Annotated in this window: 53 protein-coding genes and 1 tRNA gene (2 of these 54 running past the window's edge); 35 read left to right on the top strand and 19 right to left on the bottom strand. The window is 69.6% G+C overall.

Features of this window, described 5'->3' with window-relative positions; genetic code table 11:
• The 4 genes from ABD197_RS13755 to ABD197_RS13740 form a co-directional block, all read left to right on the top strand.
• Positions 1-278, top strand: partial view of a UDP-N-acetylmuramate dehydrogenase gene (locus ABD197_RS13755; protein ID WP_344055424.1) — the final stretch only. It extends 859 nt beyond the left edge of the window; the window shows 278 of its 1,137 coding nt (coding positions 860-1,137); the start codon falls outside the window, past its left edge; the stop codon is at positions 276-278.
• 61 nt (positions 279-339) lie between these two features.
• Positions 340-1,014, top strand: coding sequence for a response regulator transcription factor (locus tag ABD197_RS13750; RefSeq protein WP_344055423.1), 675 nt, complete (start codon positions 340-342; stop codon positions 1,012-1,014).
• Positions 1,007-2,338: a HAMP domain-containing sensor histidine kinase gene (locus tag ABD197_RS13745; protein WP_344055422.1), complete on the top strand. Its 1,332-nt coding sequence runs from the start codon at positions 1,007-1,009 to the stop codon at positions 2,336-2,338. The genes ABD197_RS13750 and ABD197_RS13745 overlap by 8 nt, the downstream gene beginning before the upstream one ends.
• 69 nt (positions 2,339-2,407) lie before the next feature.
• Positions 2,408-2,971 carry a PepSY domain-containing protein gene (locus tag ABD197_RS13740; protein WP_344055421.1) on the top strand — a complete coding sequence of 188 codons (564 nt, stop codon included), beginning with the start codon at positions 2,408-2,410 and terminating at the stop codon, positions 2,969-2,971.
• Positions 2,972-3,370: 399 nt separating this feature from the next.
• Here the strand turns inward: ABD197_RS13740 and ABD197_RS13735 are convergent, their stop codons facing one another.
• The 4 genes from ABD197_RS13735 to ABD197_RS13720 all read right to left on the bottom strand — a co-directional run bounded on the left by ABD197_RS13735 (position 3,371) and on the right by ABD197_RS13720 (position 8,258).
• Positions 3,371-4,570, bottom strand: coding sequence for a pyridoxal phosphate-dependent aminotransferase (locus ABD197_RS13735; protein ID WP_344055420.1), 1,200 nt, complete (start codon positions 4,568-4,570; stop codon positions 3,371-3,373).
• A 116-nt stretch (positions 4,571-4,686) separates the two neighbouring features.
• On the bottom strand, positions 4,687-5,022 hold the full coding sequence (locus tag ABD197_RS13730) for a YciI family protein (protein WP_344055419.1): 336 nt from the start codon (positions 5,020-5,022) through the stop codon (positions 4,687-4,689).
• 93 nt (positions 5,023-5,115) lie between these two features.
• Positions 5,116-6,552 (bottom strand): dihydrolipoyl dehydrogenase family protein, encoded by a 1,437-nt coding sequence (locus tag ABD197_RS13725; protein WP_344055418.1) that lies wholly within the window; start codon positions 6,550-6,552, stop codon positions 5,116-5,118.
• Positions 6,553-6,641: 89 nt separating this feature from the next.
• Positions 6,642-8,258 carry a LuxR C-terminal-related transcriptional regulator gene (locus ABD197_RS13720; protein WP_344055417.1) on the bottom strand — a complete coding sequence of 539 codons (1,617 nt, stop codon included), beginning with the start codon at positions 8,256-8,258 and terminating at the stop codon, positions 6,642-6,644.
• Positions 8,259-8,377: 119 nt separating this feature from the next.
• On the opposite strand from ABD197_RS13720, the gene ABD197_RS13715 reads away from it, so the two are divergent.
• Entirely contained in the window at positions 8,378-8,806 is a 429-nt protein-coding gene (locus ABD197_RS13715; RefSeq protein ID WP_344055416.1) for an Rv1352/Rv1906c domain-containing protein, read from the top strand.
• A gap of 120 nt (positions 8,807-8,926) precedes the next feature.
• On the opposite strand, the gene ABD197_RS13710 is transcribed toward ABD197_RS13715, so the two are convergent.
• Together ABD197_RS13710 and aceB are read right to left on the bottom strand one after the other, a co-directional pair.
• Positions 8,927-10,522: an isocitrate lyase gene (locus ABD197_RS13710; RefSeq protein WP_344055415.1), complete on the bottom strand. Its 1,596-nt coding sequence runs from the start codon at positions 10,520-10,522 to the stop codon at positions 8,927-8,929.
• A gap of 32 nt (positions 10,523-10,554) precedes the next feature.
• Positions 10,555-12,201, bottom strand: a complete 1,647-nt coding sequence (gene aceB / locus ABD197_RS13705; protein WP_344055414.1) for a malate synthase A — start codon at positions 12,199-12,201, stop codon at positions 10,555-10,557.
• Positions 12,202-12,338: 137 nt separating this feature from the next.
• Between aceB and ABD197_RS13700 the strand changes: the two genes are divergently transcribed.
• Positions 12,339-13,817: a helix-turn-helix domain-containing protein gene (locus ABD197_RS13700; RefSeq protein WP_344055413.1), complete on the top strand. Its 1,479-nt coding sequence runs from the start codon at positions 12,339-12,341 to the stop codon at positions 13,815-13,817.
• Positions 13,818-13,845: 28 nt separating this feature from the next.
• Here the strand turns inward: ABD197_RS13700 and ABD197_RS13695 are convergent, their stop codons facing one another.
• A complete protein-coding gene (locus ABD197_RS13695; RefSeq protein WP_344055874.1) occupies positions 13,846-15,219 on the bottom strand; it encodes an NAD(P)/FAD-dependent oxidoreductase in 1,374 nt (457 codons plus the stop codon).
• A 35-nt stretch (positions 15,220-15,254) separates the two neighbouring features.
• Positions 15,255-16,853 (bottom strand): PucR family transcriptional regulator, encoded by a 1,599-nt coding sequence (locus ABD197_RS13690; RefSeq protein ID WP_344055873.1) that lies wholly within the window; start codon positions 16,851-16,853, stop codon positions 15,255-15,257.
• A 63-nt stretch (positions 16,854-16,916) separates the two neighbouring features.
• Here ABD197_RS13690 and gabT point away from each other — a divergent pair, with 63 nt between their 5' ends.
• The 15 genes from gabT to ABD197_RS13615 all read left to right on the top strand — a co-directional run bounded on the left by gabT (position 16,917) and on the right by ABD197_RS13615 (position 30,198).
• Complete coding sequence (gabT, locus tag ABD197_RS13685; protein ID WP_344055412.1) at positions 16,917-18,287, top strand: 4-aminobutyrate--2-oxoglutarate transaminase; 1,371 nt, start codon at positions 16,917-16,919, stop codon at positions 18,285-18,287.
• An 84-nt stretch (positions 18,288-18,371) separates the two neighbouring features.
• Positions 18,372-19,730, top strand: coding sequence for a flavin monoamine oxidase family protein (locus ABD197_RS13680; protein WP_344055411.1), 1,359 nt, complete (start codon positions 18,372-18,374; stop codon positions 19,728-19,730).
• Complete coding sequence (locus tag ABD197_RS13675; RefSeq protein ID WP_344055410.1) at positions 19,727-20,611, top strand: universal stress protein; 885 nt, start codon at positions 19,727-19,729, stop codon at positions 20,609-20,611. Before ABD197_RS13680 ends, ABD197_RS13675 begins: the two co-directional genes overlap by 4 nt.
• An 8-nt stretch (positions 20,612-20,619) precedes the next feature.
• The gene (locus tag ABD197_RS13670; protein WP_344055872.1) at positions 20,620-22,176 is read left to right on the top strand and encodes an APC family permease; all 1,557 of its coding nucleotides are present in this window, start codon (positions 20,620-20,622) and stop codon (positions 22,174-22,176) included.
• Between the two features lie 34 nt (positions 22,177-22,210).
• Positions 22,211-23,578, top strand: a complete 1,368-nt coding sequence (locus ABD197_RS13665; protein WP_344055409.1) for an NAD-dependent succinate-semialdehyde dehydrogenase — start codon at positions 22,211-22,213, stop codon at positions 23,576-23,578.
• Between the two features lie 186 nt (positions 23,579-23,764).
• Positions 23,765-23,837: transfer RNA gene (locus tag ABD197_RS13660), tRNA-Trp, on the top strand.
• Positions 23,838-23,882: 45 nt separating this feature from the next.
• Positions 23,883-24,149 (top strand): preprotein translocase subunit SecE, encoded by a 267-nt coding sequence (secE, locus tag ABD197_RS13655; RefSeq protein WP_344055408.1) that lies wholly within the window; start codon positions 23,883-23,885, stop codon positions 24,147-24,149.
• Positions 24,150-24,201: 52 nt separating this feature from the next.
• On the top strand, positions 24,202-25,335 hold the full coding sequence (nusG, locus tag ABD197_RS13650; protein ID WP_344055407.1) for a transcription termination/antitermination protein NusG: 1,134 nt from the start codon (positions 24,202-24,204) through the stop codon (positions 25,333-25,335).
• 254 nt (positions 25,336-25,589) lie between these two features.
• Complete coding sequence (locus ABD197_RS13645) at positions 25,590-26,420, top strand: endonuclease domain-containing protein (RefSeq protein ID WP_344055406.1); 831 nt, start codon at positions 25,590-25,592, stop codon at positions 26,418-26,420.
• A complete protein-coding gene (locus ABD197_RS13640) occupies positions 26,417-26,578 on the top strand; it encodes a hypothetical protein (protein WP_344055405.1) in 162 nt (53 codons plus the stop codon). Before ABD197_RS13645 ends, ABD197_RS13640 begins: the two co-directional genes overlap by 4 nt.
• Positions 26,579-26,682: 104 nt before the next feature.
• Positions 26,683-27,114 carry a 50S ribosomal protein L11 gene (gene rplK / locus ABD197_RS13635; RefSeq protein ID WP_344055404.1) on the top strand — a complete coding sequence of 144 codons (432 nt, stop codon included), beginning with the start codon at positions 26,683-26,685 and terminating at the stop codon, positions 27,112-27,114.
• 14 nt (positions 27,115-27,128) lie between these two features.
• Positions 27,129-27,818 (top strand): 50S ribosomal protein L1, encoded by a 690-nt coding sequence (rplA, locus tag ABD197_RS13630; protein ID WP_344055403.1) that lies wholly within the window; start codon positions 27,129-27,131, stop codon positions 27,816-27,818.
• A 77-nt stretch (positions 27,819-27,895) separates the two neighbouring features.
• A complete protein-coding gene (locus tag ABD197_RS13625; protein ID WP_344055402.1) occupies positions 27,896-28,708 on the top strand; it encodes an amino acid ABC transporter substrate-binding protein in 813 nt (270 codons plus the stop codon).
• A gap of 61 nt (positions 28,709-28,769) precedes the next feature.
• Entirely contained in the window at positions 28,770-29,441 is a 672-nt protein-coding gene (locus ABD197_RS13620) for an amino acid ABC transporter permease (RefSeq protein WP_344055401.1), read from the top strand.
• The gene (locus ABD197_RS13615; RefSeq protein WP_344055400.1) at positions 29,428-30,198 is read left to right on the top strand and encodes an amino acid ABC transporter ATP-binding protein; all 771 of its coding nucleotides are present in this window, start codon (positions 29,428-29,430) and stop codon (positions 30,196-30,198) included. The genes ABD197_RS13620 and ABD197_RS13615 overlap by 14 nt, the downstream gene beginning before the upstream one ends.
• A gap of 17 nt (positions 30,199-30,215) precedes the next feature.
• Here the strand turns inward: ABD197_RS13615 and ABD197_RS13610 are convergent, their stop codons facing one another.
• Both ABD197_RS13610 and lysE read right to left on the bottom strand, forming a co-directional pair.
• Positions 30,216-30,485, bottom strand: coding sequence for an acylphosphatase (locus ABD197_RS13610; RefSeq protein WP_344055399.1), 270 nt, complete (start codon positions 30,483-30,485; stop codon positions 30,216-30,218).
• A 44-nt stretch (positions 30,486-30,529) separates the two neighbouring features.
• The gene (lysE, locus tag ABD197_RS13605) at positions 30,530-31,198 is read right to left on the bottom strand and encodes an L-lysine exporter (protein WP_344055398.1); all 669 of its coding nucleotides are present in this window, start codon (positions 31,196-31,198) and stop codon (positions 30,530-30,532) included.
• 71 nt (positions 31,199-31,269) lie between these two features.
• Here lysE and ABD197_RS13600 point away from each other — a divergent pair, with 71 nt between their 5' ends.
• Positions 31,270-32,160, top strand: coding sequence for a LysR family transcriptional regulator ArgP (locus ABD197_RS13600; protein WP_344055871.1), 891 nt, complete (start codon positions 31,270-31,272; stop codon positions 32,158-32,160).
• Between the two features lie 5 nt (positions 32,161-32,165).
• Here ABD197_RS13600 and ABD197_RS13595 read toward each other — a convergent pair whose 3' ends face one another.
• The 4 genes from ABD197_RS13595 to ABD197_RS13580 all read right to left on the bottom strand — a co-directional run bounded on the left by ABD197_RS13595 (position 32,166) and on the right by ABD197_RS13580 (position 36,356).
• Entirely contained in the window at positions 32,166-33,194 is a 1,029-nt protein-coding gene (locus ABD197_RS13595; protein WP_344055397.1) for an NADP-dependent oxidoreductase, read from the bottom strand.
• 135 nt (positions 33,195-33,329) lie between these two features.
• A complete protein-coding gene (locus ABD197_RS13590; RefSeq protein WP_344055396.1) occupies positions 33,330-33,785 on the bottom strand; it encodes a MarR family winged helix-turn-helix transcriptional regulator in 456 nt (151 codons plus the stop codon).
• An 11-nt stretch (positions 33,786-33,796) separates the two neighbouring features.
• Positions 33,797-35,515: an MDR family MFS transporter gene (locus ABD197_RS13585; protein ID WP_425561021.1), complete on the bottom strand. Its 1,719-nt coding sequence runs from the start codon at positions 35,513-35,515 to the stop codon at positions 33,797-33,799.
• A gap of 154 nt (positions 35,516-35,669) precedes the next feature.
• A complete protein-coding gene (locus ABD197_RS13580; RefSeq protein WP_425561020.1) occupies positions 35,670-36,356 on the bottom strand; it encodes a YqaJ viral recombinase family protein in 687 nt (228 codons plus the stop codon).
• Positions 36,357-36,605: 249 nt separating this feature from the next.
• Here ABD197_RS13580 and ABD197_RS13575 point away from each other — a divergent pair, with 249 nt between their 5' ends.
• From ABD197_RS13575 to rplL, 3 genes are all read left to right on the top strand, one after another.
• Positions 36,606-37,589 carry a hypothetical protein gene (locus ABD197_RS13575; protein ID WP_344055395.1) on the top strand — a complete coding sequence of 328 codons (984 nt, stop codon included), beginning with the start codon at positions 36,606-36,608 and terminating at the stop codon, positions 37,587-37,589.
• Between the two features lie 373 nt (positions 37,590-37,962).
• Positions 37,963-38,478, top strand: a complete 516-nt coding sequence (gene rplJ / locus ABD197_RS13570) for a 50S ribosomal protein L10 (protein ID WP_344055394.1) — start codon at positions 37,963-37,965, stop codon at positions 38,476-38,478.
• Positions 38,479-38,523: 45 nt separating this feature from the next.
• A complete protein-coding gene (gene rplL / locus ABD197_RS13565) occupies positions 38,524-38,913 on the top strand; it encodes a 50S ribosomal protein L7/L12 (protein WP_179434199.1) in 390 nt (129 codons plus the stop codon).
• 79 nt (positions 38,914-38,992) lie between these two features.
• On the opposite strand, the gene ABD197_RS13560 is transcribed toward rplL, so the two are convergent.
• Positions 38,993-40,105, bottom strand: a complete 1,113-nt coding sequence (locus ABD197_RS13560; RefSeq protein WP_425561019.1) for a LacI family DNA-binding transcriptional regulator — start codon at positions 40,103-40,105, stop codon at positions 38,993-38,995.
• A 190-nt stretch (positions 40,106-40,295) separates the two neighbouring features.
• Here ABD197_RS13560 and ABD197_RS13555 point away from each other — a divergent pair, with 190 nt between their 5' ends.
• The 3 genes from ABD197_RS13555 (at position 40,296) to ABD197_RS13545 (ending at position 43,682) form a co-directional block, all read left to right on the top strand.
• A complete protein-coding gene (locus tag ABD197_RS13555; protein ID WP_344055393.1) occupies positions 40,296-41,627 on the top strand; it encodes an ABC transporter substrate-binding protein in 1,332 nt (443 codons plus the stop codon).
• 109 nt (positions 41,628-41,736) lie between these two features.
• Positions 41,737-42,732 (top strand): carbohydrate ABC transporter permease, encoded by a 996-nt coding sequence (locus ABD197_RS13550; protein ID WP_344055392.1) that lies wholly within the window; start codon positions 41,737-41,739, stop codon positions 42,730-42,732.
• A complete protein-coding gene (locus ABD197_RS13545) occupies positions 42,729-43,682 on the top strand; it encodes a carbohydrate ABC transporter permease (RefSeq protein ID WP_344055391.1) in 954 nt (317 codons plus the stop codon). Before ABD197_RS13550 ends, ABD197_RS13545 begins: the two co-directional genes overlap by 4 nt.
• Before the next feature lie 54 nt (positions 43,683-43,736).
• On the opposite strand, the gene ABD197_RS13540 is transcribed toward ABD197_RS13545, so the two are convergent.
• On the bottom strand, positions 43,737-45,974 hold the full coding sequence (locus tag ABD197_RS13540) for an alpha-galactosidase (protein ID WP_344055390.1): 2,238 nt from the start codon (positions 45,972-45,974) through the stop codon (positions 43,737-43,739).
• Positions 45,975-46,038: 64 nt separating this feature from the next.
• Between ABD197_RS13540 and ABD197_RS13535 the strand changes: the two genes are divergently transcribed.
• On the top strand, positions 46,039-48,501 hold the full coding sequence (locus tag ABD197_RS13535) for an HAD-IC family P-type ATPase (protein ID WP_344055389.1): 2,463 nt from the start codon (positions 46,039-46,041) through the stop codon (positions 48,499-48,501).
• Here ABD197_RS13535 and ABD197_RS13530 read toward each other — a convergent pair.
• From ABD197_RS13530 to ABD197_RS13520, 3 genes are read right to left on the bottom strand one after another with little or no spacing between them, the layout of a single operon-like run.
• A complete protein-coding gene (locus tag ABD197_RS13530; RefSeq protein ID WP_344055387.1) occupies positions 48,452-48,850 on the bottom strand; it encodes a hypothetical protein in 399 nt (132 codons plus the stop codon). The two genes, ABD197_RS13535 and ABD197_RS13530, sit on opposite strands and share 50 nt — an antisense overlap.
• A 4-nt stretch (positions 48,851-48,854) precedes the next feature.
• Positions 48,855-49,532, bottom strand: a complete 678-nt coding sequence (locus tag ABD197_RS13525; RefSeq protein WP_344055385.1) for a DUF305 domain-containing protein — start codon at positions 49,530-49,532, stop codon at positions 48,855-48,857.
• A gap of 3 nt (positions 49,533-49,535) precedes the next feature.
• Positions 49,536-50,255, bottom strand: a complete 720-nt coding sequence (locus tag ABD197_RS13520) for a thioredoxin-like domain-containing protein (RefSeq protein ID WP_344055383.1) — start codon at positions 50,253-50,255, stop codon at positions 49,536-49,538.
• A 204-nt stretch (positions 50,256-50,459) separates the two neighbouring features.
• Here ABD197_RS13520 and ABD197_RS13515 point away from each other — a divergent pair, with 204 nt between their 5' ends.
• The 6 genes from ABD197_RS13515 to ABD197_RS13490 form a co-directional block, all read left to right on the top strand.
• On the top strand, positions 50,460-51,788 hold the full coding sequence (locus ABD197_RS13515; protein WP_425561018.1) for a multidrug effflux MFS transporter: 1,329 nt from the start codon (positions 50,460-50,462) through the stop codon (positions 51,786-51,788).
• 114 nt (positions 51,789-51,902) lie between these two features.
• Positions 51,903-52,583 carry a phosphatase PAP2 family protein gene (locus ABD197_RS13510; protein WP_344055381.1) on the top strand — a complete coding sequence of 227 codons (681 nt, stop codon included), beginning with the start codon at positions 51,903-51,905 and terminating at the stop codon, positions 52,581-52,583.
• Positions 52,584-52,592: 9 nt separating this feature from the next.
• Positions 52,593-54,503, top strand: coding sequence for a helicase HerA-like domain-containing protein (locus tag ABD197_RS13505; RefSeq protein ID WP_344055379.1), 1,911 nt, complete (start codon positions 52,593-52,595; stop codon positions 54,501-54,503).
• Positions 54,504-54,524: 21 nt separating this feature from the next.
• Positions 54,525-55,130, top strand: coding sequence for a dihydrofolate reductase family protein (locus ABD197_RS13500; protein WP_344055377.1), 606 nt, complete (start codon positions 54,525-54,527; stop codon positions 55,128-55,130).
• A 38-nt stretch (positions 55,131-55,168) separates the two neighbouring features.
• On the top strand, positions 55,169-55,798 hold the full coding sequence (locus ABD197_RS13495) for a GNAT family N-acetyltransferase (protein ID WP_344055375.1): 630 nt from the start codon (positions 55,169-55,171) through the stop codon (positions 55,796-55,798).
• A 10-nt stretch (positions 55,799-55,808) separates the two neighbouring features.
• Positions 55,809-56,970 carry the 5' portion of an SDR family oxidoreductase gene (locus tag ABD197_RS13490; RefSeq protein ID WP_344055373.1) on the top strand. It continues 419 nt past the right edge of the window, so the window shows 1,162 of its 1,581 coding nt (coding positions 1-1,162); the start codon lies at positions 55,809-55,811; its stop codon lies beyond the right edge, outside the window.

Genomic DNA, 56,970 nt, shown 5'->3' with positions numbered 1-56,970 from the left:
CCGCGTACGAGGGCTACGTGCCCCGCGCCGCGGCGCAGGAGTCGGACGTCAAGATCAGCGCGGCGTGGCTCATCGAGCACGCCGGGTTGCGCAAAGGCTTCAAGCTCCCGCGCTCGCGGGCCGCGCTGTCGAGCAAGCACGCGCTCGCGCTCACGAACCGGGGCGAGGGCACGGCGGAGGAGCTCGCGCAGCTTGCGCGATTCATCCAGGGCCGCGTGCAGGCCGAGTTCGGACTCATTCTGCAGCCGGAGCCGGTGCTCGTCGGCGTCGAGCTCTAGCCCCGCCGCGCTTCACGCGCGCTTCAGGTGCGCTTCAGCCCCGATGCGCCACGATGGGAGCATGCGACTCCTGGTGGTGGACGACGAGCCGCGCCTGGCGGAGGGCCTCAAGCGGGGACTGGAGGCCGAGGGTTTCGCCGTCGACGTCGCGCACACCGGCACCGACGGGCTGTGGCTCGCCCGCGAGCAGCAGTACGCGGCGATCCTGCTCGACATCATGCTGCCCGGCATGAACGGCTACGTGGTGTGCCGCACCCTGCGCGACGAGGAGAACTGGACGCCGGTCCTGATGCTGACCGCGAAGGACGGCGAGTGGGACCAGGTCGAGGGCCTGGACACCGGCGCGGACGACTACCTCACCAAGCCGTTCTCGTTCGCGGTGCTCGTCGCCCGCGTCCGCGCGCTCATCCGGCGCGGTGCCGGCGCCCGCCCGGCGATCCTCCGCGTCGGCGACCTGGAGCTGGACCCCGCCGCGCGGACCGTGCGGCGCAGCGAGACCCCGATCGAGCTGACGACGCGCGAGTTCTCGGTGCTCGAGTTCCTGGTCCGGCGCGCGGGTGAGGTCGTGCCGAAGGCCGACATCCTCGGCGGCGTCTGGGACTTCGCCTTCGAGGGCGACCCGAACATCGTCGAGGTGTACATCGGGCACTTGCGGAGCAAGATCGACCGGCCGTTCGGCCGCGAGAGCATCCGAACCGTGCGCGGGGCCGGCTACCGGATCGACGCGGATGGCTGAGCGGCCGCGGGGTGGGCCGGGCATCCGCGCCCGTATCACCGCGGTGGCGGCATCCGTCGTCCTCCTCGCGCTCGCGCTCGGCGCCGTCGGCTTCTGGTTCACCCTGCGCGGCGCGCTGTACGGTCAGCTCGACTCCGCCGCGCAGCAGGATGCCGCGGCGTTCGCGGAGCAGGTGGACGCCTCCGGCCCGGAATCGCTCCCCGACATCGACGACGACCGGTTCTGGCAGCTGATCGACCGGGACAGCGGCGCGGTGGTCGCCGCGAGCGACGCCGCCGAGGACGTCGGAGCGCTCGCCGACCGCGAGGGGTCCGCGCCATCGCTCATCCGGCTCGATCCGGGAGATCCGCCGTTCGTCGTGGCGGTCGAACGCGAGGCCGGCGACTGGATCGTCGTCGCGGGACGCAGCACGGAAGAGGTGGATGTCACCCTCACCACGGTCGGCGTGCTCCTGGCGGTCTCGGTCCCGGTCGTCACGGCGATCGTCGCGCTCACGACGTGGTTCGCGGTCGGTCGTTCGCTCGCCCCGGTCGAGCGGATGCGGCGCCAGGTCGAGACGCTCTCGGCGAGCGATCTGTCGGCACGGGTGGACGAACCGGCCACGAACGACGAGATCGGCCGCCTCGCCCACACGATGAACGGCATGCTGAGCCGGCTCGACGAATCGCAGGTCGCGCAGCGACGGTTCGTCTCGGATGCGTCGCACGAGCTCAAGTCGCCGCTGGCGTCGCTGCGTCAGTTCGCGGAGGTGGCCCGTGCGCACCCCGACCGCATCAGCGCGGCGGAGCTGAGCGACGCCGTGCTCGACGAGGGTGGGCGGCTCGAGCGGCTCGTCCAGGGGATGCTGGTCCTCACGCGTGCGGACGAGGGAGGACTCGCCCTCCACCTGGGGGACGTCGACCTCGACGACCTCCTTCTGGCGGAGGCGGCCCGGCTGCGCGCGCTCGGCGGCATGACGGTCGATGTCCGCGGCGTGCAGCCGGCGCGCGTGCGCGGGGACGCGGCGCTGCTCCGGCAGGTGGTCCGGAACCTCGCCGACAACGCGGCCCGGCACGCTCGATCCGGTGTCGTGTTCACCGCCGAGCCCGCCGGCGGCGGCGCGGCGCTCACGGTGGAGGACGACGGTGCGGGCGTCGCCTCGTCCGAACGGAGTCGGATCTTCGAGCGCTTCGTGCGGCTCGACGACGCCCGCGCGCGCGACGCCGGCGGCAGCGGGCTGGGGCTCGCGATCGTGCGCGAGATCGTGCGCGCCCACGGGGGAGACGTGCGCGTGGATGCCGGCCGCTCAGGCGGCGCGCTGTTCGTCGTGACCCTGCCCGGCTGACCGTTTTCCGCGCTTCAGGTTGGCTTCAGGGGCCGCGCGGGATCGTGGAGTCCTACCCAGGAGGACACCATGCGCAAACCCATCATCTGGATCGCCGGCACCGCCGGAGCGATCGCCCTCATCGGCGCCGGCACGGCCGTCGCGTTCGCGACCGGCACCGCCGAGCTCCCGTTCGACGCCGACGACGTCGCTGTGACGCAGACCGACGACCGGCTCGCGTCCGGCGCGCCGTCGGACATCGAGGGCGCGATCGCGGCGGCGCTGAAGGAAGCCGGACCCGGTGTCGTGATCGACGCCGACATCGACGACAACGCGGCCTACGCCTACGAGATCGACGTGCGTCAGAACAGCGGTGGCATCGTCGAGGTCAAGCTCGACGAGAACCTGCAGGTCGTCTCGGCGCAGCCCGATGACCGGGGTGCGGCATCCGGTTCGGACGACGGCGTCCCGGACGCCGCGGACGCGAAGAAGGCATCGGATGCCGCGCTCGCGCACGTCGGATCGGGAACGGTCACGAGCGTCGAGCTGAGCGATGACGCCGACCACGTCTACGAGGTCGAGATCGACCTCGGCGACGGCAAGGACGTCGACGTGGAGCTCGACGGCGCTTTCACGGTGGTGAAAGCGGACTGATCCGCCGGTTCTCGGTTCCCGACGACGGGCTCGTCCTGACGGACGAGCCCGTCGTACGTCGTGCGGTGATCAGGGTGCAGATTCGCCGCCGCAGCGGCGAATTCGATGAGCAAGCGGCGCAGTCCCATGTCGGCTCCTTCGTGAGTGGGTTCACAAAGGCGACGCGCCGCAGGCGCCCCGGTCGACATCCCTGCCCGATCTCTCGCGAGGTAGTGGGTTTCCTCGCGAGATGGTGGGTTTCCCCGCGAGGTGGTGGGTTTCCCCGCGAGGTGGTGGGTTTCCTCGCGAGGTGGTGGGCACCATCTCGGGGGAGGATGCACCATCTCGGGGGAGGATGCACCATCTCGGGGGCGGAGGCACCATCTCGGGGGACGGGGACTCCGGCTCCGCGCGCTCGGATCAGGCGAAGAGCTCTTGCAGGCGCCGCACGCCCTCGAGCAGCTGCTCGTCGCCGAGAGCGTACGAGAGCCGCAGGTATCCGGACGGACCGAACGCCTCGCCGGGGACCACCGCGACCTCGACCTCCTCGAGGATCAGATCGGCCAGCTCGAGCGAGGTGGTCGGCGTCTTGCCGCGCCACGTGCGCCCGAGCAGACCCTGCACGTCGGGGTACACGTAGAACGCGCCGAGCGGGTTCGGGACCGTGACACCCGAGATCTTCGCGAGCTCGCCCACGATGAGCTGACGGCGCCGGTCGAACGCGACGCGGAACTCCTCCGCCTCGGTCTGCGGTCCGGTCAGGGCGGCGAGGGCCGCGCGCTGGGCGATGTTGTTCACGTTGCTGGACAAGTGCGACTGCAGGTTCGCGGCGAGCTTGATCGCGTCCTTGGGTCCGACCATCCAGCCCACGCGCCATCCGGTCATTGCGTAGGTCTTCGCGACGCCGTTCACCAGGATCGTCTGGGCAGCGGCATCCGGCACCGCCTCGACGATCGAGACGGCGCGCGCGCCTTCGTAGACGAGGTTCTGGTAGATCTCGTCCGAGATGATCCAGATGCCGTGCTCGACGGCCCACTCGCCGATCGCGGCGGTCTCCTCCGGCGTGTACACCGAGCCGGTCGGGTTGGAGGGGGAGACGAACACGAGCGCGGTCGTGCGAGGGGTGCGGGCGGCCTCGAGCTGGTCGACGGTGACCTTGTAGTCCTGGTCGGCGCCGGCGAAGACCTCGACGGGGATGCCGTCGGCCAGAGCGATCGCCTCGGGGTAGGTCGTCCAGTACGGCGCGGGCAGCAGCACCTCGTCACCCGGGTTCACCACGGCCTGGAACGCCTGGTACACGGACTGCTTGCCGCCGTTGGTGACGATGACCTGGCTCGGGTCGACCTCCAGGCCCGAGTCGCGCAGCGTCTTCGCCGCGATCGCCTCGCGCAGCACCGGAAGGCCGACGGCGGGCGTGTAGCGGAAGTTCGCCGGGTCGCGCAGGGCCTCGGCAGCGGCATCCACGATGAACTGCGGCGTCGCGAAATCGGGCTCGCCGGCGGCGTAGCTGATCACGGGTCGGCCGGCGGCCTGCAGGGCCTTGGCCTTCGCGTCGACCTTGAGGGTCGCCGACTCGGCGATGGCGGAGAGCTTGCGGGAGAGTGGGGCGCGTTCTGTCACGCTTCGAGCGTAGTCCGCGCCCTCACCTCCCGTGAGACGACATCTGCGCGTCGAAACGGTGGGCAAGCCCCACAGTCTCGACGCGCAGATGTCGTCTCAGCGACAGAGGGCGCCGGTCACAGATCCAGCGGCCAGGCGGGGCGGAGCTCGATGATCCCGCCGGTGGCCATCGGATGCCGCGACGCGAGCTCGATCGCCTCCTCCAGGCTGTCGCACTCGAGCACGTCGAAACCCGCGATCCACTCGTGGGTCTCTGCGAACGGACCGTCGGTGACGTGGATGGAGCCGTTGCGGCGGCGGATGGTCTTCGCGTCCGCGGGCGGGCGGAGCCGGTCTCCCTCGACGGCCTTGCCCGCGCCGTACGTCTCATCGACCCACTGCTCGATCGAGACAGGTCCTTCTTCCGTACTCTCCAGGCTGGGGTCGACGACGACGAGCATCAGGAACTTCATGGGGTGGTCCTTTCGTGAGGGTCACTCTCGGAGCGACGTTACGTGAGGACGACGTGCGCGGCATCCGTCGATCGACAACCGCGTCGAAAAGAATCAGGTCGCCGGAACGGCCTTCAGCAGGTCGCGCGCGGCCAGCCCGATGATCGCGCTGTAGGTCGGATAGGCGAACTTGACGCGCGCGAGGGTCGCGACGTCGATTCCGGCGGCCATCGCGGTCGTGACGGACTGGATGACCTCGACCGCGTTCTCGCCGACGGCGTGCGCGCCCAGGATGAGTTCGCGACGGTTGTCGGCGATGAGCTTGAGGAATCCGATGCCGCGGTCGTCGATCACGGCGCGCTCGAGGTCGGCGTAGCGCGCGACAGCGACGACGCAGTGCGGATCCCTCTCGCGCGCCTGCTCCTCCGTCAGTCCCACGCCGGCGTAGTCCGGATCGGTGAAGCCGCCGGCGGGGAGCAGGTGATGCGGGGTCCGGCGATTGGCGCCGAGCACCGCGTTCTCGGCGGCCGCCTCGCCCTCGAACTGCGCGGCCTGCACGAGCATGTCCTTGCCGTTCGCATCACCCACCGCGAAGATGTGCGACGCGGACGAATGGAAGTAGTCGTCGACCGGGATCGCCGAGCGCTGCACGTCGACTCCCGCGTTCTCCAGACCCAGGTCTTCGACGTCGGCGGGCCACCCCGTCGCCATCACGACCGCGTCGAAGACTTCGACATTCTCGCGGTCCGCGTCCGTCCAGGTCAGGGCGATGCGCTCGCCGTCGACCTTTTCGAGCTTCTGCACGCCGGTGATCCCGGTGTGCACCGCCATGCCCTGTGCACGGAATGCGTCCGTGACGACCGCCGAGATCTCGGCATCGGAGGCCATGAGCACGCGCGGCGCAAGATCGAGGATCGTCACGTGCGAACCCAGCGAATCGAAGACCGTGGCCAGCTGCATCCCCGTGTTGCCCGCGCCGATGATCGCGACCCGGCCGGGGAGTCGCGGGAGGTCGAGCACGTGCTCGGGCACGGTCGCGAGCTCCGCGCCGGGGATCGGGAGACGGCGCGAGTGCCCGCCGACGCACACGAGGATGCTCGATGCGCTCACTCGGCGCCCGGAGTCCAGCACCAGGGTGTGCGAGCTCTCGAACCGCGCGCGTCCCTCCTGCCGCAACACGATGCCGGCGTCGGCGAACCGGGCCGGCTCGCGCTTGATCGCCCGCACGCCGTCCACGCGCTCCCGCACGCGCGCGACGGTGCCGGGCCAGTCGACGGTGGCGTCGCCGATCTGGATGCCGTACGCATCGGCCGCGCGGATCTCCCGCATGAGCCGGGCGGCCTTGGCCAGCACGCGGGTCGGGACGCATCCGGTGTTCACGCATGTGCCGCCGGTGCGTTCGGTCGCCTCGAGCACGACCACCCGCGCACCGAGCTCGGCGGCGCGGAGCGCCGCCGCCGTTCCCGCGGGACCGGCACCGATGACGGCGACGTCGTAGTGCTCCGCCGAGGCGCCGGGTGCGGTATCCGTCTGGGTGTCGTGCAGGCTCATGCGCATCCTCCCGCCCGCGGCGGTCGGTGCGCCCCCGGGCGTTCTCATGATCCCATCGCCCCGGCCGGCCGGGGCCGGTTCCGCGGAGGTCAGGCTGCCGTCGGCGGCGGCTCCTGTCGGACGAGTCGTGCCACCTCCGCACGCGAGCGGACACCCCACCGCGCGAACACCGCTGCCACGTGCTTCTCCACCGTCGGGACGCCGATGCCGAGCTTCGCGGCGATGTGCTTGTTCGTCGCCCCGGTCGCGATCAGCTCGGCGACCGCGCGCTGACGGCGCGTGAGCGGGGGAAGGGACTTCGCCGCGGACGGCGAGGGGTCGGCTGCCCCGATCGCCGAACGGGTGGGCACGCCGAGGGTCCGCAGGATGCGCGAGACGTGCACCCGCACGGTGGCCTCCGACACGAACATCGCACGTGCGATCTGCGCGTTGGACAGCCCCCGCGCCAGCAGTGTCGCGACCTCCTGCTCGCGCGGTGAGAGCCCCGCCCACCCCGGTGCCGCCGGCGGGAGCCTGCGGCCGATGCGCCGCAGCTCACGTCCCGCGGCACGGCGGGCGGAGCGGTGTCCGGAGTCGAGCGCGCTGGCAGCCAGGTCGGTCAGAGCGCGGGCGGCGTCGCCGCTGCGATGTGCCGCGATGCGCGAGCGGGCGAGGAGGATCTCGGCTTCGATCGCCTCGACGCCGCGCTGCTGTCGCCGCGCATCCCGGGCGCTGCGTTCGGACACCGCGATCGCCGTGTCGAAGCTGCCGTCCAGGAGCGCGCGGTGAGAGGCCATGCGGTCCAGCGACGCGGTGGCCATCGGATGCCGGGCGAGGACCTGCGCGCGCTCGTGCCAGCGCGCGGCGCCGCGCGCGTCGCCTCGGGACGCGGCCTCGGCCACGAGCATCTCGAACCCCCAGGCGCGGTCGATGATGCGCAGATGCGACAGGTCCTCGTCTCCACCGGCGAGCACGATGAGCCGGGACGCGCGCCCGTGCTCGCCGATCGCGATCGCCGCGAAGGCGGCGAGGACGCGGCATCCCCTCGTCACCGCATCGACGATCGGGACGTCGCTGCGCTCCACCTCGGCGATCAGCGCGCGGGTCCGCGCACGTTCGTCCGCGCTGCCGGCCACCAGGGCGGCGCACGCGCGCGCGAACAGCGTGGGCACGGCGCCTTCGGCCGCGGCGATGCCCGCGTCGGCGTGCACGCGCGCCTGGCTCACGTCCCCACGGAACATGCTCGCGCGCGCCTCGAGTGCGTAGATGAAGACGGCGAACGGATGCCGGACCACGCCGAACAGGTCCCCATCGGTGGCGCGCATCCGGGCCAGGAGCGGGGTCGCGAGATCCAGCCGGGCGCCGGCGAGGGCGCCCTCCGCGAGGAGCACCCATACCGGGCGGGCCAGCGCGGCGGTGAGCGGTGCCGGATCGGCGAGAGCCGCGGACAGCGGGTCGTTCAGCGTCGCCGTGATCTCCAGGTCGGTGCAGCACGCCTTCGCGATACTCGCCGCCGCGCGCGCGAGAGCCCGGGCGTCGGGATCGCGGGCGTCCGCCACGGCGCGCGCCGCGCATCGGGCGGCGGCGTCGAAGTCGCTCAGCCAGACGAGCTCGAGGCTGTGCAGGGCGAGGAGGAAGGAATCGGGCGCGCCGTCGATGGCCGGGCGGATCGCCCCACCGCGCATCAGCCGCGCGAGGGTGTGGTCGAGCTCGGTCGGCCGATCCATGTGCTCACAGTAGCGACGGGTCCTCGCCGCGAATACGCCGAAACCCCCATGGATCGGCGGGCGTCGCGTCCCTAGCGTCGGGAGCAGCGGCCGGGGTGCCGTGGTGAGGAGGCACGGGGATGACGCGATCAGGTGGACTGCGGTGGCGGATGCTGGTCCTGGCGACCGCGGGAGCGCTCGCCGTCACGCTGTCCGGGTGCAGCCCGACAGCGCCCACGGACGAGGGTGCCGGGACGAGCGTGGAGGAGCCGGACGCGACCGCGGAGGACACGGGGGACGAGGTGGAGGAAGCCGGCGACGACGGCTCGGGGGAGTTCGTGGTCGTCGCCGGCACCGGCCGGTACGCCGTGGGCACCGACATCCCGTTCGGCGGCTATCAGCTCAGCGGCGAGCCGGCGTCGCAGCCGGACGGCTGCACGTGGTCGATTCAGGATGCCGACGGGGCGGTGGCGTTCGAGAATCAGGGCTCGTACGCCTTCCTGACGGACATCCCCGAGGGCTCGGTGTTCGTGACGGACGGCTGCCCCGACTGGGAGCAGTTCGAGTAGCTGGCCGGTTCGACCGCGAAACGGCAACCGAGCGCCGAGACCTAGGGGATTCCCCTGAGTCTCGGCGCTCGGTTGCCGTCTCGCGGAACAGCCGCCGCGGCGGGCGGTGCTGTCGGCGGATCAGCCGAACTGGTTCATCGTGTTGTGCGCGCCGCCGGCCTTGAGCGCCGCGTCGCCGGCGAAGTACTCCTTGTGGTTGTCGCCGATGTCGCTGCCGGCCATGTTCTGGTGCTTGACCGTCGCGATGCCCTCGCGGATCTCGCGGCGCTGCACGCCCCGCACGTACGCGAGCATCCCCTCGTCGCCGAAGTAGCCCTTCGCCAGGTCATCCGTCGACAGCGCGGCCGTGTGGTACGTCGGCAGCGTGATCAGGTGGTGGAAGATCCCGGCGCGCGCCGACCCGTCCTTCTGGAACGAGCGGATCTTCTCGTCGGCGAGGCGCGCGAGCTCCGTGCCGTCGTAGTCCACGTTCATCAGGTCGGCGCGGTCGTATGCCGACACATCGGCGCCTTCGGCCGCGAGCAGGTCGTACACCTGTTGACGGAAGTTGAGCGTCCAGTTGAACGACGGGCTGTTGTTGTAGACGAGCTTCGCGTTCGGGATCTCCTTGCGGATCTCGTCCATCATTCCCGCGATCTGCTCCACGTGCGGCTTCTCGGTCTCGATCCACAGCAGATCCGCGCCGTTGCGGAGCGCGGTGACGCAGTCCAGGACGCAGCGCTCCTCACCCGTCCCCGGGCGGAACTGGTACAGGTTGCTCGGCAGCCGCTTGGGGCGCACCAGCCGGCCGTCGCGCGTGAGGACGACGTCGCCCGTGCCCAGATCGGATGCCGAGATCTCCTCGACATCGAGGAACGCGTTGTACTGGTCGCCCAGGTCGCCCGCCGCGTGGCTGACGGCGAGCTTCTGTGTGAGTCCCGCACCGAGCGAATCGGTGCGGGCGACGATGACGCCGTTGTCGATGCCGAGCTCGAGGAACGCGTAGCGGACCGCGTTGAGCTTCGCGATGAAGTCGTCGTGCGGGACGGTGACCTTGCCGTCCTGGTGTCCGCACTGCTTCTCGTCGGAGACCTGGTTCTCGATCTGGATGGCGCACGCGCCCGCCTCGATCATCTTCTTGGCCAGCAGATACGTCGCCTCGGGGTTTCCGAAGCCGGCGTCGATGTCGGCGATGATCGGCACGACGTGGGTCTCGTACGTGTCGATCTGCGACTGGATGAACTCCGCCGCGGTCTCGTCTCCCGCCGCACGCGCCGCGTCGAGCTTCGTGAAGAGCAGGTCGAGCTCTCGGGCATCCGCCTGGCGGAGGAAGGTGTACAGCTCCGCGATGAGCGCCGGGACCGCGGTCTTCTCGTGCATCGACTGATCGGGCAGCGGCCCGAACTCCGAGCGGAGAGCCGCGACCATCCAGCCGGACAGGTACAGGTAGCGCTTGTTCGTGGACTTCAGGTGCTTCTTGATCGAGATGAGCTTCTGCTGCCCGATGAAGCCGTGCCAGACGCCGAGAGACTGCGTGTAGACGGATGAGTCGGCGTCGTACTCGGCCATGTCGCGGCGCATGATGTCGGCGGTGTACTGGGCGATCTCGAGCCCCGTCCGGAACCGGTTCTGCGCCCGCATCCGCGCGACGGCCTCGGGGTCGATCGCATCCCAGCTCGCGCCGTTCTGCTGCTTCAGAGCCTGCGTGGCGGTGATGTCGTCCTGGTAGTGGGTCATGTCGTGTCCTTCGTCTGTGGCGGAAAGAGGGGTCAGTCGGTTTCGACCAGGAACTTCGCGTACGCGGTCAGCGTGAGGAACGTCGGGAACTCCTCGCGCAGCGCCACCTCGCGGAACACTTCGGCGGCGTCCTCGAACCGGTCCTCGTCACGGCGGTCGGCCTCGGTGAGCACGCGCGTGATCAGGCCTTCGATGTAGTCGCGGGTGATCGGGGTGCCGTCCTCGGTCGTGCGGTCCTGGTGGATCCACTGCCACACCTGCGATCGCGAGATCTCGGCGGTGGCGGCATCCTCCATCAGGTTGTCGATCGCCACGGCGCCGAGCCCGCGCAGCCATGCCTCGATGTAGCGGATCGCCACCGACACGTTCGCGTACACGCCCTCCGCGGTCACCGGCCGGCCGATGTGCACGTCCAGCAGGTCGGCTGCCCGCACGTGCACGTCGTCGCGCTGGCGGTCGGTCTGGTTCGGTCGGTCGCCGAGCACGGCGTCGAACTCGGCCATCGCCGTCGGGATCAGGTCGGGGTGGGCCACCCACGTGCCGTCGAAGCCGTCGCCGGCCTCGCGCTTCTTGTCCGCGGCCACCTTCTCGAACGCCCGCGCCGTCACGTCGGGGTCGCGGCGGTTCGGAATGAACGCGCTCATCCCGCCGATCGCGAAAGCGCCGCGCTTGTGGCACGTCTTCACGAGCAGTTCCGTGTACGCCCGCATGAACGGCACGGTCATCGTGACCTCGCTGCGGTCCGGCAGCACGAAGCGCGCGCCGCGGCCGCGGTAGTTCTTGATGATCGAGAAGATGTAGTCCCAGCGTCCGGCGTTCAGACCCGCGCAGTGGTCGCGCAGCTCGAACAGGATCTCCTCCATCTCGAACGCGGCCGGCAGCGTCTCGATCAGCACGGTCGCGCGGATCGTGCCGTGCGGGATGCCGACATAGCGCTCGCTGAACGTGAACACGTCGTCCCAGAGCTTGGCCTCTTCGCTGGACTCCAGCTTCGCGATGTAGAAGTACGGGCCGCGGCCGTTCGCGATCAGCTGCTCGGCGTTGTGGAAGAAGTAGAGCCCGAAGTCCACGAGCGAGCCGGATGCCGCCATCTCGCGGCCGGCCCGGTCGGTGAACCGCAGGTGGGCCTCGCTCAGGTGCCAGCCCCGCGGGCGCATCACGATCGTGGGCGTCCGCTCGGCGGTGACCTCATAGGTCTTTCCGGCGTCGTTCGTGAACGACAGCTCGCCGCGGATCGCGTCGCGCAGCGACAGCTGCCCCTCGATCACGTTCTTCCACGTGGGGCTCGTGGCGTCCTCCTGGTCCGCCAGCCACACCCGCGCGCCGGAGTTCAGCGCGTTGATCGTCATCTTCGGGTCGGTGGGCCCGGTGATCTCCACGCGGCGGTCCTCCAGCCCCGGTCCGGCTCCGGCGACCCGCCATTCGGCGTCCTCGCGGATGTGCGCGGTGTCGTCACGGAAGCGCGGGTCGTGGCCGTTGCCGATCTCGAAGCGGCGCCGCATCCGATCGGCGAGACGGTCGTGACGGCGTCCGCCGAAGCGCTGGTGCAGTTCGGCGACGAAGGCCAGCGCCTCCGGGGTGAGGATCTCGTCGTACCGCGGGGCGAGACGTCCGACGACCTGAACGGCCGGCGCCGGCGCCGTGGTGGGGGCGGTCAGTGTGGCGGTTGCAGGTGTCATGTCCATGTCCTTCTGTGAACGGATGAGCGGCGGTGGTGCCGCCCGTGAGTCCACTGTGGGGTGAAGTTCGGGGTCCGAACCGACGAATGCCGGTGTGAAGTTTCGAGGAAATTCGCCATTCGTGACAGAATCGCGGCATGCAGACCTCGGGAACAGCGGATGCCGCCACGGAAGTCCTCGACGATGAAGAGGTGGATTCGCTCACGATCGGCCGCCGCATCCGGCAGCTGCGCACCGCGCGCGGCATGACGCTCGACGAGCTCGCGTCCGCGGTGGACCGCGTGCCGAGCCAGCTGTCGATGATCGAGAACGGTCGTCGCGAGCCGAAGCTCACGCTGCTGCGCTCGATCGCCCGCGCGCTGGATTCGACGCTGGATGCGCTGCTGGAATCCGAGCCGCTCGACGAGCGCGCCTCGATGGAGATCGCCCTGGAGCGGGCGATGAAGGGACAGACGTTCCAGGCGCTGGGGATCGCGCCGTTCCGGATCGGCAAGACCGTGCCCGACGACGCGCTGAAGGCCATGCTCGCGCTCCAGGGTGAGATCGAACGGCTGCGCGACGAGCGCGCGGCGACCCCGGAGGAGGCGCGGCGGGCCAACGTGGCGCTGCGCCGGCTGATGCGCACGCAGAACAACCACTTCCCGGAGCTGGAGAAGCAGGCGCTGGGCATCCTCGACGCCGTCGGGCACCCCGGCGGTCCGTTGACCCAGCGGACGGCATCCGACATCGCCGCCCATCTCGGCTTCACGCTGCACTACGTGTCCGACCTGCCGCAGACCACGCGCAGCGTCGCCGACATCAAGAACGGCCGGCTCTACCTCTCCAGCCGGCTCGCCTCGAAGGGCGACCCGCGCACCGCGGTGCTGCAGGCGCTGTCCAGCCGCATCCTCGGGCACACCGAGCCCACGAGCTACGCGGAGTTCCTGCGGCAGCGCGTGGAGACGAACTACCTCACGGGTGCCCTGCTGATCCCCGAGGATCACGCGGTGCCGTTCCTCCAGGAGGCGAAGGGCCGCAAGGCCGTGTCGATCGAAGACCTGCGCGACGCGTACTCGGTGTCCTACGAGACCGCCGCCCACCGTTTCACGAACCTCGCCACGGTGCACCTCGGCATCCCGGTGCACTTCCTGAAGGTGCACGAGTCCGGCACGATCACGAAGGCCTACGAGAACGACGACGTGAACTTCCCGACCGACCGGCTCGGGTCGATCGAGGGGCAGATGTGCTGCCGCAAGTGGACGTCACGCGTCGTGTTCGACGAGGACGATCACTTCAATCCGTATTACCAGTACACCGACACCGGCAACGGCACGTACTGGTGCACCGCGCGCGTCGAGCTCTCCAGCGAAGGCGCGCACTCGGTGTCGGTCGGGGTGCGCTTCGACGACACGAAGTGGTTCCTCGGGCGGGACACCCCGAACCGCGGCGTCTCGAAGCACTCGGTCGAAGTCTGCTGCCGTCGCGCTCCCGCCGACCTCGAGGCCGCATGGCGGGACAATTCGTGGCCCAACGTGCGGACGCCGCGGACGCTGCTCGCGACGCTGCCGACCGGGTCGTTCCCCGGGGTGGACACCACGGACGTCTACGAGTTCCTGGAGGCGCACGCGCCGCGCTGAGTCGCGCCGTCGCCCACCGGGGACGGGTTCAGCGCCCGGCGATCAGATCGGCCGCGTGAGCGAAGGCCGATGTGCGCGAGGACGAGCCGCGGGACTCCGCCCGGTCGGCGGCGCGGTAGGCCGTGTAGATACCGTGCACGGCGAGCCATCGGACCGGCTCGATCTCCCACCGCCGCGCGCGGTGACCGACCCACGGCAGTCGCGCGAGCTCGGTGTCGAGACCCAGGACGAGGTCGGCCAGCGTGCGCCCGGCGAGGTTCGTCGCGGTCACGCCGGTGCCGACGTAGCCCCCGGCCCAGCCGATTCCGGATGCCGCGTCCAGTCCGACCGAGGCCGCCCAGTCCCGCGGCACCCCGAGCACGCCCGCCCACGCGTGCGCGACGGGGATCTCGGCGGCGGCCGGGAAGAACGCGCGCAGAAGGGCGGTGAGCGAGCGGACGGTCCGCTCCTGCGTGCGGCCGTCGGCGTCGACGCGCGACCCGTAGCGGTAGGGCACACCGCGCCCGCCGAACGCGATGCGGTCATCCGCGGTGCGCTGCGCGTACATGTACACGTGCGCGAAGTCGCCCAGCACGTCGCGCCCGCCCCACCCGATCCGATCCCACGCCGCCGCCGGCAGCGGCTCGGTGACGATCATCGACGAGTTCATCGGCAGGACCGTGCGATGCTGACCCCGCAGGTCGGGCGTGAATCCCTCGGTCGCACGCAGCACGAACGGCGCCCGGACCGTGCCGCGCGTGGTGATCGCCCGCCCGGGCGCGATCTCGGTCACACGAGTGTTCTCGTGGATCACGACTCCGCGCCGCTCGACGGCTGAGGCGAGACCTGCGGCGAGCTTCGCGGGGTGCACGCGCGCCGCGTGCGGGTGCCACAGCCCGCCGAGCGCGCGGTCGACGGCGATCCGGGTCGCCGTCGCGGCGGCATCCCACTCCTCGACGTCGGTGTGCGGCCACGCATGCTCCGCGACGGCCGCGGCGTGCAGGCGTGCGAGCTGGGCGGGCGTGCGGGCGATGTTGAGCTCGCCGCCCTTGACGATGTCGGCGTCGATGTCCTCCCGGCCGGCGACGGCGATCACCTCGTCGACGGTCTCGTTCAGCGCCCGCTGCTGGGCGATCGCCGCGGCGCGGCCGTGGCTGCGCGCGTAGCGCTCGCGCCCGCCCGTGACCGAGTTCGTGAGCCACCCTCCGTTGCGGCCGGAAGCGCCGAATCCGGCGAAGCGCTGTTCCAGCACGACGATGCGCAGATCCGGCTGCGACGACGCGAGATAGTACGCCGTCCACAGACCGGTGTACCCGGCGCCGACGATCGCGACGTCGGCGTCGGTGTCGCCGGGGAGCGGCGGGCGTGGTGCGGGCGCGCCGCCGAGCTCTCGCCACCACCACGAGGTCTCGCCGTTGCGCACCGCCACCGGCTCAGGATAGCCAGCGCGGCGCGGAGTCAGCTCTCCAGGACGCGCAGCGCCGCCCACAGTTCGGCGCGGGCCGCGAACGACCCGAGGTCTCGCCCGAGCACCTGCTCCGCCAGAGCGAGCCGGGTCCGCACGGTGTGACGGTGCACGCCCAGCGAGCGCGCGGTGCTCTCGTGGGAGCAGTCGTCGTCGAACCACGCGCGCAGCGTCTGCATCAGGTGGGTGCCGTGTCGCTCGTCGTGCGCGAGGAGCGGACCGAGTTCGGCGGCGGCGAGCGTTCGGGACTGCGCGGTGAGCGCCGACAGCACCCCGGACGCGGCGACGTCCGCGAACGCGGTCACCGGGCCGACCCCGCGATCGCGCGCCAGGGTGGCCTGTCCGATCGCTGCGGCGAAAGCGTCGTAGCCGACGGGGTCGGACACCCCTACGCGCAGCTCGAAGCGTTCTGCCACTTCGTCGATCAGGGCGCGCTCGGCCGCGGGGACGACCATCACCAGGCCGTCGTCGCCGCGCCCGAAGAAGAGCGACCCGCGGCGCTCCTCGGCGCGCAGCTCCAGCAGCTCCGCGAGTCCGTCCGCCCGGGAGGAACGGGCCGCCGTCGCCCGACCGCCGGTTCCGGATGCCGCCGCCTCCGTCACGGCGACGATGACGGGCGCCGGGGGCAGGGGGCCCCACAGGTCGCGCGAGACCCGACGTGCCAGCGTGGGATCGTCGGTCACGAGCGAGTGCACGAGCCCGGCGCGCAGTGCGCCGCGCGCGCGGGCGAGACCCTGCTGCTGCTCGAGCGCGAGACCCGCCATCGCGATGACGGCAGTCACCACGCCGCGCCCCTCCTGATCGAGGTCGCCCGCGGCGATCGCGATGACACCGCGCAGGTGCCCGCCGCGGCCGAGTGTCTGCAACGAGAAGGCGGTGTCGCCGATGCGGAGCGCTGAACCCGCCCGAGCGCCACGACGCAGCACCGCGCCGACCTCGTCGTGCAGATCGCCCGAGGTTTCGGCGGCGAGGCCGCCGGCGGGGTGTTCACGAGTGAGCTCACCGGCCGCGTCGTACATCCCGACCCAGGTGCCGAGCTGTCGCGCGAGCTCCGCGACCGTCGCGCCGAGGCCGTCCGGGCGGAGCGCGGCGAGCGCGATCGCCCGCTGCGCGGCCAGAGCCCAGCTGCGCCGCGCGTAGGTCTGCGCCGCGATCGCCTCGGCGTTCGCGCGCGCGACCGCGATGAACGGCGTCCGATAAGGCACTTCGAACAGCGGCATGCCCTGCTCGCGGCACGCGGCGGCGAGCGGTGCCGGGATGCCCTCCCGCACGACTTCCGTCCCGAACCCGAGACCGACGACGCCGCGCTCGCCGAGGCGCCGCACGTACGCCGCCCACGCCTCGGCATCGTCGCCGGCGTCCTGGAACTGCGTGCCGGTGGTCAGCAGCACGAGCCCTTCCGACAGGAACGGCGTCGGATCGGCCAGGTCGGAGCTGTGCACCCAGCGCACCGAGCGATCCAGCGCCTCCGGCGCGACATCCGGCTCAGCCAGACGCAGCCTCAGGTCGGTGCGCGCGAGGAGGGCGCGAAGGGTCGGGGTGTCGGCGGCGATGTCCACGAGACCTCCTGAGATGTACTGCCCGTACAGCACGCTCAACAGAATGTACAACCTGTCAGGTGCAGCGCCGAGAAACGGCGGTCTACGCTCGCGACCATGAGCACGACTGCGACCGACACCCTGACCGCGCCCGTTCCGCTGGGCGGACCCACGCTCCCGCAGGAGCGCCGCATCGTCACCAGCATCCCGGGCCCGCGCTCGCAGGAGCTGCTGGCACGGAAGGCGGATGCCGTGGCCGCGGGGGTCGGGCACACCGTGCCGATCCAGGCTGTCGCCGCCGGCGGCGGCGTGGTCGTGGATGCCGACGGCAACTCGCTGATCGACCTCGGCGCCGGCATCGCGGTGACCACGCTCGGCAACGCGCACCCCAGGATCGTCGCTGCCGTTCAGGAGCAGGTGGCGCAGTTCACCCACACGTGCTTCATGGTCTCGCCGTATGAGTCGTACGTCGCCGTGGCGGAGGCGTTGAACCGCATCACGCCGGGCAGTCACGCCAAGAAGAGCGCCCTGTTCAATTCGGGCGCCGAAGCGGTGGAGAACGCGGTGAAGATCGCGCGGAAGTACACCAAGAAGCAGGCCGTCGTCGCCTTCGACCACGGCTACCACGGTCGCACGAACCTCACGATGGCACTGACGGCCAAGAGCATGCCCTACAAGAGCGGCTTCGGGCCGTTCGCATCCGAGGTCTACCGCGCGCCGATGTCCTACCCGTTCCGCGACGGGGGGCTCAGCGGGGCGGATGCGGCGCGCAAGGCGATCTCCGTGATCGAGAAGCAGGTCGGAGCGGACAACCTCGCCGCGGTCATCATCGAGCCGATCCAGGGCGAGGGCGGCTTCATCGTCCCCGCCGACGGCTTCCTGCAGGGGCTCCTCACGTGGTGCCGCAGCAACAACGTCGTCTTCATCGCGGACGAGATCCAGACGGGCTTCGCCCGTACCGGTGCGATGTTCGCAAGCGACCTGTTCGGCATCGAGCCCGACCTGATCACGACCGCGAAGGGCATTGCCGGCGGCCTGCCGCTCGCGGCCGTGACCGGTCGCGCCGAGATCATGGACGCGTCCCACGCCGGCGGCCTGGGCGGCACGTACGGCGGCAACCCGCTCGCGTGCGCCGCGGCGCTCGCCGCGATCGACGTGTTCGAGAACGACGGCCTCACCGAGCGCGCCGAGCAGATCGGCGCGATCCTCACCGACCGTCTCCGCCGCATGCAGAGCGCTGATCCGCGCATCGGCGACATCCGCGGACGCGGCGCGATGATCGCCGCCGAGTTCGTCGTCCCGGCCACCGGCGACGCCGACGGCACGCTGACCTCGACGATCGCGAAGGCGTGCATCGCGGAAGGCGTCATCGTGCTCACGTGCGGCACGTACGGGAACGTCATCCGGTTCCTGCCGCCGCTGTCGATCTCCGACGAACTGCTCCACGAAGCGCTGGACGTCGTGGAAGCGGCTCTCGCCGCAGCCTGAATCACCCGCGGACCGTCCGGTGGGGGAGCCGGGCGTGGCGCGGTCACCGTGCACTTCCCCCGTGTTTCGAGCAAAGGAGCCGACGTGGTCGAGCTGAACCGTGACGTCGTGATCGTGGGGGCCGGTGCCGCCGGCCTGACCGCCGCGAACGAGCTGAAGAAGGCGGGCCTGTCGGTCGCGGTGCTCGAAGCACGCGACCGCGTGGGCGGACGCCTGCACACCGACGTGATCGAGGGCGCCATGCTCGAGATCGGCGGGCAGTGGGTCTCGCCCGATCAGGACGCGCTGATCGACACGGTCGCCGAGCTCGGACTCGAGACCTTCAGCCGCTACCGCGACGGCGACAGCGTGTACGTCGGGCCGGACGGTGTCGCCAAGCGCTTCACGGGCGAGATGTTCCCCGTCTCGCCCGAGACGGAGGCGGTGATCGCCGAGATCACCGAGCGCCTGGATGCGATGGTCGCCGAGATCGACCCCGACCGTCCCTGGGCGCACGAGAAGGCCGCCGAGTGGGACTCGATCTCGTGGGATGCGTGGCTGCGCGCGCAGACCGACGACGACGAGGCCGTCCGCAACCTGGCCTTCGCGACCGGCTCGGCGATGCTCACCAAGCCGACTCACTCGTTCTCGCTCCTGCAGTCGCTCCTGATGGCGGCATCCGCGGGTTCGTATTCGCACCTCGTCGACGCCGACTTCATCCTCGACAAGCGCGTCGTCGGCGGCCTGCAGCAGGTTCCGCTGCTGCTGGCCGAGCGTCTCGGCGACGATGTGTTCCTCGAGCAGCCGGTCCGCACGATCGACTACTCCGACGGCGGAGTGACCGCGATCGCCGACGGCATGACGGTGCGCGCGCGGTTCGCGATCCTCGCCCTCGCACCGAACCTGTACCCGCGCATCTCGTTCGTGCCGGCCCTTCCGCGCCTGCAGCACCAGATGCACCAGCACATCTCGATGGGCTTCGTGATCAAGGTGCATGCCGTCTACGACCGCCCGTTCTGGCGCGAACAGGGCCTGTCCGGCACCGCGTTCAGCCCGTACGAGCTCTCACACGAGGCGTACGACAACACCAACCACGGCGATGAGCGCGGCACGCTCGTCGGCTTCGTCTCCGATCAGCGCGCCGACGACGTGTTCCGTCTGTCGGCCGAGGAGCGCAAGGAGCGGATCCTCGAGTCGCTGTCGCACTACTACGGTCCCGAGGCGAAGAACCCGATCGTCTACTACGAGAGCGACTGGGGCAGCGAGGAGTGGACGCGCGGCGCATACGCCGCGAGCTTCGACCTCGGCGGCCTGCACCGCTACGGCGCCGACCTGCGCTCGAGCGTCGGGCCGATCCACTTCGCGTGCAGCGACCTCGCCGGTGCCGGCTACCAGCATGTCGACGGTGCGATCCGCATGGGCCGTCTCGCGGCGGAGCAGATCCTCCAGGAAGCACGCGCATGAGCGGGCGGATCGTCGTCGGATATACCGCCACGACCGCCGGAGAGGATGCCGTCGCCCTCGGTGCGCGCCTGGCCGCGGCATCCGGATCCGCACTCGATCTCGTCGTCGTCCTGCCGGGCGACGACCGCAGCGTCATCACCCCGCCGGACGCGAGCTACGACCGCTACCTGACCGGTCAGGCGGGTGCCTGGCTGGAGGACGCGCACCGGCTCGTTCCGGCGGGCATCGCCGTCACGCCGCACGTCCGCTTCGCCGATTCGTTCGCGGAGGGCCTCGTGGCGGCCGCCGACGAGTTCGGCGCGTCGCACATCGTGGTCGGCGCGGCGAACGGTGGTCTGCGCGGGCGCCACCGTCTCGGCTCGGTGGCCACCGAGCTCCTGCACTCCTCCGATGTGCCCGTCGTGCTCGCTCCCGAGGGGTCGCGGCGCGTGGACCCGGCGACCGGGATCACCCGCATCACCGCGGCCGTGGGCACCCGCCCCGGCGCGGACGCGCTTCTCGAGGAGGCGACGTCGCTCGCGACCTCGACGGGCGCCGAACTGCGGCTGCTGTCGCTGGTCACGGTCGACCTGCCGGCGAGCATCGACACCGGCGTGATCAAGGTCGCCGGCGCCGCGCATGCCGATCAAGTGCTCAGCCGGGCGCGGGCCGCGCTCTCCGACGTGGACGCCGAGGTGGTCGTCGGCAAGGGCGACAGCATCGAGGACGCCGTGGCCCACTTGAGCTGGGAGCCCGGCGAGCTCGCGGTCGTCGGATCCAGTCGTCTCGCGCAGCCACGGCGGCTGTTCCTCGGCTCTACGGCGGCGAAGATGCTGCACGAGCTTCCTGTTCCGATGATCGTGGTGCCCCGCACGCGCGTCTCTGAAGGAGTGTCGCAATGAGCGAACACATGGGCGCTGCGGCGCCGCTCGCGTCCGCGGGCGAAAAGGGTGCCAAGACCGATCTGTCCAAGAAGGGCCTGAGCGCCGGCACCGTGGGCCTGATCGGCGCGGTGGTGATCGGCATCTCCTGCATCGCCCCCGCCTACACGCTGACGGCCGCCCTCGGCCCGGTGGTGTCCGAAGTGGGCTTCCAGGTGCCGGCGATCATCATCGTCGGCTTCATCCCGATGCTCCTCGTCGCGTTCGGCTACCGCGAGCTCAACCGCTCGATGCCCGACTCGGGCACGTCGTTCACGTGGGCCACCCGCGCGTTCGGCCCCTGGGTCGGCTGGATGGCGGGGTGGGGGCTCATCGCGGCGACGATCCTCGTGCTGTCCAACCTCGCCGGCATCGCGGTCGAATTCCTCTTCCTCCTGATCGACCAGATCGCCGGAAGCCCCGGCACGATCGCGGAGCTCGCCTTCAACCCGTTCATCAACGTCGCGGTGTGTCTGCTGTTCATGCTCGGGGCGACGTTCGTGTCCTACCGCGACATGCAGACCACGCAGAAGCTGCAGTACGTCTTGGTCACGTTCCAGGTGCTCGTGCTCGTGATCTTCTCGGTCGCCGCCTTCGCGCACGTCGCCCAGGGCAACGCGTTCGACGCGAGCCCGGTCGAGCTGTCGTGGTTCAACCCGTTCGCGGTCGGCGACTTCGCCGCGGTCGTCGCGGGCCTCTCGCTCTCGATCTTCATCTTCTGGGGGTGGGATGTCACCCTCACGATGAACGAGGAGACCAAGGACCCCGAGAAGACGCCGGGGCGCGCCGCGACCCTGACGGTGCTCACGATCTTCGCGCTGTACCTGCTGATCTCGGTCTCTCTCCTGGCGTTCGCCGGCACCGGGACGGAAGGACTCGGTCTCGGCAACGAGGACATCCAGTCGAACGTGTTCTTCTACCTGTCCGGGCCCATCCTCGGACCGTTCGCGTTCCTGGTCTCCCTCGCGGTGCTGACGAGCTCGGCATCATCGCTGCAGTCCACGTTCGTCTCGCCGGCGCGCACGCTCCTGGCGATGGGCCACTACGGCGCACTGCCCGGTCGCTTCGCCGAGGTGAGCCCGCGGTTCTTCACACCGGGCTTCGCGACGATCGTCTCGGCGGTCGTGGCGTCGGTGTTCTACGCCGTGATGCGCTTCATCAGCGAGGACGTGCTGTGGGACACCATCACGACGCTCGGCATGATGATCTGCTTCTACTACGGCATCACCGCGTTCGCGTGCGTCTGGTACTTCCGCAAGCAGTGGTTCGACACGACCCGGAACGTCTTCTTCACGTTCCTGTTCCCGCTCGTCGGCGGCGTCATCCTGCTGTTCCTGTTCGGTAAGACGCTCATCGACAGCATGAGCCCCGACTACGGCAGCGGATCCAACATCGGCGGCTTGGGGCTCGTCTTCATCCTCGGTGTCGTCGTGATCGGGCTCGGCATCGTGATCATGATCTGGCAGGCGATCAAGCGTCCGGCCTTCTTCCGCGGCGAGACGATTTCCCTCGACGCACCCGCGAGCCTGCGCCGCGCGCGCCGGTGACCGGCAGAGTAGATATCCCAGCGAACGGAGAAACATGAGTGACTACAAGGTCGTCAACCCCGCGACGGGGCAGACGCTCGCCGAATACCCGCTGACGACGGATGCCGAGCTCGAGCAGGCGCTCGCGTCGGCGTACGAGGCCGCCAAGGGGTGGGCGCACACCTCCGCGGTGTCCGAGCGCGCCGGGCTCCTGCGCCGCGTCGCGGAGCTCCACCGGGAGCGCCGGGACGAACTGGCGGCGACGATCGTCCGCGAGATGGGCAAGCCCCTCGAGGCTGCTCTGGGCGAAGTGGACTTCGCCGCGGACATCACGGAGTTCTACGCCGACAACGCCGAGCGGATCATGAAGGACGAGCCGATCGACATCCTCGCGGAGGGCACCGCGGTGATCCGCCGCTCGCCGCTCGGCGTGCTGCTGGGCATCATGCCGTGGAACTTCCCGTACTACCAGGTCGCCCGCTTCGCCGCGCCGAACCTGCTCGTGGGCAACCCGATCCTGCTCAAGCACGCACCTCAGTGCCCGGAGTCCTCCGCCGCGATCGAGGACATGTACCGTACGGCCGGCTTCCCCGACGGGGCGTACACGAACCTGTACATCACGAACGACCAGGCGGCGACGGTGATCGCCGACCCCCGCGTGCAGGGCGTCTCGGTGACCGGTTCGGAGCGCGCCGGCTCGGCCGTCGCCGAGGTGGCAGGACGCAACCTCAAGAAGGTCGTGCTCGAGCTCGGAGGCTCGGACCCCTTCATCCTGCTGTCCACGGACGACCTCGACGCCGCGGTCCAGGCCGCCGCCGACGCGCGCCTGGACAACACGGGCCAGTCGTGCAACGCCGCCAAGCGGTTCATCGTCGCCGACGACCTCTACGAGCCGTTCGTGGAGAAGTTCACGGCGATCCTCACCGGCGCGAAGGTCGGAGACCCGTTCGCCGAGGACACCGTGCTCGGCCCGCTCTCCTCGGAGCTCGCGGCGCAGCGCCTGCAGGAGCAGGTCGACAAGGCCGTCGCGCAGGGCGCGACGCTCGTGGCCGGCGGCACGCGCGACGGGGCGTTCTTCCCCGGCACGGTGCTCACGGACGTGACCCCGGAGATGGACGCCTACCGCGAGGAGTTCTTCGGTCCCGTCGGCGTGGTCTACCGGGTCCGGGACGAAGACGAAGCGGTGCGGATCGCGAACGACACCCCGTTCGGCCTCGGATCGTACGTCTTCACGACGGACGCCGAGCAGGCCGAGCGCATCGCCGACAAGATCGACGCGGGCATGGTCTACGTCAACCTCGTCCTGGCGGACTCGCCCGAGCTCCCATTCGGCGGCGTGAAGCGCTCCGGCACGGGCCGCGAGATGGGGCTGCTCGCTGCGGACGAGTTCGTGAACAAGAAGCTCGTGCGCATCGGCGCGTGACCCTCGGCATCCGTCCCGCGCCCGCCTTTCGCGGCGGGCGCGGGTTCGCCCGGGTGCAAGGCATGCCGTACACTGGAGCGTGCAGTTGAAGTCTGCATTCTTTCGCCGTGCCCGGTGCTCGGGCCAGCTCCCTCTCATCCAGGTTGTGGTGAAAGACTGTGGACATCCCGAGGCCGTGAGGTCTCTAGGGCGGTAGCTCAATTGGCAGAGCAGCGGTCTCCAAAACCGCAGGTTGCAGGTTCGATTCCTGTCCGCCCTGCGCGTCAGCCGAAGCTGACACACGGAAGGTAATCAGGTGGTCTCGATGGTCCAAGACGAGCCGAAGGGCGAAATCGTCCCCTCGGGCGCCGGTGCACCCCGGGAGAAGAAGCCCAACATCTTCGCCCGCATCGCACTGTTCATCCGTCAGGTGCTCGCCGAGCTCCGCAAGGTCGTCACGCCGACCCGCCAGGAGCTCATCAAGTACACCGGCGTGGTGCTCGGCTTCGTCATCATCATGATGGCTCTGGTCTACGGGCTCGACCTGCTCTTCGTCTGGGTCACGACCGTCGTCTTCGGCGTCCCGGCCTGACCATCTGATTCGCACGGGGTGCAGCCGCTGCTCCCGAAGGAAGAGAACGCAATTGTCTGAAAGATATGTCGACGACGCCGATTGGGCGACCGCTGCCGAGCAGTCCTCGGAGGACGACGAAGCCCAAGAGGGCAACATCCTCGCCGAGGAGGACCGCGCGAACACGCCGGCCGAGCACCTCGCCGTGCACATCGTGGACGAGGACGAGGACGGACTCGAGGACCTGGACGACATCGACATCGACGACCCGGAGGCGGACGCGATCGTGAACGACGCTCTGAACATCGACGAGGCCGCTGAGGTCGAGGCGGCCGCCGAGGTGCTGACCGACTCGCTGGCCGAGGAGGAGGCGGAGTACGCCGCCGAGCACGCCGACGACGTGACCCCGTACGACGGCCCGGACGTGAACGGCGATGAGGACGAGCCGGTCCTCGACGCCGAGTTCGTCGCCGACGTGGATGCCGCCGCCGGTGTCGTGGACGAGGTCGAAGCCTCCGTCGACGCGGCGGACGCGGCGATCGCCCCGGTGGATGAGGACGCCGCCGACGACGAGTCCGACGTCGACGAGGACCCCTACGAGACGTTCCGCACCGAGCTGCGCATGCTCCCCGGCAAGTGGTACGTCATCCACTCCTACGCCGGCTTCGAGCGCAAGGTGAAGGCCAACATCGAGCAGCGCAAATCCACGCTCGAGGTCGAAGAGGACATCTACCAGATCGAGGTCCCGATGGAGGACGTCGTCGAGATCAAGAACGGTCAGCGCAAGATGGTCACGCGCGTCCGGATCCCCGGCTACGTGCTCGTGCGCATGGAGCTCAACGAGGACACCTGGTCGGTCGTCCGCCACACGCCCGGTGTCACCGGCTTCGTCGGCAACGCGCACAACCCGACGCCGCTGCGCTTCGAAGAGGCCTTCAACATGCTCAAGTCCCTCGTCGAGGTCAAGGAGGTCGCGCCCGCCAAGGGTGCCGCCGCCAAGGGCAGCCAGGCCGTCGCGCGCAGCATCCCCGCCGAGGTCGACTTCGAGGTCGGCGAGACCATCACGATCAAGGAGGGCTCGTTCGCGGGTCTTCCCGGCACGATCAGCGAGATCAAGCCCGAGAGCGGCAAGCTCACGGTCCTCGTCTCGCTCTTCGAGCGCGAGACCCCGGTCGAGCTGTCGTTCGACCAGGTCACTAAGCTCTGATCCACTCGGATCCCGAAAGCGCCTCGTCTTCGACGGGGCGCTTTCGCTTTGCGCCCGCGCTCGGCCGCGTCGACGTGCACGATGACGGAGATGCGCGCGATGACGGATGCTGAGGGCGCAGAGGATCCGTCATTCTGCACATCTCTGCACTTCTGCGCGGCATCCACTCCTCCCCACCGCCCGGACCCCCGCGCGTCTTCCCCAATCACGCCGGCGCTCCGGTGGCAGTGCGCGCGACGCGGAAGTCTGCGGGGATGGGATTCGTGAGGGATGCCGTCGCCACGGGCGGCGGCGTGGTCAGGGTAGCGGCGCTGCGGGCGGCCGGCGTGCCGCGGCGGGCGATCGAGCACGCGGTCTCGACGCGGGAGCTGATCCGCCCGCGCAACGGCTGGGTCGCGCTGCCGGACGCCGATCCGCTGCTGGTCGCGGCGGCGCGCGCCGGAGTGGTCGTCTCCTGCGTCACACAGGCAGAGAGGCTTGGACTGTGGGTGCTCGGGGACGGTGCGGTCCATGTGGCGGCGCCGCCGAAGCGCCACATCGGGGAGGTCCGGGCGGGGACGCGGGTGCACTGGGGGCGCCCGCTCGTGCCGCGGCATCCCGATGCCGTCGCCGACCCGGTCGAGAACGTCCTTGCGGCGATCGCGGGCTGTCAGCCTCACGAGCGGGCGATGGCTGTGTGGGAATCCGCGCTCCGGCAGGGCCTCGTCGTCCGCGAGTCGCTCCGGCTCATGCCCCTCGCCCCCGCCGCGCGCTCGCTGCTCGAGGAGTGCTCGCTGCACTCAGATTCGGGGCTCGAGACCTTCATTTCGGTGCGCCTGCGATTCCTGCGGCTGCCGATCCGTCAGCAGGTGTGGCTCGCGGGGTATCCGGTCGACTTCCTCGTCGGCGACCGCCTCGTCCTGCAGATCGACGGCGGACACCACGTCGGCGCACAGCGCCGCAGCGACATCGGGCACGATGCGCGCCTGACGCTGCTCGGCTATCACGAGATCCGCATCGACTATGTGCAGATCATGGCGCGGTGGGCGGAGGTCCATGACGTGATCGTGCGCGCCGTCGCGCAGGGGCTGCATCGGGCCGCGTGAGCACCGTCTGGGCAGGACGTGGTGCGCCGGATGACGGAGATGTGCACGATGACGGACACATCGCCCGCGCGGCATCCGTCATCCTGCACATCTCCGCGATCTCGCACGTCGAGCGGGGCTGGAGGCGAGAGGGGATGCCGGGGGAGCGGATCAGGTAGACTTGAGCGGTTGCGCCCATCGCGCGACGAAAACCCCACCACGTCCAGGACTCGCCTGGTTCGTGGAAGCGCGCCCCGCGGGGCGCACGAAGAACAGGAACACAATGGCACCCAAGAAGAAGGTGACCGGCCTGATCAAGCTCCAGATCAAGGCGGGTGCGGCCAACCCCGCGCCGCCGATCGGTCCGGCGCTCGGTCAGCACGGCGTCAACATCATGGAGTTCTGCAAGGCGTACAACGCGGCCACCGAGGCGCAGCGCGGCAACGTCATCCCCGTCGAGATCACCGTCTACGAGGACCGCAGCTTCACGTTCATCCTCAAGACGCCGCCGGCGGCTGAGCTCATCAAGAAGGCGGCCGGCGTCGCCAAGGGCTCGCAGACCCCGCACACGGCCAAGGTCGGCAAGCTCACCAAGGCCCAGGTCCGCGAGATCGCCGAGGTCAAGCAGCCCGACCTGAACGCGAATGACATCGAGGCCGCCTCGAAGATCATCGCCGGCACCGCCCGCTCCATGGGCATCACGGTCGAGGACTGAGGGGGATAACGATCATGGCTACCAAGTCCAAGGCATACCAGGCCGCCGCGGCGAAGATCGACGCGGACAAGTTCTACACGCCCACCGAGGCCGTCGAGCTGGCGAAGAAGACAGGGTCGGCGAAGTTCGACTCGACCGTCGAGGTCGCCCTCAAGCTCGCCGTCGACCCCCGCAAGGCCGACCAGATGGTGCGCGGCACCGTCATCCTGCCCCACGGCACCGGCAAGACCGCCCGCGTGATCGTCTTCGCGACGGGTCCGGCCGCTGAGGCCGCGCTCGCCGCCGGCGCCGACGAGGTCGGTGGCGCGGAGCTCATCGAGAAGGTCGCGGGCGGCTACACGTCGTTCGACGCGGCGGTCTCGACCCCCGAGCTCATGGGCCAGGTCGGTCGACTCGGAAAGGTGCTCGGCCCCCGTGGTCTCATGCCCAACCCGAAGACCGGCACCGTCACCCCGAACCCGGCCAAGGCCGTCGAGGAGATCAAGGGCGGAAAGATCGAGTTCCGCGTCGACAAGCACGCCAACGTGCACTTCGTCGTCGGCAAGGCCTCGTTCTCGGCCGACCAGCTCGACGAGAACCTCAAGGCTGCGCTCGAGGAGATCATCCGCCTCAAGCCCTCCAGCTCGAAGGGCCGCTACATCCAGAAGGGTGCGGTGTCGACCACGTTCGGCCCCGGCATCCCGCTGGACGTCAACGCACTCTGACGATCCGTCCGACGAAGGGCCTCACCAGTGGTGGGGCCCTTCGTCCATTTCCCCCGTATCCACACTCAGGAGCCCCCATGTCCCGCCGCCCCCTTCTGCTCGCCGCCGCCGCTCTGGCCGCCGCCCTCACGCTCTCCGCGTGCTCCGGTTCGGCTTCCCCGTCCGGCACCGCCTCCGCACCGTCCGCGGATGGCGACCTCGGCCTCATGTCGGCCGGCACCCTCACGGTCGCGACCGAGGGCACCTATCGACCCTTCAGCTACCACGATGAGTCCGGCGATCTGGTCGGGTTCGACGTGGAGATCGCCGAGGCCGTCGCCGACGAGCTGGGTCTGAAGGTGTCCTTCCAGGAGACTCAGTGGGACGCGATCTTCGCCGGCCTGGATGCCGGACGTTTCGACGTGATCGCCAACCAGGTCTCGATCAACCCCGAGCGCGAGGAGAAGTACCTCTTCAGCGAGCCGTACACCGTCTCCCCGGGCGTCATCGTCGTGAACGAGGACGACGACTCGATCACGAGCTTTGACGACCTCGCGGGCAAGACGACCGCCCAGTCGCTCACGAGCAACTGGTACGAGCTCGCTCAGTCCAGCGGCGCGACCGTCGAGGCCGTCGAAGGCTGGGCGCAGGCCGTCGCCCTCCTGCAGCAGGGCCGCGTGGACGCCACGATCAACGACAACCTGACCTTCCTCGACTACGAGAAGAGCGAGGGCCCGACCGGGCTCAAGATCGCCGCCGAGACCGATGACCCCGGTCTCAGCGCCTTCGCGCTCACGAAGGACAAGGAAGCGCTCGCCGCCGCGATCGATGACGCGCTCGCCGCGCTGCGCGCCGACGGCACGCTGGCGAAGATCAGCGAGAAGTACTTCGGCGAGGACGTCACGCAGTAACCTCAGAGCCGCCGCCGGCCCGTCCCGGGCCGGCGGCGATCAACGCGATCGAGGAGGGCACATGGCAGATCCCGGCATCTGGCAGCTGCTGGTCGATTCGTTCTGGCCGCTGCTGCTCGCAGCGATCACCGGGACGATTCCGCTCGCGCTCGCCTCGTTCGCCCTCGGGCTGATCATCGCGATCGGCCTCGCCCTCATGCGTCTGTCGGGCAACGTGGTGCTGGCCGGCATCGCGCGGGCCTACATCTCGGTCATCCGCGGCACACCGCTCCTGGTGCAGCTGTTCGTCATCTTCTACGGGCTGCCTTCGGTCGGCGTCGTGATCGATCCGTGGCCGGCAGCGATCATCGCGTTCTCCCTCAACGTCGGCGGGTACGCCGCCGAGGTCGTCCGCGCGGCGATCCTCTCGGTGCCGCGCGGGCAGTGGGAGGCCGCGCACACCGTCGGACTGTCCCGCGGTCGCACGCTCACGAGGATCGTCCTCCCGCAGGCCGCTCGCGTCTCCGTTCCTCCGCTGTCCAACACGTTCATCTCCCTCGTGAAGGACACCTCGCTCGCCTCGACGATCCTCGTCACGGAGCTTTTCCGGCAGGCCCAGCAGATCGCGGCGTTCTCGTTCGAGTTCATGGCGATCTATCTCGAGGCCGCCCTCATCTACTGGATCATCTGCCTCGTCCTCTCGAGCGGGCAGAGCGCGATCGAAAAGAGGCTGGACCGCTATGTCGCCCACTGATCCCCTCCTTCGCGTATCCGGCCTCACGAAGAGCTTCGGTGCGAACCGCGTGCTCGACGGCGTCGACTTCGACGTGCGTCGCGGTGAGGTGGTCGCTCTCATCGGGCCCAGCGGGTCCGGCAAGACGACCGTGCTCCGCTGTCTCAACGGCCTCGAGACGCCGGATGCCGGTCTCATCGCGTTCGACGGCGGCCCGGTGATCGACTTCGCCCGCCCGGTCTCCAAGGCCGACCGGATCGCCCTGCGCGATCGTTCTGCGATGGTCTTCCAGCATCACAATCTCTTCCCCCACCGCACGGTCCTGCAGAACGTGACGGAGGGGCCGATCTACGCGCACGGCGTCCCGAAGGCGGAGGCGATCGCCCGGGCGGAGGCGCTGCTCGAGCGCGTCGGGCTGGCCGACAAGCGGGACGCGCTGCCGTTCGCGCTCTCCGGCGGCCAGCAGCAGCGCGTCGGCATCGTCAGGGCGCTCGCCCTGCAGCCGTCGCTGCTCCTCTTCGACGAGCCGACGAGCGCGCTGGATCCCGAACTGGTCGGCGAAGTGCTCGTCGTGCTGAAGGAGCTCGCCGACGAAGGCTGGACCATGGTGATCGTCACACATGAACTCGCGTTCGCGCGCGAGGTGGCAGACGAGGTCCTGTTCTTCGACGACGGTGTCATCCTCGAGCGCGGGGCGCCGGGCGAGATCCTCACCGACCCGCAGCACGACCGCACACGGCGCTTCCTCGACCGGATCCTGCGGCCCTTCGAGGACTGACCCGCCCGGTCGCAGCCTCAGTCGCGGACGACGAAGCCGGGCTGCCCGGTGGGTTCGGCATCCGTCACCATCGCCGTGTCGACGCGCGCGCCCGGCGGCCCCTGCGCCATCCACGCCACGATCCGGTCGATCTGCTCGTGCGTGCCCTCGATCTCGGCCTCGACGCTGCCGTCCGGAAGGTTGCGCACCCACCCGGCGACCCCCGCGGCCGCGGCGACCGTCCGCATCGTGTACCGGTAGCCGACGCCCTGCACCCGGCCGTGCACCATCACGTGGACGCGTCTCATGCCTCCATCGTGCCGTGGTCGCCGCGGGATCGGGTACCGCGGCATCAGTGGGGCAGGACGAGGCTGACGCCGATCGCGACCATCACGACGGCGATGATCGCGTCGAGGATGCGCCAGGCGCGCGGCGTGCCGAGCCACCGACCGAGGTAGCGCGCGCCGAACGCGAGGGCGAAGAACCAGATCACGCTCGCGGCCATGGCGCCGGCGGCGAACACCCACCGCTGGTCGCCGTGGGTGTTCGCGACAGTCCCGAGGAGGAACACGGTGTCCAGGTACACGTGCGGGTTCAGCCACGTCAGTGCCAGGCACGTCGCGACGACGGGAATCGCCCGGGTGGCCACGGCCGTCGCGCCGGCGGTCGCCGCGGTCCCGCCGGCGGTCGCCGCGGTCGGGCCGGGCGCCGGCGCTGAGGACCCGAGTGCCTCACCCGACGGGCGCCACGCGCGCCGCGCCGCCAGCAGGCCGTAGCCGATGAGGAACAGCGCACCCGCCCAGCGCACCACATCGATCAGCCACGGCACGGCCTGCAGCACGAGTCCGACGCCGGACACGCCCAGCGCGATGAGCACCGCATCGGAGACCGCGCAGATCGACGCGACCAGCACGACATGCTCGCGACGAATCCCCTGCCGCAGCACGAACAGGTTCTGGGCGCCGATCGCGACGATGAGCGAGAAGCCGAGACCGACGCCGGCGAGCAGGGGAGTGAGCACTCTTCGACGCTAGGCGTTTCGCCGCATGCAGTACAGCTGAAGATTCTTCATCACCATTAGAATCGCTCATGATGCGCATCCCTCCCGACCTCGCTCTCACCCTCGCCGCCGTGATCGACGAGGGGACGCTGGATGCCGCCGCCCGACGACTGCGCGTGACCCCGTCCGCCGTCAGCCAGCGGATCAAGACGCTCGAGGAGCAGCTCGGCCGCGTGGTCCTCGTGCGTTCGAAACCTGCGCGGCTCACGGATGCCGGAGCCGCCGTCGTCCGGATGGCCCGCCAGATCGCCCTCCTCGAGCACGACGCCCTCGCGGGCCTCGGCGACGACGCCGCCGCACGGACGACCGTGCCGCTGGCCGTGAACGCCGACTCGCTGGCGACCTGGTTCCTCGATCCGCTCGCGCGACTCGCGGAGCGGCATCCGGTCGTCTTCGAGCTCCACCGCGACGACCAGGACTTCACCGCCGGCCTGCTGGAGTCCGGAACCGTGATGGGCGCGGTCACCTCACGCGAGCGCCCGGTCGCCGGCTGTCGCGTGAGTCCGCTCGGCGCCATGAGGTACGAAGCCGTCGCGACCCCCGCGTTCGCCGCGGAGTGGATGCCGGACGGTGCCGATCCGGCAGCGCTGGCGATCGCGCCCCTGGTGGATTTCGATCGGCGTGATGATCTGCAGACCCGCTGGCTGCGCACGCACGGGGTCGACCAGACTGTTCCGCCGCGGAACTTCGTCCCGGCGTCGAGCGATTTCGCGGCTGCCGTGCGGGCGGGACTCGGCTGGGGGATGCTGCCGCGATTCCAGTCCGCGCAGGCGCTCGGCGACGGCGCGCTGGTCCTGCTCGGCGGGCCGCCGCTGGATGTGCCGCTCTACTGGCAGCAGTGGAACCTGCGCTCCCCGCTGCTCGACGCGATCGCCGACGAGATCGTGACCGAGGGTCGGCGCGTGCTGCGCAGCGCGGCCTGATCTGATCAGTCGTCGCTGACGCGCAGGACGATCTTGCCTCGCGTGTGCCCCTGTTCGAGTTCGGTGTGCGCGGCCGCCGCGTCGGCAAGCTCGAACACGCGATCGATGTAGACCTGAATCGCGCCGGAGTCCAGCAGCCGCGCGATCGTGGCCAGCGCACCGCCGTCGGGGATGACCTTGAAGGATGTCGCCCGCACGCCTGCGGCGTCCGCGGCCTTGGAATACCCCGGCCACGAGCCGGTCGGCACGAGCACGTACAGGCCGCCCGGGCGCAGCACCGTGAGGGAGCGCTCGCCCGTGCGGTCGTGCACATTGCCGACGAGATCGATCACCACGTCCACGTCGGCGACGACGTCTTCGAACCGGGTAGTCGTGTGGTCCAGGACCACCGAGGCGCCGAGTTCCCGCAGCCACGACGCGTTGCGGGCGGAGCCCGTGGCCGTGACGTGGGCGCCGAAGTACGCGGCGAACTGCACGGCGAAGTGGCCGACACCGCCGCTGCCGGCGTGGATCAGCATCCGCTGACCCTCGTGCGCGTGAGCGGTCTCCACGACCAGCCCCCATGCGGTCAGCGCGGCCAGCGGAACGCCGGCCGCCTCGACGTGGGACAGCGCCGAGGGCTTGCGGGCCACCGACTGCGAGGGGACCACGACGTACTCCGCGTAGCTGCCGCCCGTGCGCGGGAAGGGCACCATCCCGAAGACCGGGGTGCCGGGGGCGAGCGGGTGCGACTCGTACGGGGAGCGCACCACGATGCCGCTGAAGTCGAAGCCGAGCGCACTCGGGAAGTCGGTGATCGCCGCCGCGACGCCCTTGCCGCTGCGCGTCTTGGCGTCGATCGGGTTGATCCCGGCGGCGACGACGCGCACGAGCAGTTCGCTCAGCACAGGGGAGGGAACCGGCACGGTCGCCTCGTGCAGCGCGGCCGGGGTGCCGGTCTCATCGATCACCGCCGCGCGCATCGTCTCGGGCGGATCCGCCACCGGGGCAGGCGTCTCGGCGGCGGGGGCTGGTCGCAGCGGCCGGAATCTCATGGGTCGCTCCTTCCGGGTGCATGTCGGCTTCGGCAGCACTCTTCTGCTGTTCCCACAGTCAAGCGCGACTATGTCTCTGCCGTGTTACGCCGGTGCTACCGGCTCGGGAAGCCCGCCGGTGAGTTCGCCTTCAGCTCAGGGCATCTCGCCCGAGGTCAGCGCGTGCAGGAGCCGGGTGAGGTCGCGGATCTGCTCGACCGGCCAGCTCTCCAGGGACTCCATCAGGATGCCCTCCTGCGGCGCACGGGCGAGCGCGAGGCGCTCCAGTCCGAGCGGCGTGGGGGAGAGCAGGCTCGATCGCCCGTCCGACGGGTCGGGAGTTCGGGAGACGAGGCCGAGGTCCTCGAGTTCGCGGACCGTGCGGCTGATCTGACCCTTGTCGGCCATCAGCGAGTCGGCGAGGGCGGAGAGGGTCACGCTCTCCCGACGGACGATCGTGGTGAAGACCTTGTAGGCCCCCGGCAGCATCCCCGGACTGACGCGATTCGCGTTCTCCGCGATCACCCTCCGCACCCGCGTGATCAGCTCGCTGAACTCGGACTCGAGGGCGCGCACCGCCTCGGCGCGCTCCTCGCCCGTCGTCTCGTCCATCACCGTCGAATTTACCGTGCGCGGCGCGAGGCCCGTGTCGGGGTCGCGGGAGCCGCATCCGCCTTCGCGTCGTCAGCGGTGGCGGCGACGGCGTCCATTCCCTCGGAGACCGACACCGTGGCGAGGTCGGCCTCGCTCGCGCGGATGCGCTCCGTCGTGGTCATTCGGGTCAGCGGCGTGTTGGGCAGGAACACGATCGCGATCAGACTGATCACGGCGAACGGCACCGCGATGAGGAACGAGTGCGAGATGCCCTGCGCGTAGATGTCCTCGAAGATCACGCGCAGCGCCGCGGGCATCGCCGAGACCTGCGGGAGGGTTCCCGAACTGAGCGTGTCCGCCCATTTCTGCGCGTCCGCGCCGAGGCTCATGACAGTCGCGGTGATGTCGTCCTTGCCCGCGGTGACGAGCTCGCTCACGCGCGAAGCGAGGGCCGCGCCCATGAGGGAGACGCCGATCGTTCCGCCGAGGCTTCGGAAGAACGTGACGCCCGAGCTCGCGACGCCGATCTCGTTGGGGTCGGACGTGTTCTGCACCACCAGCACGAGGTTCTGCATCGTCATGCCGACACCCGCGCCGAGTAGGAACATGTAGAGAGAGACCAGGGCGAAGTTCGTGTCGTAGTGGATCGTGGAGAGCAGGAACGAACCGGCCGTCAGGAAGACCGCACCGAGGATCAGGAACGGCTTCCACGTCCCGAGGCGGGTGATGAGCGCCCCCACTCCGACGGACGCGATCAACAGCCCCGCGATCATCGGGATCGTCATGAGACCGGCCTCGGTCGGGGTCGCTCCACGGGCGAGCTGCATGAACTGGCTGAGGAAGACCGACGCGCCGAACATCGCGATCCCCGTGGCGATCGACGCGATCACGGCGAGCGTGAAGGTGCGGTTGCGGAACAGCGACAGCGGGATCAGCGGCTCCTTCGCGCGCAGCTCGGTGACCACGAACAGCACGGTGCCGAGGATCGCGCCGCCGACCATCAGGACGGTCTGCAGGCTCCACCATTCGAACGAGTCGCCGACGAGGGTCACCCAGATCAGCAGCAGGGCGACCGCGGTGGACAGCAGCACGATGCCGACGTAGTCGATCGACACCTTCCGGCGCGCACGGGGGATCACGTGCAGGGTTCGCTGCAGGATGATCAGGGCGAGCACGGCGAAGGGGAGGGCGACGTAGAAGTTCCACCGCCAGCCCAGCGTGTCGGTGATCACGCCGCCGAGCAGCGGGCCGCCGATCGTGGCGACGGCCATGACCGCCCCGAAGAGCCCCATGTAGCGGCCGCGCTCCCGCGGGCTGATGATGTCGGCCATGAGCACCTGGCTGAGTGCCGCGAGACCGCCGGCGCCGATGCCCTGAACGGCCCGGAACGCGATGAGCATCTCGGGCGACTGGGAGAAGCCCGCGGCCGCGGTGGCCAGGACGAAGATCACGATCGCGATCTGGATCAGGAGCTTGCGGTTGAACAGGTCGGCGAGCTTGCCCCAGATCGGAGTCGAGATCGCCGTGGTCAGCAGCGTCGCGGTGACGACCCAGGTGAAGGACGCCTGCGTGCCGTCGAGGTCGTGGATGATGACCGGCAGCGACGTCGAGACGACGGTCGAGGCGAGCATCGAGACGAACATGCCGAGGAGGAGTCCCGAGAGGGCTTCGAGCACTTGGCGGTGCGTCATGGCGGGCTTGTCGGGAAGCTCGGCGGTTTCGGACGTCGTGAGAGAAGTGGCGGACATGGCGATCTTTCGGCGTGAGGCGGCGGGACGCGGCGACGGTGGCGCGACAAGTTGATCTGAGTCAACTGTTGATCTTTGTCAACCATAAGGTAAATGGTTGAGACGCGTCAACTATTCCCGTTCCGCGGCTGCTGATCGCGCGCCGGGCACGGGGTCAGTCAGCGAGAGCGAGGGCGCGGAAGGGCTCGCGCGGCGGCCGAGGGGCCGGCATCCGCTCGGCGACGGGCTGCGAACGAGCGAGCATCGTCCGGCGGTGGAGTTCGTCGATGAGGGTCGTCGCCAGGTGCACGAGGCGGCCGATCTCGACCTCGTCGCGATCGACCCACGCGCACTTCGGTTCGTCGCCGACCGGGACGAAGCCGTCGTGCTCCTCCCACGCGACGAGCGTGCGCTCGGCGCCGAGGACGTGCTGCTGCCACCAGATCTGCCGCAGATACGTGCGCGGGATGCTGCGCCACGACTTGTTGGTCGTCTTGATCTCGCAGAGGATCACCCGACCGTCGCCGTCGACCGTGACGCCGTCCGGGGTCGCGAGGTGGCGCTTCTCCACTTCGGCGTGGAAGAGCGCGCTGGAGGGCAGGATGCCGTGGGTGGCCGCCACCCAGCGTGCGATCTCGGGTTCGCGGACCCGGCCGTGCGCGGTGTAGGCGTTGCCCGAGAACCCCGAGCCCATGAGCTTCGCATCCGCGGCCTTCGCGATCGCGTTCGGCGAGGTCAGCGTGGCGACGTCCGTCGCGGTGATGCCCCGCGAGCGAGCGCGGATCCAGGCCACGCGATCGCGCGAGTCCGCCACCACCCGGGCGGCGAGCCCGGGGTGCAGGGCGGCGAGTTCGGGTGACACGCCTTCGAGGCTAACCCCGCTCGCCCTCACGCGGTGGCGCGACACCCGCGTCCGCGGCCCCTGCTGCGCCGAGTGCACGAGTTCCTGCCGAGTGCACGGCATGCGCACGTCGAAAAGTCGTGCGCTCGGCGCGTACCCGTGCGCTCGGCGGGTGCGATCTCCTCCTCCACACGGAGGGCGCGCGCTCCCGGTGTCCACAGATGCCGAGATCTGAGACTGCGGGTCGCTGCGGGGCCTGACTCTGAACCGATGCGACGTGCCTTCTCCGTAGCGGAACTGTCCCCCCTCGTTCGATCGAGATCCGGTCTGCGCGAGGACGGGTGGACCGACCGCGCGATCGCCGGTGCGGTCGATCGCGGTGAGCTGCTCGTGCTGCGTCGCGGATCCTTCCTCGAGGCGGCGGATGCCGCGCGGATGTGGCCGGAGGGTCGACATCTCGCGCACGTGATCGCGGTGGCGAGGGACTCGCGCGGCGGTGCGGTGGCCTCCCACGAATCCGCCGCCGTGCTGTGGGGCCTCCCTCTGTACCGTCACCGACCCGATCGCGTGCACGTGACCACGCCCGCCCCGGTGCGGATCTCGAGCGGTCCGGATGTCCGCAGACACGTCGCGCCGTTGCGCGCGGACGACATCGTCGTGCGGTGGGGCATCCGGTGCACGTCACTCGCGCGCACGGTCTTCGACGTCATCCGGACACTTCCGCTCGAGACCGCGCTGGCTTGCGCCGATGCGGCCGAGCGTCAGATGGCACTGCGCGGGAGGGAGTGGGATCAGGATGCCGTGCTGGCGTGGCGGGAAGGTCTGCAGCGGCGGCTCATCGATGCCGACGGCGCACGGGGGATTCGGCAGGCGCGGTGGGTCGCGGACTTCTCCGACGGCAGAGCGCAGCTCCCGGGCGAGAGCGTGAGTCGCCTGCGACTGGTCCGATTGGGATTCGCGCGCCCCCGCCTGCAGGTGCCGGTGCCCGCTCCGCGCGGACGCCGGTACTTCGTCGACTTCGGCCTCGATGACGTGCGCGCGTTCGGGGAGTTCGACGGCCAGGGCAAGTACACGGACGAGGCGATGCGCCGCGGCATCCCGCTGCAGCAGGTGCTGCTGGAAGAGAAGCGACGGGAGGACTGGATCAGAGGCACGACCCAGTGGAGATTCGTACGCTGGGAGGACGAGCACATCGTGAGCGCGGCCGCGCTCGGCCGGAGGCTCGCGTCCTTCGGCATCCGGCCGCCTTCGTGACCTGCGAGCAGTCCCGCGGCCGAGTGCACGACTTTGCACCGACCGCACGGCCTCGCGCCGCGGCCGAGCCGTGCGCTCGGTGACACGTCGTGCACTCGGCGCCAGGCGGCGCGGATTTGGAGCGAACACCGGGGGTGCGTACACTGGGATACAGCCGAAGACCGCTGGTCATCGACGTGCGCGCAAGCGCATGACGATCGAAGCTCTGCAGTGCAGGGGCCCGCGCAGGTGTACGACACGAATCTCGTTCTGAGAATCCAGCTCCGTGCGCTTGCGCCGGAGCTTTTGTCATTCCGGGGCGAGATCCGATGAGCGGATGCCGTCGGCCGACGCCCCGGCACCCCGGAGCGTCTCGTACACACAAGGAGTGGCCATGGCGCAGAAGGATGCATCGGTCGCCGAGCTCACGAAGCATTTCGAGGACTCGACCGCCGTTCTGCTGACCGAGTACCGCGGTCTGACGGTTGCCCAGCTCAAGGAGCTGCGCAACAGCATTCGTCAGGATGCGGAATACGCCGTGGTGAAGAACACGCTCACCAAGATCGCCGCCAACAAGGCGGGGATCTCGTCGCTGGACGAGGACCTCAAGGGTCCCTCGGCCATCGCGTTCGTGCACGGAGACCCGGTCTCCGTCGCGAAGGGTCTGCGCGCCTTCGCCAAGGCACACCCTCTTCTGGTGATCAAGGGCGGCTATTTCGATGGCAACCCCCTCACCGCGGAAGAGGTCAACAAGCTCGCCGATCTCGAGAGCCGTGAAGTCCTGCTGGCGAAGCTCGCCGGTGCGATGAAGGCCTCGCTGACCAAGGCGGCCTACGTCTTCAACGCGCTGCCGTCGAAGGCCGTTCGCACGGTCGACGCGCTGCGTGAGAAGCAGGAGTCCGCGGCCTGATCTCAGGTCCCGGCATAGCAAAACCCCGAATCAAGGAGAATCATCATGGCAAAGCTCAGCACTGAGCAGCTGCTCGACGCGTTCAAGGAGCTCACGCTCATCGAGCTCAGCGAGTTCGTCAAGGCGTTCGAGGAGACCTTCGACGTCACCGCCGCCGCGCCCGTCGCCGTGGCCGGCCCCGCCGCCGGTGGCGCGGGTGCCGCCGCTGAAGAGGTCGAGGAGAAGGACTCGTTCGACGTCGTTCTCGAGGCCGCCGGCGACAAGAAGATCCAGGTCATCAAGGTCGTCCGCGAGCTCACCTCGCTCGGCCTCGGTGAGGCGAAGGCCGTCGTCGACGGCGCTCCGAAGGCCGTCCTCGAGGGCGCCAACAAGGAGACCGCTGACAAGGCGAAGGCCGCTCTCGAAGAGGCCGGCGCGACCGTCACGCTCAAGTAATCTCGTCCTGAGATTCACGAAGACCCCGGATGCTGCATCCGGGGTCTTCGTCGTCGGTCGGGGAGAAGCGGGGTGAGAGTCAAAGGCCGCCCCGCCGCCGGCCATCGATCGCGACCGCCGACGCGCGGGGGTCCAGCGCCGCGGTGGAATTGCGGACGACCAACTGGGACGTCATGCGCACGGTCTTCGGGGGCTGCGTCGGGTCGTCCAGGTGCTCCAGGAGCAGCTGCACCGCGACCCGCCCCTGCTCGCGCGGAGTCTGCCGCAGCGTGGTGAGGGCGAACATGTCGGCGAACTCGTGATCGTCGATGCCGATCACGCTCAGATCGCTCGGCACCTGCACGCCGAGGCGCCGGGCGGCGATGATCGCCCCGATCGCGACCTCGTCGCACGTGGCGACGATCGCGGTGGGTCTTCCGCGCGCTTCTCCGAGCGCGTCCACGGCCGACGCATAGCCGCCCGGCAGCGTGACGTCGGAGTAGATGTGGCGGACGTGGTCGGACAGGCCGGCGGTCTTCATCGCATTGAGGTAGCCGTCCAACCGGCGCCGGTCGACCTGCGCCCAGTGGGTGCTCAGCCCGCCGCCGATGAAGGCGATGTCACGATGGCCGAGTGCGATCAGATGCTCGGTCGCTCGGCGCGCGACATGGTCGTCGTCGATCTCGACCACGGTGGTCACGTTGCTCGATCCGACGACGCTCACGATCGGCCGGCCGATCGCGACGAGTCTGTCCAGCTCCTGGTGATCCGGTTCGAGTCCGACGGCGATCAGGCCGTCGAACCGTTTGCGGGCGAGGAAGTCCTCGAAGATCCGATTGCGTCCCTCGGTCCCGGGCTTCGCGTCGTACAGCGTGAGGTCCAGGCCCTGTGCCAGGAGCACCTGCTGGATGCCCTCGAGGACTTCGGCGAAGAACCAGCGGTTCACGTACGGCATCACGACGCCGATGTTCTGCGTCCGCCCGGTCGCGAGGCTCACTGCGCTCGTGGACGGTACGTAGCCGATCGACGCCGCGGCCTGATGGACGCGCTGACGGGTCTCCTCCGAGACGTAGCCGGTGCCCCCGAGCGCGCGGCTCGCGGTGGACTTGGAGACTCCCGCGAGTCGTGCGACCTCAGCGATGCCACTCACGTCCGTCACCGCCTCCGAGGCCGCTCTGCCGATCCGCACGCCCGTGCGGCTGGCGATCAGCATACGAGATCCGAGCGTTTCTGGGAACGGTTCCAGGGAAAGAACCCATAACGATCGCCCGAGTTTGCAACGATCAGAGCGCATTCGAAGAACAACTGTTGTGTACGGGGGCGATTTCCCCTAGCTTGTGTGGAAGCGGTTCCCGAAGTGACCGCGACGCGGACACGCGTGAACTCGAAGAGGAGAAGCACACATGGGCATGTCACAGCGCAGACGTATCCTGATGCCGCTCGCCGCCCTGGGCGTCGCGGGCATCGCACTCGCCGGCTGCACCGGCGGCGGCGGCGACAACGGTGGCGGCGGCGGAGACGGCGAGGCCGTCACGATCATGGGCGCGTTCACCGACGCCCAGGCCGAGGCGTTCCAGGCCGACCTGGACAAGTGGTCGGAGACCTCCGGCATCAAAGTCACCTATGACGGCAACACCGACTTCCAGACGGCCGTCGTCGCGCGTGCCACGGCAGGCAACCCGCCGGACATCGCGATCTACCCGCAGCCGGGTGTGCTGAAGAGCCAGACCGCCCAGCTGTTCCCGCTGGAGGACCTCGGGATCGACGTCGAGGCGATCACCGCCGATGAGGCCAACGGTCTCGGTGACATCGCCGTCGTCGACGGTCAGACCTTCGGTCTGCCGTACTCGATCAACGTCAAGTCCCTCGTCTGGTACAACCCGGCCGCCTTCGAGGCCGCGGGGCTGACCGTGCCGACGACGGATGCCGAGATGACGGCTCTGCAGCAGCAGATCATCGACCAGGGCCTGGGTTACCCGTGGTGCGTCGGCCTGGAGTCGGGCGCGGCGACCGGCTGGCCGGCGACGGACTGGCTCGAGGAATACGTCCTGCGCTACGGCGGACTGGATGACTACAACGCCTGGATCGCCGGGGACATCCTGTTCAACAGCGACCTCGTCAACGAGGCCGGCGACAAGGTCGCCGAGGAGCTGCTGGCCGAAGGCAAGGTCAACGGCGGCGGCCCCGCCGCGGCCACGACGGCCTTCCAGACCGCGGGCAACCAGCTGTTCGTCTCCGGCAAGGAGAACGGTCAGTGCTTCATGATGCGACAGGGATCGTTCATCGCGGACTTCTTCCCTGACGAGATCAAGGCTCAGATCGCCGACAACGACCTGACGAACGTCAACTTCTTCCAGCTGCCCGCACCCGAGGGCACGGAGCAGGCGATGCTCGGCGGTGGCGACCTGGTGGGTGCCTTCACCGACTCGGACGCGACCAAGCAGGTCATCGAGTACATCACCGGCAAGGACTTCGGCACGAACGGCTACGCCAGCCAGGCCATCTTCCTCTCTCCGCACAACGACTTCGACACGTCCTTCTACACGACGGACTTCCAGAAGAACGCGCAGGAGCTGCTGGCGGCATCGACGATCTTCGGATTCGACGCCTCCGACCAGATGCCGGGTGAAGTCGGCGCCGGCACCGAGTGGAGCGAGCTGACGAGCTGGTTCGCCGGTCAGAAGACCATGGAGCAGGCCTTCGACGCGATCGACGCGTCCTGGCCCGACCGGTAAGGTCATCGACCGCTCCTTGTGAGCGACGAAGCGGCGCCGGCGCCCTGGGCCCCGGCGCCGCTTCCCACTAGCATCACGATCATCCTTACAACGACGTCAGGCGGTTTCGATGGCCATTGTCAGTGCACTCATCTCCGTGATCCTGGGGTTGGGGGTGTCGTTCATCATCTTCTGGGGCCTGAACTGGCTCGTGGAGAGGACGAATGACAAAGCGAAGGCGCGGCTGCTGCCGTACGTCTTCCTGCTCCCCGTGATCCTCCTGGTCGCGCTGTTCCTCCTCTACCCGGCGATCCGCACGTTCGTCGAGAGCTTCATGAAGCAGAGTCAGCGGCGTGGGGAGGGCGCCACGTTCGTCGGTCTCGACAACTACATCTCGCTGTTCACGGATCCGAACTTCCTCGGGGTCCTCCTGAACAATCTGCTCTGGGTTCTGGTCGTGCCGGCGGCGACAGTCCTGATCGGGCTCCTCGTCGCGATCCTCACCGACCGTCTCGGCAAGCGTCGCGAGACGACGTTCAAGGCGATGATCTTCCTGCCGATGGCCATCAGCGGCATCGCCGCCGCGGTCACCTGGCGCTTCATCTACTTCTACGCACCGCCGGGCAACCCGCAGATCTATCTGCTGAACGCGATCTGGACGGGCGTGACCGGCAACGATCCGGTGCCCTGGCTCACGATCGATGCCGGCAGGCTCAACAGCTTCCTGCTCATGTTCATCGTGATCTGGCTGCAGGTCGGGTTCGCGATGGTGCTGCTGTCCGCGGCGATCAAGGGTGTCCCGGAAGAGACCATCGAAGCCGCGCGACTCGACGGTGCGAGCGAGCGGAAGGCGTTCTTCCTCGTGATCGTGCCGCAGATCCGCGGCACAGTCCTCGCGGTCTTCGTCACGGTCACGATCTTCGTCATGAAGAGCTTCGACATCATCTACGCGATGACGGGCGGGCAGTACAACACGAGTGTGCTCGTGGTCGAGTTCTACACGCAGCTGTTCAGCTTCCAGAACCCCGGCAAGGCCGCCGCCGTGGTGATCGTCCTCATGATCGCGGTCATCCCGCTGATCGTCTATCAAGTCCGCAGCTACAAGTCGCAGGAGGAACTCCGATGACTTTCGTGCCCACTCCCATCGTCGACGAGGACAACAACGCCCGCGAGATCGTCGACACGACCAAGCGCGCGAAGAAGTTCAACAAGGACGGCACCGAGAAGGCCAAGCCCCGGGTGCTGATCTCGATCATCATGGGGATCATCGCGGTCGCCTGGCTCTTCCCGCTTCTGGGCCTGCTCATCACGAGCCTGCGTCCTCGGGCCGACGTCGAAGCGACAGGCTGGTGGACGGCGATCCTGAATCCGTTCCAGCAGAACTGGACCTTCGAGCCGTTCGCGCAGGCATGGACCGCGCTGGATGCCGGGACGACGTTCTGGAACTCGGTGGCGGTGACCATTCCGGCGACGATCCTGCCCGTCATGATCGCCGCCATGGCCGCCTACGCGTTCACCTTCTTCCAGTTCCCCGGCAAGGAGGCTTACTTCGCGATCATCCTGGCGCTCATGGTGGTGCCGATCCAGATCGCGGTGATCCCGATCCTGCAGCTGTTCGTCTGGTTCGGGAACACCACCGGCATCCAGATCATCGGGCAGTACCCGGCGGCGTGGATCGTGCACGCGACCTTCGCGATGCCGCTGGCGATCTACATCCTGCGCAACTACATGCAGACGCTGCCGAACTCGCTCATCGAGGCGGCGCGCGTGGACGGAGCGAGCCACTTCCAGATCTTCTGGCGGCTCATCGTCCCGATGTCGGTGCCGGCGCTGGCCTCGTTCGCGATCTTCCAGTTCCTGTGGGTGTGGAACGACTTCTTCGTGGCGTACCTCTTCATCCAGAGCGGTCCCAACCAGGTGCTGACCCAGGGGCTCTACACGCTCCTCGGTCAGTACGGTCAGGGCTGGCAGCGGGTCGCGGCGGGTTCGTTCATCACCCTCGTGGTCCCGCTGGTGATCTTCTTCGCGCTGCAGCGCTTCTTCGTCCGTGGTCTCACCGCCGGATCGGTGAAGTAAGCCGCACGAACGCGAAAGGCCGGGAGCGACGCTTCCGGCCTTTCGTCGTGTGCCTCAGTCGACGGCCACGGCCCGGTAGAGCACGGCCTGATCGGGGTGGATGCGGGGCGCGGCCACGCCGACGCGGGCGAGCACGTCTCCGCGGAACCGCGCGCCCGGGTACGACACATCCGTACGCTGCGCGCGGTCCCAGTACTCCTGGGCGGCGAGCGCCTCCGCGTCGCTCGGCTCGCCCCACCAGCGCGGGGGGATGAGCCCGGACGGCAGCGGTCCGATGATCAGCGGCTGCAGGTGGTACGTGCGCTCCGGATCGAGGCCCCGCAGCTTCAGCCGAGCGGCGGGTTCGGGAACGGTGGTGTCCAGGAGCGCGGAGGAGAACAGGGCCTCGGAGTCATCGGACGCGATGATTCCGTGGACGATGACGCGGGGGTCGATCGTATCCATGCGCACGACCGTCCCGCCCATCAGCAGCGCGCGATGCTCCTTGTGCAGGGCGATCCAGCGTCGCAGCAGAGTGAGCTCGGCATCCGTCGCCTCGTTCAGGTCCCACTCGATGCCGAGGTGCCCGAAGATCGCCGTGCTCGCGCGGAAGGACAGGTCCAGTCGCCGGCCGGTCGTGTGCGAGCGGTCCGACGCGATGTGGGCGCCGAGGTACTCGGGCGGTGCGAGTTGCACCGACCAGCGCATCATCGACTGCCGGTCGTGGGGGTCGCTGTTGTCCGAGACCCAGATGCGGTCCGTGAGCTCGAGCACCCCGAGGTCGACCCGGCCCCCGCCGGACGAGCACGACTCGATCTCCAGTCCCGGGTGCGCGTCCTTCAGCTCGCGGAGGAGTCGGTAGAACGCGAGGGTCTGCGCGTGCACGACCGGCCGACCGCCGTGCTCGCGGTCGCCGGCTTCGGTGAGGTCGCGGTTGTGATCCCACTTGATGTAGTCGATCGGGTACTCGTCGAGCAGCGCGAGCATCTGGGCCTTGACGTGCTGGTACGCGCCGGGGGCGGCGAGGTTCAGGACGTGCTGCGCGCGCGATTCGACCGGCAGCTCGTCGCGCGCCGCCATGATCCATTCCGGATGCCGTCGGGCCAGGTCGCTGTCGAGGTTGATCATCTCGGGCTCGAACCACAGCCCGAACTGCATGCCCTTCGCCCGGACGTGGTCCACGAGCGGGTGCAGACCGTCCGGCCAGACGTCGGAGGCGACCACCCAGTCGCCGAGTCCGGCGCGATCGGTGCGTCGTGCGCCGAACCAGCCGTCGTCCAGCACGAAGCGCTCGATGCCGATGTCGGCGGCCTTGTCGGCCAGGGCGATCAGCTCGCCCGCGTCGTGGCGGAAGTAGACGGCCTCCCACACGTTCAGGGTGACGGGGCGCTCCGCCGGTCGGCCGGAGCCCACCGCGCGCAAGTGATCGTGGAAGCGGTGGGCGACCTCGTCGAGGCCATCGCCGTACGAGCCGTACACCCAGGGCGTGACGTACTGCTCCGCTGTCTGCAGGACCACTTCACCGGAGAGCAGCACCTCGCCGCCACCGAGGACCTGCTCGCCGGTGTACACGCGCTCGGCGTAGTGGCGGTGATTTCCGCTCCACGCGGTGTGCACCGCCCAGACCCGGCCCTTCTCGAAGCCGAAGCCGGCCTCGCCGGCGTGCAGCACGAACGCGCTGTCGGCTCCCGTGCGTCCGCGCCGGTTCTCCCGGAGATGGATGCCGGCCCGGAGCGGCCCGCGCTGCGGGAAGCGCTCGTAGTTGTGCTGGCCGGTGAAGTCCAGGAGCTCGGTGGCCTCTGCGGGGAGGGGGAAGGCCAGCGAGACGTCGTCCACCGTGTAGGCAGCGTCCCGCTCGTTGCGGAGCGCCGCTCGTGCTCGGATGAGCCCGCTGTCCAGGAGTTCGAGCTCCAGCCGCAGCGACAGCTCCCCGCGGTCGTCGACGGCGTCGAAGACGAGGAGTCCGGCATCCGCCTGGACGAAACCGTCGACCCGCGCCCCGTCGAGCGTGAGCGCAGTCGTGCGGAACAGCGGCGACCAGCCGCGCCCCTGCGCCGAACCCGAGATTCCGGGCCGGCCGGTCCACCCGGTGTGGTGCTCGGGGAGGAGGGCGACGCGCGGCGGAGTGTCGACGTTGTTGGACCCGACGACAGGGACCGTCGCATCACTCAGGCTCGCCAGCGCGGTCTCGTCGAACTCCTCGAGCTGCTCGCCCCAGTGGACGATCGCGGGGAGCGCGCCGGCGCGGGCGTCGACGACGAGGGAGACGCCGGCGTGCGCGAGGTGGATCAGGGCATCGGGAGGGGTGCTCACAAGCGACCATTCTCCGGCATCGACCGCGCCACCGCACGGCCGTGCGGGTCATACAGTGTGATCCATGGATGCCGCCACCGACGTCGCCGCGGACGCGCCCCGCACCGATCCCGACCGCGGGCTCGCCCCGGGGGAGGTCGCGGAGCGTCAGGCGGACGGCCGCTCGAACGCCTTCACCGCCGATACGAGTCGCAGCGCATGGAACATCGTGAGCGCGAACGTCTTCACGCTCTTCAATGCGATCGTGGGCGGCTGCTTCCTCGTGCTGCTCCTGCTCGGCCGGTGGCAGGACGCGCTGTTCGGCCTCGCGGCGTTCGCGAACGCGATCATCGGGTGCGTCCAAGAGTTCCGGGCGAAGTCCAAGCTCGACAGGCTGGCGCTGCTGAACGCCCCCCGCGCCCGCGTCCGGCGCGACGGCGTCGAGGTCGAGATCGCCCCGGGCGACGTGGTGCAGGACGACATCCTGGTCCTCCGGGCCGGGGACCAGGTGCCCGCGGACGCGGTGGTCGTCCGCGCCCGCGCACTGCAGATCGACGAGTCCATGCTCACCGGCGAGTCCGACGCGGTCGACAAGAACGACGGCGACGAGGCGCTGTCGGGCTCGGTCGTCGTCGCGGGGGAGGGCGATGCGCAGGCCACCCGTGTCGGAGCGGATTCGTACGCGAACAGGTTCGCCGATGAGGCCAAGCGCTTCTCGATGGTCGCCTCCGAGCTGCGCACCTCGATCGACCGCGTGCTCACGTGGGTCGGCTGGGGCATCGGGCCGATCGGCCTCCTCGTGCTCAACGCCCAGATGATGGTCGCAGGCGGCTGGGTACAGGCCTGGCAGAGCGGCACGTGGGTGCAGGCGGTCGTCAACACGATCGCCTCGCTCACCGCGATGATCCCGCTGGGCCTCGTGCTCGTGACCTCGATCGCGTTCGCGGTGGGGGCCGCGAAGCTCGCGGGCCGCCAGGTCCTCGTGAACGAACTGCCCGCGGTGGAGGGGCTCGCCCGCGTGGATGTCATCTGCCTCGACAAGACGGGCACGCTCACGGGCGGCGAGATCGCATTCGACGACGCCCACGCGCTGGACGTCACGGCTCCCGGGTGGGAGAGGACGCTCGCCTGGTACGGCGCCGCCCCGGACGCGAACGCGACGGCGCGCTGCCTCCGCGACCCCTTTCCCGTGTCCGCGCCCGAGGCGGTGGCTGCGTACATCCCGTTCTCGTCCGCCCGGAAGTGGAGCGCCGTCTCCTTCGCGGGTGCACCCGGTACGTGGGTGCTCGGCGCGCCGGAGATGGTGTTCGGGGATGCCGCGAGCGACGTCACCGCGGAATTCGGGCGTACCGTCGTCGAGCGCGCGTCGTCAGGGCGGCGCACGCTCGTCCTCGGCTTCACGCCCGCGAGCCTCGACCCGGGCGATGTCGACGCAGAGCGCCTGCCGGACGGAGTGGAGCCGGCGGTCGTGCTCACCTTCCGCGAGCAGGTGCGGCCCGATGCGCGGCAGACACTGTCGTACTTCGGCGAGCAGGGGGTCGGCATCAGGATCATCTCCGGCGACAATCCGCGCACCGTCGCGGCCATCGCCCGCGAAGTGGGGCTGGATGTCGCGGACGGCTTCGACGCGCGGATGCTCCCCGAGGACGATGCGGCGCTCGCCGAGGTGCTCGAGGAGCACACCGTCTTCGGGCGGGTGACCCCCGAGCAGAAGAAGCGCATGGTGCTCGCGCTGCAGTCGCGCGGGCACGTCGTCGCGATGACCGGCGACGGCGTGAACGACGCTCTCGCGATCAAGTCGGCCGACATCGGCATCGCGATGAACTCGGGCGCGGCGGCCACGAAAGCCGTCGCGCGTCTCGTGCTGCTGGACGGGCAGTTCTCGCACCTTCCCGATGTCGTCGCAGAGGGGAGGCAGGTGATCGCCAACATCGAGCGCGTCTCGATGCTGTTCCTCACCAAGACGGCGTACGCCACCGGACTCGCGGTCCTGTTCGGGATCCTCGTGATGGAGTTCCCGTTCCTGCCGCGTCAGCTCTCGATCACCGACGGCCTGACGATCGGCATCCCGGCGTTCTTCCTCGCCCTCATGCCGAACACGCAGCGCTACGTCCCGGGGTTCCTGCGTCGGTCGCTGAGCTTCGCGATCCCGTCCGGCCTCATCATCGCGATCGCCCTCACCCTGTACACGCGGGGTGCGATGGCGCTCGGCGTCGACGAGCCTCAGCTGCGCACGGGGTCCACGATCATCCTCGCGATCGTCGGCATCTGGGTCCTCACCGTGCTCTCGCGGCCGATCAACCGGTACAAGGCGGTCGTGATCGGCGCGATGTTCATCGCGCTCATCGCGATCTTCACGATCCCGCTGTCCACCGAGTTCTTCCAACTCGTGGATCCCGGCGAGGAGTGCGCCTACCTCGTGACCCTCGTCACGATCCTCACGATCGGCGCGATCGAGATCGTCCGGTTCTTCCACCGGCGCTACGTGGCGCGCATCCTCAGCGGAAGTAGCGCGACCCCGGCGGTGTCCAGACGGCGACGCCGATGAAGGCGTAGAGCGCCACTTCGGCGATCGAGGTCCAGTCCCACGTGTCGGCCGTGACGATCGTGACGATGTGCAGCACCGTCTGGATCACCAGGTAGATCGTCAGGAGAAGACGCGCCCCCGGGCGGCCCCGCGCGATGCCCGAGGCGACGGCGACCGTGAGGAGTCCGAAGAGGATCACGCCGGCGCCGAGCAGCGAGACGGGCAGGACCTCCGCCCTGTCGACCTGGTACCGGCTGAGCAGGACCAGGATGCCGATCGCGACGCTCACGAAACCGCTGAGGTAGACGAGCACGACAGCGACGCGCACCAGCAGCGGCTGGACCTTCACGGTGGGTGCGGCGTCGCTCACCCGATCACTGTAGCGAGGCGGTGCACCCCAAGCGCGCCTGCATCGCGGTCATCGCGTCGATCTCGGCCGTCTGGCCGGCGCGCATCGCCTCGGCGACCTGACGCACGCGCTCGACCGAGCCCAGGTCGATCGCCGCCTGCGCCATCGGGATCGCTCCCTCGTGGTGGCGGATCATGAGCTCGAGGAACAGGCAGTCCGCCTCGGAGCCGGTCGCCGCCGCGAGGGCGTCGAGCTCGGCATCCGTCGCCATGCCCATCGCGGCCCGCGCCTCGTCGTCGCTGAGGGCGGATCCGCCACCGCCGTGCTCGTGACCGCCGGGAGCCCCGCTCATCCACGCCATCATGGGGCCGCCGGATTGCGGCAGCCCCCACTGGACGAGCCAGTCGTACATCTCGCCGCGCTGCCCGGCTTGCCCGGTCGCGATGTCGTACGAGAGCACGCGCAGCTCGTCGTCCTCGGTCTTGCGGTAGATCTCCATCGCCATCGCGATCGCCTGTGCGTGGTGCACCTGCATGTCGCGCGCGAAGCCCGCATCAGCGGATGCCGTGCCCGGGGTCGCCGGCACGGAGCCGAACGTCGAGAAGCGACCGACCGCGAAAGCGAGACCGCCGATCGCGAGACACGCCAGCACGATCGCGAGCCAGCGCGGCAGCGACGAGCGGGGGGCGTCCTCGGACGTCATGCGCTACTGCTTGCCGGGGGCGTTCAGTGCACCCGAGCAGGAGGCGTTGGGCTCCGGGGCGTTCTGGCTGCGCCAGTAGGCCGAAAGGAATTCGGACACGCGTGCGTCATCGGCGGAGTCGAGCTTCAGCTGGGCGTTCCATGCGCTCATCACGATGGGGGAATCCAGGCCCTCGTACGGCGAGAGCACGATGTAGGAGGAGGGCAGTTGGGCCTTCAGGGCGTCGAGTTCGGCGCCGGCGACCTGCTCGGCGTCGTACGTGATCCACACCGCGCCGTGCTCGAGCGAGTGCACCGCGTTCTCGTTCGGCACGGGCTGGTCGTAGATGCCGCAGTTGAGCCAGATCGCGTTGTGGTCTCCACCGGTCGGCGGGCTCTGCGCGTAGTCGACGGAGCCCTCGACGTGGTTGGCGGTGTTCTCGAACGTCTCCACACCCTGGATCGACGATCCGTCGCCGTCGCCCGGCTGCAGCGTCGGCGCCTGCGCCGGAGCGAACACGATCGACGCGATGATCGCGGCGATCACGCCGACGGCGACCACCGAGCCGACGGTCCACCAGACCACCTTGCCGCGCCGGCGCTTCGCGAGCTGCTTCTGGTACTCGACCAGCTTCTCCTGGCGCTTCTGCTCGCGCTGCTGCTTGACGGTCTGGTTGATCTGGGCCTGGGTCGCGGGGTTGCCGCTGGTCTTCTTGTCGGCGGGGCGCGGGGGTGTCGGGGTCATGGATCTGATCTCGGCTCGGGCGCCCTGAAGGCGGCTCGGAAGGTAGACACATCCTATGCGAGCGCATACGAGAGAGGGCTGTGAGGAAGGGGCCTGTGTCCGCTATCATGGGAGTTCGAATCGATTCGACGACGCTCTGTCGCGATTCCCGCCGCACCTCCGGCACCCCCCCCCGTCACCCGCGCTGCCACGAAACGAATCCCTGTGCTCGATACCGCATCCACGCCCACCCAGAAGCCGCACGTCCCCCGCACGACCGGTGCGATCCGCACGCTCGGGAGCAACCCCGCGACGGCGCCGATCATGCTGCATCCCGGGGATGCCATCACGCACCGCCGCCGGGTGCTGTACATCGTGCTTCTCGGCGCCCTCACGGCGCTGGGGCCGTTCACGATCGACCTGTATCTGCCGGCCTTCCCGGTGCTGGAAGAGGACTTCCAGACCACCGCCGCCGTGATCCAGCTCACGCTCACCGGGACGATGGTCGGCTTCGCACTGGGCCAGCTCATCGTCGGACCGCTCAGCGACAAGGTGGGTCGCCGCGTTCCGCTCCTCGTGGTGACGGCTCTGCACGTCGTGGCGAGCACGGCGGCCGCACTGGCCCCGTCCATCGAGCTCCTCATGGTGGCGCGCGTCGGCATGGGAATGGGCGCGGCCGCGGGCGGCGTCGTCGCGATGGCGATCGTCCGTGACCTGTTCGGCGGAAAGCGCCTCGTGGTCATGCTGTCGCGCCTCGCGCTCGTCTCGGGCGTCGCGCCGGTCGCCGCGCCGCTGGTCGGATCGGCGCTCCTGGCCGTCATGCCGTGGCGCGGCATCTTCGTCGTGCTCGGAATCTACGGAGCCGTCCTGCTGGCCTGCGCCATCTTCGTGATCCCGGAGACCCTGCCCAAGGCCCGGCGCAGCGACAAGGGCAGCACGACCGTGCTGCAGCGCTACCAGAGCGTGCTCCGCGACCGCGTCTTCATCGGCACGCTCGTGATCGGGGCGATGACGTTCAGCGGTCTGTTCTCCTACCTCTCGGCATCCTCGTTCCTCTTCCAGCAGTCGTTCGGCTTCGACGCTCAGCAGTACGGACTGCTGTTCGCCGCGAACTCGCTCGGCGTCGTCACCGGCGTGCAGTTCGCCTCCCGGCTCGCCGCGCGCTTCGGACCCCAGTGGGTGATGGCGTACTCCACCGGCGTGCTCGTCGTCTCCGCGGCCGCGATCATCGTCTTCGACCAGTTGGGCTTCGGCCTCTGGGGAACGGTGATCCCGCTGTTCTTCTTCATGACGGCGTGCGGCTTCACGTTCCCGTGCGTGCAGGTGCTCGCCCTCGACCGCCACGGCAAGGCGGCCGGTACGGCCGCGTCGCTCATCGGAGCGACGAACTTCGGCATCGCGGGCGTCATCTCGCCCGTGGTCGGCTGGATCTCGCGCGATGCGGGCATCACGGCGACCACGATGGCGGCGGTCATGTTCGGGTGCGCCGTGATCGGCGTGATCGCCCTGTGGACGATCGTGCGGCCGCGTACGGTCGCGATGCTCACTCCCTGACGGAGACGACGCCCCGCCGGCGACCGGAATCAGCGGGAGCGTCGGGAGCATACACGGTCGTGACCGCGCGCCGCGGCCCGCGATTTCTGCGGAGATACCGGCCAGAATGGGCGGATGACGACGGTTGACAGCGCGCGCGCGGAGAATCTGAATCGGCCGCTGCTCTTCGGGGTGGGGGCGCTGCTGCTGCTCGCGGCCGCGGGCCTGGGCACCCTGATCTATTTCCGCACCGAGACGTTCGACGTCGACGTGTGGTGGAACGGGATCCTCGCCGCCAACGACGTGCCGTTCCTGGACACCTTCTCGTACGTCATGAACTTCATCGGCGCCGGGTGGTTCGGCGTCTTCGCCGTCCCGATCGTGGCGACCGTGGCACTGCTGCTGCTGAAGCGGCCGTGGTCCGCCGCGTTCTTCATCGTCGCCGAGGTCGCCGCGGCGGGCGTCGTCCAGGTGCTCAAGCACGTGTTCGGCCGCGCGCGTCCCGAGGAGATCATCGTCATCTCGGACTTCGGATCCTTTCCGTCCGGTCACGTTGCGAACGCGGCGACGCTCGCGACCGCCGCCTTCATCCTGTTTCCGCGGCTCGTGATCGCGCTCGTCGGGGTCGCGTACATCCTCCTCATGGCGCTCAGCCGCACGGTGCTGCACGCCCACTGGCTGACCGACACCATCGGCGGCGCGCTCATCGGGATCGGCGTCGTCCTCATCGTCGCCGGGATCTTCGCGCCGAAGCTGATCCAGGAGCGGCCGAGCAGGCAGAAGACGGTCGAGTCCGCCCCCGCGCCGCCTCAGTAGGCTGTGCGCATGAGTGCCGCCGAGCCCGTCGATCCGTCCGTCGCCGCCGCCGAAGCGGAGCTCGCGAGGCTTCGCGCAGAGGCCGAGGCGGCCGAAGCGCAGCTGAAGGCGGCGCAGGCCCGGGCAGCGCTCGCGGCCGCCGAAGCCGCGGCCGCGAGGGCGGCGGCCGCACCGGCGGGGCAGGCGACATCGACGTCCCCGGAGCAAGCCGCGCCCGCAGCGGACGTCCCGCCGGCCCCCGCGGAGTTGCCGTCGACACCCGCGGCGGAGGCTGCACCGCAGGCAGCGCTCGCCGGGCCGCTGAGCCCCGAGCAGGTGCAGACCGTGATCACGGGGTACACCTTCGCGGCGGAGACCCTCGACCTCGGCGCGCTCATGAACGGGGATGCCGTTCCCGATGCGCAGATCCGCATCCCGCTCGGCATGATGAACCGTCACGGCCTCGTCGCGGGAGCCACCGGGACCGGCAAGACCCGCACCCTCCAAGGGCTCGCCGAGCAGCTTGCGGCCAAGGGCGTCCCGGTTTTCGCCGCCGACATCAAAGGCGACCTCTCCGGGGTCGCGACACCGGGCGAGTCCAGCGAGAAGCTGCTCGCGCGCACCATGGCGATCGGGCAGGACTGGTCGCCCGCGGCATCCGTCACGGAGTACTACGCCCTCGGCGGTGTCGGCAAAGGCGTGCCGGTCCGCGCGACCGTGTCGGGATTCGGTCCGCTGCTGCTGAGCAAGGTCCTGGGGCTGAATGCCACACAGGAGTCGAGCCTCGGGCTCGTGTTCCATTACGCCGATGCGAACGGTCTCGCCCTCGTCGACCTGTCCGACCTGCGGGCGGTGCTGACCTACCTCACCAGCGCCGAGGGTAAAGCGGAGCTGAAGAACCTCGGCGGTCTTTCCGCCGCGACCGCGGGCGTGATCCTGCGCGAGCTCATCACGTTCGCCGACGGAGGCGCCGACGTCTTCTTCGGCGAGCCCGAGTTCGACGTGCGCGAGTTCCTGCGCACGGCGCCGGACGGGCGTGGCATCGTGAGCCTCCTGGAGGTGCCCGGCGTCGCCGACAAGCCGGCGCTGTTCTCGACGTTCCTGATGTACCTTCTCGCCGAGCTGTTCGAGCTGCTCCCCGAAGTCGGCGACCTGGACAAGCCGAAGCTCGTGTTCTTCTTCGACGAGGCGCACCTGCTCTTCCGGGACGCCTCCAAGGACTTCACCGCCGCGATCGTCCAGACCGTCCGCCTCATCCGCTCGAAGGGCGTCGGCGTCTTCTTCGTGACGCAGACCCCGAAGGATGTCCCGTCCGACGTGCTGGCGCAACTGGGCTCACGCGTCCAGCACGCGCTGCGCGCATTCACCCCCGACGATGCGAAGGCGCTCCGCGCCACGGTGGGCACGTACCCCCGGTCGGGCTACGACCTCGAGCGCGTCCTGCAGGAACTCGGAACCGGTGAGGCGATCGTGACCGTCATGAGCGAGAAGGGCGCGCCCACTCCCGTCGCCTGGACACGTCTGCGCGCCCCGCAGGGACTGATGTCGCCGACGCCGGACGCCGCGATCGACGCCGCCGTGGCGGCATCCCCTCTGCTGCCGAAATACGGCACCCCGATCGATCGGGAGTCCGCCCGCGAGATCCTGACCGCACGGATGAACGCGGCGAACGACGCCGCGGCGGCGCAGGAGGCGGCGCTGGCCAAGGCGAAGGCGGATGCCGAGTACGCGAAGCAGCAGGCGGCGATCCAGAAGCAGGCCGACAAGGAAGCCAAGGCGCGCCAAGCCGAATACGACCGGCTGCTGAAGAAGACCTCCGGGACGACCCGGACGCCGCGCGCGGCGCAGAAGTCGCCGCTCGAGCAGATCCTGGGGTCCAAGTCGACCCAGACGATCCTGAACGGCGTGATCCGCGGCATGTTCGGGACCGGCAGACGCTGACGCACAGAACGGAGATCGCACATGGCGCACACGACCTGCCACATGTCCATGTCCATCGACGGGTTCGTCGCGGGTCCTGCGCAGAGCCGAGACGATCCGCTCGGAGTCGGCGGGCTGGCGGTGCATCGCTGGCACCTCGGGGACCCGCGCGTGACCGAGGCCGACGCGACCGCGTCCGGCTGGCTCGGTCGTCCGCGCGGAGCGTACGTGATGGGCCGCAACATGTTCGGGCCGATCCGCGGAGCGTGGGACGAGGACTGGCGGGGGTGGTGGGGTCCGGAGCCCCCCTATCACGCGCCCGTGTTCGTCCTCACCCACTTCGCCCGGGAGCCGATCGAGATGGCGGGCGGCACGACGTTCCATTTCGTGACCGACGGGTTCGACGCGGCGTATGAGCGCGCCGTCGAGGTCTCCGGTGAACGCGGCGTGGACATCGCCGGCGGGGCGTCCACCGTCCGCCAGGCGCTCGCGGCCGACGTCGTCGATGAGCTGACGATCGATATCGCACCGGTCGTCCTGGGATCCGGCGAACGGATCTTCTCCGACCTGGATGTCTTCGGCTTCGAACCCGTCGAGGTGCTGCACTCGCCGTTGGCGACCCACATCCGGTATGGGCGGCTGGAGTGAACCGGGAGACGGAGAGCGACCGCTCGTAGGCTGGTGCGGTGCCACGCATCCGCCCCTTCCGACCCGGCGACGAACCCGCACTCGCCGAGATCTGCCTGAAGACCGCGGATGCCGGAGCCGACGGGACCGGGATCTTCGCGGACGACCGCATCTGGGCCCAGATCTTCGTGCTGCCGTACGTCGCGCGGCATCCCGATCTCGCGTTCGTCGTCGAGACGGACGACGGGCGCGTCGCGGGCTATGCGGTCGCGACGGACGACACCGATGCCTTCGAGGCGTGGTTCCGTGACGAATGGTGGCCCGAACATGGAGCGTTGTGGCCGAAGCCGGAGTGCGAGCGCTCGCGCCAGGACGGCACGCTGATCTACGCCTACTCGCGGGCGCCGGGCGTGGAGCCCTATGCCGCTCGATATCCCGCTCACCTGCACATCGATCTCCTTCCGGAGCTGCAGGGACAGGGGTGGGGGAGGCGGCTGATCGAGACCGTCGTCGCCGCTCTGCGGGCGCGCGGCGTGCGGGGTCTGCACCTGGTCGCCTCGGCCGACAACGCCGGCGCGCTCGCGTTCTATCCGCGCGTGGGTTTCGACCCGATCCCGTCCCACGACGGCGTTCAGGCGTTCGCGATGGATCTGCCCGCCACGCGCCGAGCGCCCTCCGCGGGGGCATAGCCTTTCGGGCATGGACGATCTGACTGCGCCCACCGGTCGAGAAGAGGCTCTGCGCGCCGTGCCGCGAGAGGACGGCACCGCTCCCCGCGCGCTCGTGCTCGGCGCCACGGGATACCTCGGCGGACGCCTCGTGCCCCGTCTGCTGAACGCGGGATACCGCGTGCGGGTCCTCGCGCGCGACGCCGCACGGGTCGCCGCCTTCGACTGGGGGAGCAACGTCGAGGTCACGGAGGGCGACGCGGCCGATCCGGCGGCGATGGCGGACGCCGTCCGCGACGTCGACGTGCTCTACTACCTGGTCCATTCGATGGGCGCGGGCAAGGGCTTCGAGAGCGCGGATCGCGAGGCCGCCACGACCGTCGCGACGGCCGCGGCGGCGGCGGGAGTGCAGCGGATCGTGTACCTCGGGGGACTGCATCCGGAGAACACCGAGCTGTCGGCGCACCTCCGATCCCGCGTGGAGGTCGGGCAGATCCTCATCGACAGCGGCGTTCCGACGCTCGTCCTGCAGGCCGGCGTCGTGATCGGCTCGGGCTCCGCGTCGTTCGAGATGGTGCGCCATCTCACGGAGGTGCTGCCCTACATGCCGGCCCCCAAGTGGGTGCGCAACCGCATCCAGCCGATCGCCGTCCGCGACGTGCTGCACTACCTCCTGGGCGCGGCACGCGTCGACCCCGACGTCAACACCGCCGTCGACATCGGCGGGCCCGACGTCCTGCGCTACGGGCAGATGATGAACGGCTATGCGGTCGAGGCGGGCCTGAAGCAGCGCGGCATTGCCGCGCTGCCGGTGCTCACCCCGCGTCTGGCCTCGCACTGGGTCAACCTCGTCACTCCCATTCCGCGGCGCGTCGCGATGCCGCTCGTGGAGTCGCTGCAGAACGAGTGCATCGTGAAGAACCGCGACGTGGACGCGCTGATCCCGCAGCCCGAAGGCGGTCTGACTCCGTACCGGCGGGCGGTCGCCCTCGCGCTCGGCAAGGTGGAGCTCGACGCGATCGAGACGAGCTGGCAGGACGGCGAAGTGCTCGGGGTTCCGAGCGACCCCCTGCCGAACGATCCGGACTGGGCGGGCAAGACGGTGTTCACCGACAAGCGCACCCTCGCCACGCCCGCCTCACCGGAGGCGCTGTGGCGCGTCGTGCAGGGCATCGGCGGTGAACGCGGGTGGT

The sequence above is a fragment of the Microbacterium lacus genome (assembly GCF_039531105.1).
Lineage (GTDB): Bacteria > Actinomycetota > Actinomycetes > Actinomycetales > Microbacteriaceae > Microbacterium > Microbacterium lacus.
Note: the sequence above shows the minus strand (reverse complement) of the source record. Positions and strands in the feature narration are given on the sequence as shown.

Coding starts and splice junctions, on each gene's coding strand:
- ABD197_RS13700 (WP_344055413.1), top strand. CDS start 12,339: ATGCAGACCTCGGGAACAGCGGATGCCGCCACGGAAGTCCTCGACGAT.
- ABD197_RS13600 (WP_344055871.1), top strand. CDS start 31,270: ATGCGCATCCCTCCCGACCTCGCTCTCACCCTCGCCGCCGTGATCGAC.
- ABD197_RS13725 (WP_344055418.1), bottom strand. CDS start 6,552: ATGAGCCTGCACGACACCCAGACGGATACCGCACCCGGCGCCTCGGCG.
- ABD197_RS13750 (WP_344055423.1), top strand. CDS start 340: ATGCGACTCCTGGTGGTGGACGACGAGCCGCGCCTGGCGGAGGGCCTC.
- ABD197_RS13620 (WP_344055401.1), top strand. CDS start 28,770: ATGGCAGATCCCGGCATCTGGCAGCTGCTGGTCGATTCGTTCTGGCCG.
- ABD197_RS13560 (WP_425561019.1), bottom strand. CDS start 40,105: ATGCTGATCGCCAGCCGCACGGGCGTGCGGATCGGCAGAGCGGCCTCG.
- ABD197_RS13545 (WP_344055391.1), top strand. CDS start 42,729: ATGACTTTCGTGCCCACTCCCATCGTCGACGAGGACAACAACGCCCGC.
- ABD197_RS13550 (WP_344055392.1), top strand. CDS start 41,737: ATGGCCATTGTCAGTGCACTCATCTCCGTGATCCTGGGGTTGGGGGTG.
- ABD197_RS13590 (WP_344055396.1), bottom strand. CDS start 33,785: ATGGACGAGACGACGGGCGAGGAGCGCGCCGAGGCGGTGCGCGCCCTC.
- ABD197_RS13575 (WP_344055395.1), top strand. CDS start 36,606: ATGCGACGTGCCTTCTCCGTAGCGGAACTGTCCCCCCTCGTTCGATCG.
- ABD197_RS13675 (WP_344055410.1), top strand. CDS start 19,727: ATGAGCGGGCGGATCGTCGTCGGATATACCGCCACGACCGCCGGAGAG.
- aceB (WP_344055414.1), bottom strand. CDS start 12,201: ATGACACCTGCAACCGCCACACTGACCGCCCCCACCACGGCGCCGGCG.
- ABD197_RS13505 (WP_344055379.1), top strand. CDS start 52,593: ATGAGTGCCGCCGAGCCCGTCGATCCGTCCGTCGCCGCCGCCGAAGCG.
- ABD197_RS13670 (WP_344055872.1), top strand. CDS start 20,620: ATGGGCGCTGCGGCGCCGCTCGCGTCCGCGGGCGAAAAGGGTGCCAAG.
- gabT (WP_344055412.1), top strand. CDS start 16,917: ATGAGCACGACTGCGACCGACACCCTGACCGCGCCCGTTCCGCTGGGC.
- ABD197_RS13535 (WP_344055389.1), top strand. CDS start 46,039: ATGGATGCCGCCACCGACGTCGCCGCGGACGCGCCCCGCACCGATCCC.
- ABD197_RS13740 (WP_344055421.1), top strand. CDS start 2,408: ATGCGCAAACCCATCATCTGGATCGCCGGCACCGCCGGAGCGATCGCC.
- ABD197_RS13585 (WP_425561021.1), bottom strand. CDS start 35,515: ATGTCCGCCACTTCTCTCACGACGTCCGAAACCGCCGAGCTTCCCGAC.
- ABD197_RS13710 (WP_344055415.1), bottom strand. CDS start 10,522: ATGACCCACTACCAGGACGACATCACCGCCACGCAGGCTCTGAAGCAG.
- ABD197_RS13645 (WP_344055406.1), top strand. CDS start 25,590: ATGGGATTCGTGAGGGATGCCGTCGCCACGGGCGGCGGCGTGGTCAGG.
- ABD197_RS13595 (WP_344055397.1), bottom strand. CDS start 33,194: ATGAGATTCCGGCCGCTGCGACCAGCCCCCGCCGCCGAGACGCCTGCC.
- rplA (WP_344055403.1), top strand. CDS start 27,129: ATGGCTACCAAGTCCAAGGCATACCAGGCCGCCGCGGCGAAGATCGAC.
- ABD197_RS13525 (WP_344055385.1), bottom strand. CDS start 49,532: ATGACGTCCGAGGACGCCCCCCGCTCGTCGCTGCCGCGCTGGCTCGCG.
- ABD197_RS13715 (WP_344055416.1), top strand. CDS start 8,378: ATGACGCGATCAGGTGGACTGCGGTGGCGGATGCTGGTCCTGGCGACC.
- rplK (WP_344055404.1), top strand. CDS start 26,683: ATGGCACCCAAGAAGAAGGTGACCGGCCTGATCAAGCTCCAGATCAAG.
- ABD197_RS13500 (WP_344055377.1), top strand. CDS start 54,525: ATGGCGCACACGACCTGCCACATGTCCATGTCCATCGACGGGTTCGTC.
- ABD197_RS13745 (WP_344055422.1), top strand. CDS start 1,007: ATGGCTGAGCGGCCGCGGGGTGGGCCGGGCATCCGCGCCCGTATCACC.
- ABD197_RS13720 (WP_344055417.1), bottom strand. CDS start 8,258: ATGGATCGGCCGACCGAGCTCGACCACACCCTCGCGCGGCTGATGCGC.
- rplL (WP_179434199.1), top strand. CDS start 38,524: ATGGCAAAGCTCAGCACTGAGCAGCTGCTCGACGCGTTCAAGGAGCTC.
- ABD197_RS13665 (WP_344055409.1), top strand. CDS start 22,211: ATGAGTGACTACAAGGTCGTCAACCCCGCGACGGGGCAGACGCTCGCC.
- ABD197_RS13520 (WP_344055383.1), bottom strand. CDS start 50,255: ATGACCCCGACACCCCCGCGCCCCGCCGACAAGAAGACCAGCGGCAAC.
- rplJ (WP_344055394.1), top strand. CDS start 37,963: ATGGCGCAGAAGGATGCATCGGTCGCCGAGCTCACGAAGCATTTCGAG.
- ABD197_RS13555 (WP_344055393.1), top strand. CDS start 40,296: ATGGGCATGTCACAGCGCAGACGTATCCTGATGCCGCTCGCCGCCCTG.
- ABD197_RS13625 (WP_344055402.1), top strand. CDS start 27,896: ATGTCCCGCCGCCCCCTTCTGCTCGCCGCCGCCGCTCTGGCCGCCGCC.
- secE (WP_344055408.1), top strand. CDS start 23,883: ATGGTCCAAGACGAGCCGAAGGGCGAAATCGTCCCCTCGGGCGCCGGT.
- ABD197_RS13610 (WP_344055399.1), bottom strand. CDS start 30,485: ATGAGACGCGTCCACGTGATGGTGCACGGCCGGGTGCAGGGCGTCGGC.
- ABD197_RS13615 (WP_344055400.1), top strand. CDS start 29,428: ATGTCGCCCACTGATCCCCTCCTTCGCGTATCCGGCCTCACGAAGAGC.
- ABD197_RS13730 (WP_344055419.1), bottom strand. CDS start 5,022: ATGAAGTTCCTGATGCTCGTCGTCGTCGACCCCAGCCTGGAGAGTACG.
- ABD197_RS13510 (WP_344055381.1), top strand. CDS start 51,903: ATGACGACGGTTGACAGCGCGCGCGCGGAGAATCTGAATCGGCCGCTG.